This window comes from Rhodococcus koreensis (assembly GCF_900105905.1).
GTDB classification, from domain to species: Bacteria; Actinomycetota; Actinomycetes; order Mycobacteriales; family Mycobacteriaceae; genus Rhodococcus_F; species Rhodococcus_F koreensis.
Map to the genome: position 1 here is coordinate 56,975 of NZ_FNSV01000001.1, position 57,671 is coordinate 114,645.

Consider the following 57,671-nt stretch of genomic DNA (forward strand, 5'->3'; position numbering starts at 1 on the left):
GCTGGTGTGCGCGTGGTGTGGCCGGGCGACGTCAAGCCGGACGGGCGGAAGCTGACCGAGGCCGTGGGTGGTCAGGTCACCGAGGTCGGGTACGGCGGGATCGGCCGGATCAATCCGCTCGATCCCGGGCTGATCGGGGTGGCGATCATCCTGCTCTCCGGTCGGATCGAGGAACTCGCCCACCGCATCGACTTCGAGACCGACCCGGAGCTGCGGGACGAGTTGATGCTCGAGCGCCAGAAGCTGGAGCTGCAACGTCAGCAGACTCAGTACGCACTGCATGCGCGGCAGGAGAACATCACCGCCGCGCTGTGTGAGATCGTGCGCGGTAAGCGGCTCGAGGACTTCGAGCAGACGTTGCTCGCGTCGGCGATTCGCCTGCTCTACACCCCGATAGCGCAGGGAGGTGGTGGGTTCACCTCCGAGAACCCCGCCATCCTCGACGACTTGATCGCACTGCTGACGTCGAACAGTCAGGAACTCAAGGACGACGCGGTCGCCGAGACCGACGAGGAGTACCGGGCCGCGATCCAAGGGTTGCGCCGAACGCTGCGTTCGATGGTGAAGGGCCGCTTCGGGGAGGTCTTCAACGGGGAGTCGACCGTCCGCCTCGATGTCGAGGCACCCTCGATGTGCCTGGACATGTCCAGCGTCCCGCAGGACGACAAGATGATGCGCGCCGCTGTCCTGATCGCAGGGTGGAACGAGGCGTTCGCGACGATCGAAGCCGCTCACGTGCGAGCAGACGCCGGCTTGGGACCGAACCTCGCATTCAACGTGCTGATGGACGAACTCTGGCAGGTCCTCGCTCTTCCGATGATGGCCGAGCGGATCGATGCGCTGCTGCGTCTGCAGCGTGTGGTCGGTGTGGGAATCACGTTCGTGACCCACTCGATCGAGGAGCTGGAGAAGGCCGGCGCTCTGGGACTGATCGAACGGTGCCGCGCCCGCATCATCGGCCCGGTTCCGTCCGCGGAGATCGAGCGCCTCGAGAAGGTCATCCACTTCTCGCAGATCGAGAAGAGCATGCTCACGAACTGGTCGGACGCCGCAGATCTGAATTCCCCGATCGACCAGAAGACGGCGCGGCGGCGCCAGGCTGCGGAGAAGGTCCGCCTCGCGGCCGAGAAGGCCGGAATCGTGTCGGCGGCGAAACAGGCCCCGGTCCCGAATCCTGTTGCCGCCGGTACGGGGCAGTTCCTGCTCAAGCTCGGTGAGGGCGATCGTCCCGGTGTGCCGTTCAAGGTGTGGGTGACCCCGGCCGAACGTGCGTCGGGTATCCACAACACCGACGAGCGTTTGAATGCCGCGGTCAAGGACCGCGAGCATACGGGGTTCGCCGCATGACGCCCGCACGCCGCCGCTACCGCGTGGTCGATGACCAGACGAAGGCCGATGCGGTGGCCACGGCCATCAAGTGCATCGAGGCCGGCGACTCGTTCACCGCCTCCTGCGCCGCGGTGGCGGCACAGCTCGACGTGTCCGAGACCGCGGTGCGCAGCTGGGTCAACGCATCCGGCCAGCGTCCGCAGCCGTCCTGGACGGTGGTGAGTCGGCTGCGCGCCGATCTCGCGGCCGCCACGGAACTCAATCGCCGCCTGGTGAATCGGTACGCCCCAGCCGACTGCGGGATGGGCGCGGCCCAGTAATGGAATCGAAGAACAACTCACTGCTGATCGTGGTGCTCGCCGTCGTGCTCGGCATCCCGATGTCACTGATCATTCTGCTGGCCATCCTGTTCCAGGACGAGGAAGAACAGGCCTCGACGGACTGCCTCAGTGGCAGCGGCACATCGGTGACCGGTGGCGACCTGATCGCCCCCGCCGGATCGTTCATCAAGCCGGTCGACCCGGCTCTGGTGACGTTCACCTCCGGATTCGGTGAACGTGACGGCGCCCAGCACAAGGGCATCGACCTGGCCGGCCCGATCGGGACCCCGATCTACGCGGCCGCCGACGGCACCGTCGCCGACGCAGGCGAAGCGAGCGGCTTCGGGCAGTGGGTTGTTCTCGACCACGTGATCAACGGGCAGCTGTTCTCCACCGTCTACGGACACGTCGACACCTACCTCGTCGAAGCGGGCCAGCAGGTCCGCGCGGGCCAGCAGATCGCCACCATCGGCAACCGCGGTGAATCGACCGGCCCGCACCTGCACTTCGAGACCTGGCCGGGTGGCCGGACCGGCGGCGCGGCCGTCGACCCGAAGCCTCAGTACGACTCCGCACCGGCACCGGGCGAACAGAAGTCCGGTCAGGCCGCACCGAGCCCCTCCGGACCGCCCGCACCGTCCCCCTCGGCGCCCGGCGGCGCCGACCTGGCGCAGGCCCTGCCGGCCTCGGCCGGGTCCGAGCAGAACATGCAGGTCAACACCAAACGCCTGATCCGGGCCCTGCACCTGAGATTCGGGGACCGCCTCGACACCCTCGGCGGGTGGCGCGCCGACGGCGGCGGCTTCAACGACCACCCGAGCGGCCAGGCCGTCGACGCGATGATCCCGGACTACAACTCCGGCACCGGCGTCGCGACCGGCGATGCCGTCTTGAACTACGTGATGGCGAACGCCGACTTCTTCCACGTCGACTACGCGATCTGGCGGCAGACGTACTACCCGGCCGGTGGCACCCCGAACAAGATGGAGGAACGGGGCAGCGACAACGAGAACCACTTCAACCACGTCCACATCACCGTCACGGGCGGCGGATTCGACGAAGCCACCACCCAGTGGGGATCCCTGCCCGGCGGCAGCGGTCAGGCCACCAAGGCGGCCACCGACTGCACCATCTCCGGTGAAGGCCTGGGCGACACCCTCGCCGCCGGTTCGGTGCCCGCCGAGTTCGCACCGTGGATCGAACGAGCCGGAGCACTGTGCCCGCAGATCAAACCGTCCCTGCTGGCTGCACAACTCGAAGCCGAGAACGGCTTTCAGCACGGCGCCAACGCCCCGGTCTCGAGCACCGGCGCCGGGGGCCCCGCGCAGTTCATGCCGGGAACGTGGGCGACCTACGGCAAGGACTACGACGGCGACGGCCGCGTCGACATCAACAGCATCGGTGATGCGGTCATGGCGCAGGGCACCTACATGTGCACGATCGCGAAGACGATCGACGGCTGGATCGCCGACGGATCGGTCACGGCGACCCACGGGCCGACCGAGCTGTACCTCGCCGGCTACAACGCCGGTGAAGGCGCAGTACAGAGCTCCGGCGGCTTCCCGACCGGATCGACCGACTACATCGTCCAGACCCGCCCCTACGCCGACAAGATCATCGCCAACGAGGCGCAGTACCGCGCCATCAACAAATAACCAACCAGGAATTTCTACATAGAGACCCCTTATAATAGAATGATGTGATGAAGACTTCCCACGCGAATCTCGGCCGATCAGCCCACTTCACGCCCACAGGAAAGGAACTCCCGATGAAACCCATGGCGCTGCTTGCGGTGGCGTTGTGCCTCGGCGGCCTGGCAGCCCTCTACTACGGCTGGAGTGTGCGATCCTCGGACGCCCCGCACCTCGGAACCATCCCTCAGTGGCAAGTCTTCGTCGCTGGCGGTGTCGTATTCCTCGTCGCGGCACTAGTCCAGCTGGCACTCATGGTTCTGGAACTCGTTGCCCGGCAGCGCGGCTCCGCACAGGTAGCCCGGAACAGCGGAATTGACGTGTGACCACCATGCGTTTTTCGAGGAAGCTGCTGATCGCGGGCGCGGTGTCCGCGACGTTGATGTTGGCCGGTTGCGGCTCATCCAGCGACGAGGACGAGCCCATGGGCAGTGACGATCACGCGCACATCGACCCCCTGGATCCGGCGCATCTCGACGCGGACGGCACGGCCGCGACGGCGATGCAGGCAATCCTCTCGTGGCAGCCCGCAGTCGACGGGAGCAAGTCCGATGCGTTGCGCCGCGCTCGCCCCTGGCTGGGTGGGGACCTGGCGGCCACCGTCGACAACGACAGCGGTGCAGCGACCGGTCTTCGGCCTGATCGGGAGTGGCTGGCGTGGCAGCAGGCTGGTGACGCACTGACTGCCTCCTGCACCAAGGCCGACAGCACCCCAGCGGCTCCGGAGGGCATGCGGACCGTCGTCATCGACGTCAGCTGCCGGCAGACCGTGCTGCACACCGCCGGGTCGAGCACGCCTCTCGCCGAACAGACCTGGCGCACCACTGTCACCCGCACCGACGACGGTTGGCGGCTGACCGACTTCCGCTACCAGTAAGGACAACGACATGACGGAAATGCGTCGCGACCGGCCCCGGGTGAGCAGGAACAAAGAGATGGTGGTGCTCAAAGCCATCGCCGTAGTGGTCCCCGCCTCCTTCCTGCCGGTGTTCGCCTACAACCTCGGCGGGGGTGACGAAACCCTGTGGCACCCGCTCGGCCTGATCATCGATGTGGCCAAGGGAAATCGGACGTGGCCGGGTGGCGCGACCGCTGTACTGATCGGAGAAGTGGTCGCCATCGCGGCGCTCGTGGCGGGCGGGTTTTGGCTGCTCAAGACGACGGGGCGGCTCGAGAAGATACAGGAGAAGCGCGCGGAGAAGCGGATCGACAAGTACGCCGACTCCATGACGGACCCGCGGGAAGTCGAGCAGACCAATCCGGCCGCCGCCGCCGAGGAGACCAGGCGGCTAGCACCGACGATCAGCGAAACCCATCCGGGTCATGGCGGCATCGTCGTGGGCAACACGGTCAGATCGAACCGCGAGCTGCGGATGCCGTGGGAGTGGGTGTGCATCGCGATCGCCGGCTCCCGCATGGGAAAGTCGGCGACCCTGGCGATTCCGGCCATCTGCTACGCAGTCGGATTCTGCCTGGGCACGTCCAACAAGCCCGACATCTACACCCACACCCTGTACCTGCGTAAACAGATGGGAAGGGTCTGGCTCTTCGACCTGGAAGGTGTGACCACCGGCAACAGGCGCGAGACGGCGAGCTTCTGGTTCAACCCGCTGCGCCGAGTCGACGACCTGCCGTCCGCGCGAGTGGTGTGCGACTACTTCATCTCCGCCGCCACCGACGACAACGCCCGGGTCGACGCCTACTTCGACGGCGCCGCCCGGGACCTGTTCGGCTCCTACCTTCTCGCCGCCGCGCTCGCCGGTGGCGATCTTCGGCACGTGGTGGACTGGCTCCGCGAAACACAGTCCCAGATCCCGGTGAAGGTGCTCGCCCAGAACGGGTACGCCGATCTCGCGAACACCATGCAGAGCAAGCAGAGCGTCAACGCCAAACAGCGGGACGGCTTCTACGACATGGCGCGCCGGTTCCTCGCGCCTCTCGACGAGCCTCGCTACGAAGAAGCGATCCTGCCGAACACCCGGATCACGATCGGGACGGACAGTGATGGGCGAATCCTCGTCACCCCCGGCCGTGAAGTCCACGACCTGCCCGAACTCGATATCGACCAGGTCGTACGCAGCACCGACACCGTCTACGCCATGAGCAAGAAGGGAGCCGGATCCGCCTCCGCGCTCACCACAGCCTTGGTCGGCGCCATCGGCGACGCATTGCAGGAGTACGGCGCCCAACAGAGCGACGGGCGGGTCCCGATCCCGGCGGTCATGGTTCTCGACGAAGCCGCGAACATCTGCAAGCTGCAGCAACTCCCCGAGTGGTACTCGCACTTCGGATCCCGCGGATGCATCCTCATCACCATCCTGCAGTCACCGTCGCAGGCGAAGAAGGTGTGGGGTGAGACCAACTACGACGCCATGGTCGATGCCTGCAACATGCTCTGGTACGGCGGCAACGTCAACGACAAAGGGTTTCTGGCCTCGCTGTCCGATGAGATCGGCGACCACTTCGTCGAGGTCGAGAACCGCAGCCGGAGCGGCGGCATGTTGGGCAGTGGGCAAACAACGATCAGCACGTCGTTCCAACGGGAGAAGATTCTCACCGTCGACGACCTCAAGGCGCTGCCGCAAACTCGGGCCATCGTCACGATGGGCGGCAGCAAGCCGCTGCTGGTCCGCAAGAACTTCTGGGGCAACACACCGTTCGCCGCCGACATCAAGCGATCCCTCGCCGAGTGCAAGGCCAGCACCGATCGCATTGAGCAGAAGGCGCTCCCGCTCGGATTCTCCGATCGGGCCGCGTCGGAGGAACCCACCGGCCCGATTCCGCGCATCACTGCCGCCGCCGACAAGGAACTGATCGAGCTACCCGTTCAGCAGAGCGGCGTCGCGCCGACCACGGGCGTCGCCGCAGCACCTGATGCCGTCGACGACATCTTCGAGTCCGAATTCTTCGCGGAAGGAACGCACTGATGGTCAATCTCTCGGCAACCGAGGACGAGTGGCAGAGCGACGACGAGACCGGGTACGAGAACCCGTACGACTACGACCCGAACGCCGTGGACGAGAACGACCCTACCGTCGATGGGGACGATCCCAGCCTCAACTCCGACGAAGACACTGAGGAGATCACAGAGGACGACGAGGACGGCGCGCTCGCCGAGATCGAGCCGATGTACGGCAGCGTCGTCGAGTGGGTGGAAGGGTGGTTCACCAAGGTCATCCGCCGAAGAATGGGGTCCGGGGGTGGAGAAGGTGGACTCGCCTGGGACGAGCGCTGGTGGCTGTACCCCGAAGTCGCAGGCCGGCTCACAGCCGCCTGGTACGCGTGGGAGGAAGCCCGAGCATCCGACAAACCCTCAGCAATGTCCCACTGGTGGATCCAGCACCTCGAGCCGCACCTGAGGGTCATCTTCGACGGCGAAACCGGTCCCATGTCCCACGCCAAAGCCGACGGCTCCTTCTCCGGCTGGCCGGCCCTGCCAACCCAATCGGTACCCCCGGAGTTGCTCGATGGCCTCCTCAACGATCCCGCGAAGGGAGATCTCTGACTCCGTGCGCCTACTTGCGGTCGATCTTCTTCGTGACCGGGACACCGCCAATGTTCTCCAAATCACTCAGCCCAGGCGGATGGGACAGAGACGCGTACACGGCTACTATCCGCGCCTGTGCGGCAACTGTCTCAACGTCCGACCTTGTTGTGTCTCGAAATATTTCATAATCCTCATGCGTTCTCCGTGTCGCTTCTAAACTCTCAGAAAAGTGCATTTGCACTTCAAAAATTATTCCCGAGGGAATGTGCTTGACACACAGATGAAGGCCTTTGTATCGATTCCCATCGAAGAAGAAGTTCTTAATCTTGAATACCTTAAGAACCTCCGCATCTCGACTGGAATTAAGATTCCCTACGAGAGTTTCGGCCTTTTTCACGAAAACGTCGATGCTGTGAACCACGCAACTATAACGGACCGCATCGCCAAGCGAACAAGCCTGCTTGAGCACTATTTCGTCAAACGATAGTCCCTCATCTGAGATGCCCTCAACAGGCTTAGATACTTCTTCTTCGATAGCCCTGGCCATCGATATAGGACCTTTAACTCTGTATTCAAGTCGGTCAAGCCAGCAACCCTCGGGTAGCGACTGGAGCAGCAGAGCTGTGATTTCAGGCTCAGGCTCTTCACGGATTGCAGCGACATACGAACGGGTTACTCGCAAAATTTCGGGATGTACATCCTCCGCCATTTCCACAGGCTCGTCGAGTATGCCCGGAATTCCCGACTCCGAGTATGAATAATCCGCCAATGTCAGATTTTCTTCTTCGTCCCAGCGATACTGCTTGCCTTTTTCTTTACAATATTGATCATGAAGTGGCGGTGAGCAGCAGCTTTCGCGGGAACCCGGCGGAAACTCTCGGATTCAGTGACAAGAGCGGTCACGGCTTTGTTTCCTATAAAAACCTTGACGTGCTTACCACGGCGGTGGGGCTTGCGGACCGGACCGCCCATCTTCTTCGGAGCATTATTGCGCGTGAGTATATCGTAAGAAAAATCGGACATCTTGGGAACACGATCTTGGACTGCTTTCATGGCAGACTTCTTTATCGGCTTAAAAGACACCCTGTCACGCCGAAGGTAGTATTCCTTCTCCAAACCACGGTTGCGACGCCAAGTCCCGTCGTTGGCTACGAAGCTGTATACGGCCTTGCGATCTTCTTCGACCATGGCAAGGCCCGTCCGGGCGCCGCCCTCCGTTTGATACTCGAAGAACTTGTTCGCCATGGTCGCGCCTCCTTTGCCTGGTCGATAGTTCGCTTCCCTGTCCTGGCGATGTTACGTCTCGCGACAGTGCTCCACCATCGGAGCTGTCATCGAGCAGTGTCGTCATCGACCACCGCAAGAACGTGTCGTATCGCAGTTCTACACTGCCTGAGCGACGAGAAAGAGGTCGCCACCCACTGCCATGGTCGACGGGGAGGACTCCCTAGCGCCCTGATCCGAGAAGTCCTCTCGGATCGGCGGGGTGGCGACCTCTTTCTCTGTTCGGCGCCGCTGCCGGCGGATCTAGACCGCGTGCGCGGTGTCTCGGCCGCGTTCGCGTTCGAGTTCCGGTTCTTGCTCGAATGCGAGGTCGCTCTCTTCGTCGGGCCGTTGCTCGACGTTGAGGAGTTCCTTGATGGATCGGGGGTGGCTGGACATGGCTGCCTTCATCGCGGGGGCAATGCTGGCGGCCAGGTTCGCGAGTTCTTCGTTGAGCTGGGTCAGGTTGATCGGCGACAGATTGGCGGCGACGTCGTCGTCGCCGGCCACTGGTCCGGCTGCTTGGGCGAGTCCTCGTCCCACGGAGTCGAGCACGCTCTTGGTCCTGTCGACCTTCGATGGGCCGCCGCTGGCGGGTGCCCAATCAGCAGATTCTGCCGCTGCGGTTTCGGGCACGGGACCGAGCTGCGCTTCGGAAATCTGGGCGAGCTGGTCGTAGGCGGGAAGCCCACGCGCGGCGACATATCCCAGTGCGACGGCAGATGCTGCGTCGAAGACGCGGCGATCGTTGGTCGTCTCTCGCTCGATGCGCTCCTGGTCGGCGGCGGCGATGTCCTCTTTCGTTGTCTCGTTGGCGGCGTGGAAGAGGACCGCGTTTCGGCGTTCGTGCTCGCGCAGTGCGTGCAGGCGGGCGTCGTTGTCCTGGACGAGTTTGTTCAAGCGTTGGGCGTTGGCGGACTCCGGGCCTTCGAGGTGGCGTGCGGCGGCGGCGGCGGCCAGGACCTGGATTCGGGTCTGGTCGATCGGTGCACCGCGGTAGACGCCCAGCACCTCACGGATCGGTTTGGGGCGCGCGATCTTTTGGCCTGTTCGATGGCGTTCCTCGACGTCGGTCAGGAACGCTGCGATGTCGTGCACACGCTGATTCGGCGGCGGTGCGATGCGCTGCTTCGACCGTTTCGTCTGGTTGTCGCGCGGTCTCGCTGCGATGGGGTCGAGGCGCACTCCGTCGTCGACCGCTCGCGTGGGAGTGCGGGTGGGTGCGGGTTCTTTGGTGAGCGCCGGCGAGTGCGCGTAGTCGTCTGACCGGTCAGGATCATCGGCGGCGACCTGTTCACTGTCTTCGCCTGTTGCCCAGGATGGGTCGAGGTCGAGTTGCTCTTGCGGTTCGAGTGAGCCCGCGTCGGTCGCCGCGGATTCGGTGGATCGGCCGGGGATCGGTTGGATGCCGGCCTCGCGGTCTTCGGGCTCCTGCTCGTGGTACTCCCACTCTCCTGAGGGAGTTCGTTGCGGTACGAGTAGGCGTCGCGGTGCGTCGAGGTCGAGTTCCTCCTCGTACCCGGTCACCTGTTCCTCGTCGTAGTTCCGTTCGGCCCAATCGGCTTCGTCGTCCATGCGTTGCTGGTACTCGTCGGTGGCTCGGTCGATGTCGGCCATGTCTTCTCCTCCTCGTTTCCCCCCTCGCTGGTAGCGGCGAGGATGTTCAGTGCTCGCCTACAGCTCCGGGCCTCGATCGTGTTCCTCGTCGTAGGGCGGTTCCTCGTCGTAGGGCGGCGGTGGTTCCTGCTCGTAGATGGGCGGTGCATCTTGCTCGTAGATGGGCGGTGCATCTTGCTCGTAGATGGGCGGTTCCGGGTCGGGCTGCTGCTCGGTGACCTGTGCGTCCCGGCGCCGCGATCCTGCTGCACGGCTTGCGGTCCGGCGACGTTGTTCTGCCTCGATGAGCTCGAGCCGTTTGCGGTCGGCGGTGAGCGATTCCTCGAGTCGCGTGATTCGCGTCTGCAGCTGCCCGAGCACCCGCTCGTCCGTCTGCTCGGCCCGCTGGCGGCGTCCCTGGTTGGCGCGGTTCGCGGCCGCCGATGCTTCGATCGCACCCCATCGTCGCTCGGACGGCGCATCCGCTTCGGCGGCCTGCCGTGCGGCGCGGGCCTGTTCGATCTGTTCGGCGGTGGCGGCGGGATCGCGCTGGATCCGGTCATGGATCGCACGGGCGCGGCGCACCGCGAGGACCTTCTGCTCGTCGGCCTCGACCTCGGCGATGACCGCATTGACCGCGCCGGTGTTCGATTCGTTGGTCGCACGATCGAGTTCGTGCTTCGCCGATCCGAGCATCTGCCGTGTGTCGGAGATCCGCCGGCGCGCGGCCGCGGCGGCGGTGTTCAGATCGTCGGTGGCGTAGGACGAGTAGACACTGGCCGCCTGCTGTGGCGCGGTGATCTGCTCGATCTGCTTCTTGACCGCCTCGGTGCGGACCTCGTTCAACCATGCGAACGGGTCGGCCACGTCGTCGTCGCCGACATTCCGCAGAATCCGGGAGACCGCGACCTCACTGGCCGTGCTGTGGAACAGGGCTTGCTTGCGTGGATCGGTGCCGGGGTCGCCGAGTGCTGCGACCCATTTCGCGTCGCCGTCGATCGCCTTCTCGATGTAGGTGTCGACGTAGGCGTGCATCTGTTCCTGGTGCTGGCGGGCGTAGGCAGCGAGGATCATGTCCTCGCCGGCCGCGGCCTCGGAGAGGAACGGAACGCGGTATCGGGCAACCGCGTCGGTGCGGCGCCGCGGCAGCTGTCCGGGTGCGGTTGCCTTCTCGAGCGCGTCGGCCATGACCTTGCCGGGGGTGTTCTTCTCGTCGTCGAGCTTCCCCGTCTTGCCGACCGCCCGCATCACCTTGGCGGCGTCGGTGAGGAGCTGGCGGGTGTCCCAGCCGAATGTCTCTGACTGTGCGACGGTCTCGACGATCCTGTCCCAGCCGCCGAATGTGTGGACCCAGGTGAACTGTTTGTCGGTGAGGATTTCGTCCAGCAGGGTGGCGGTGTGTTCCTCGTACAGGGCGCTGACGGCGGCGATGTAGCCGTCCTTGATGGCGTCGAAGGACTCGGCGTGGGCGCGGGCCTCTTCGATCATCTGGTGTGCGGTGCGCTGTGATCCGTCGCGGGCCAGGATCCCCCTGATGACCCCGAGCGATCCGGGATGCTCCTCGGGGAGGTGCTCGAAGTCCCAGTCGGGGAGCTCGTCTTCGACCGCGTAGGCGATGTTCTTGCTCTTGCCTCGTGTCATCGCGACGTAGAAGCCCTGTCGGTCCATCCCGGCGGAGGTGAGGACGTGGCAGGACCCGACCGTCATTCCCTGCGACCGGTGGACCGTGGCGGCGTAGCCGAGTTGGACATTCTCGGCGATGTAGTCGCCAGCGACGACCACGCGGCCGCCGCTGGCGTGGTTCTCCAGGCGCAGGGAGCCGTCGGCGCCGATCTCGACGATGGTCCACAGATCACCGTTGTTGACGCGTCCGGTGCGTTTGCCCCTGTCGTCCTTCACGACGTACTTGCTGTTGTTCTTGCGGGTGACCACGACGTCACCGACCGCCCCTTCGAGCCCATCGGCGAGCACGATCCCGGGCCCGGTGACGGTGCCGTTGTCCCGGTAGTACGCGGTGGCTTTCAGGTTCAGCTCGCGCACCAGGTCGTTGGTCGGGGCGACCATGAGGGTGACCTCGTCGTCTTCGACGTCGGCGACGTACGCGTCGAAGACCTTGTCGGCGAGCTCGTGGGTCATGGCCGACTCGATGCGCCTGTTCTCCTTGTACCACTCGATCGCGCGCTCGTCGCCGTCGCGGAGCCTCAGGCTCGCGGCGGCTTCGCCCTCGGTGCGGAATCGGTGGATCTTCGACAGGAACGGCGCAAAGGTGCGCTCGGCGAGATCACGCAGGACACCGCCGGACTCCACGGAGGCCAACTGCTGGTGATCGCCGAGCAGGCGCACCACGGCCCCGGTATCCGCGGCGATTCGAGTGAGGTCGGCAAGGTTTCGCGCCGATGCCATGCCGGCCTCGTCCACCAGAAGAAGGTCGCCGGCCTCGATTCCGGTCGGGATTCCGTGCTTGTCGCGGGTCAGGATGTCCGCGATGGTGCGGCCCTCGACCTCGATCTCCGATCCGAGCACTTCCGCGGCGCGGGCGGACGGGCCGAGTGCGATGACCTTGCCGTTGGTCTGTTCCCAGGCGCGGGCGACCACTTTGGCGGCGGTGGTCTTTCCGGCGCCGGCGGCGCCGACTGCCACCGCGACAGTCTTCTTGGCGGTGAGGAAGTGCTCGATCATCGCGATCTGATCGGTTCCGAGATGGAACCCGTCGATCTTCGATTCCTTCGCGACTGCCTTCTCGATCTTCCGGATCTGGCGCCGGATGACACGATCGGCGACGGTCAGCTCGCTGTCGGCGTCGGCGTTGCTGCGCATGAATGACTCAGCGGCGAGGACCGACTCGGAGGTGTAGCGCATGGTGGTGCGGTCCACGGTGTGCAGCCGAACCAGGCCGCCCTCGATCGTCTCGGACAGCTTGTCCGGGGCGACGTAGATCTCGGTGAACACGGGGATGCAATGGTTCTTCACGAGGGTGTCGACGGCCGCGCGGACGTAGACGTCGAGGTCGAGGTTGTCGGCGAAGCTGAACGCTCTCGCTTGCCGCTGCACCTCGGCGGTGAGGCTGTAGACGGTCCAGGTTCCGACCTTGCGGGACAGGTCTTCTTCGACGCCTCGGATCAGTTCCGGGAGATCGGCGGGGCCGAACGGTGGCCGGTTGTCGTGGCCGGTTTGCGCCTCGTCCACCAGCTGCCGGGGTGAGGTGTCGACGATGATTGCGCGTGCTCGCTCGTCCCACTCGGCCCGCAGTTCGGCCATCGAGCGGGGCGGGTTCTTCGCGTTGCGGGTGTCCAGCGTTGCCTGCTGTGCCTGCGCGAATTGGACCTTCTTCGGCGGGTTCTTGCCGTGCCGTGCGGTGTACTCGCGGGCCAGTTCCGCCTGCCGGTCCACGATGGCCTGGCGGCGCGAGAACTCTTCGATCAGCGCGAGGGGGATGCCTTCGACCTCGTAGACCGGCTGCTTATCGGCGGGGGTGTCGGCGCGCGGCGCGAAGCTCACGCCGAGGTTGCGGGCCACCAGATCCGCGACTCGGGTGTTGTACCGCTCGGACGCCGAGACGGCCGCGCGGTAGAACATGCGGCCGTCGATGGTGGTCCACTTGCCCTCCGCGTAGACCCGGTTCAGGACCGCGCAGTGGGTGTGCAGATTCGGGTCGCCGACGCGGTTGTCCCAGTGGTCGAATCGGGCGATGAGCAGACCCTCGGCCTTGACCATCCGTGTTCCGCCGGCGCCGCGCCGGGTGTAGGTCAGTTCGTCCTCGACGTATCCCAGGGTCTCGTCTACGGCCTGGCGGTGCGCCGCCTCGATGATCTCTTTGACGCGCGGATCACCCAGCCCCCACAGCAACGAAACCGACTTCATCGGAGTGAAGACGAGGTCGTAGCCTGCGACCGGCTGCCGCATCTTCCGGTAGCTGTCAGCGATGAACTCTGTGACCTGTGCGTCGCTGAGCAGAGCGGCCTTGCCGCCCTTCGTCTTCGCCAGATAGCGGACGGCGACATCCCGCTTGATGCCATCCTTCGCCGCGGATTCGGGGAACTTTCCCGTTGCTCGCTTGTAGTCGTTGCAGCGGTCCACGACCTCGTGGACGTACTCCTGGGAGGCGGTGAACCAGCTGAACGGCCGCCCGAGCGCCGTTGCGGCGGACCAGTCGTAGCGTTCCTGCTGCGAGGCCGTGACCGGCGGCATCGTGGCGAAAGCGTTCGGAGTTCGGGCCGCGCCGAACGACGAGCGCATCGCGCTTTCGGTGACTTCGTCGCCGACTGCGACTCCGGCTCGCGCCGTTGCCTTCCCGTACCAACGCCCGGGCGGGGTGCCCTTGGCGTTGTAGTAATCGATGACATCGCCCTTCTTCGACTCGGTCGCGTCGCCGGCCGCCACGTGGTTCGTCAGATACGTGTATCCATCCCCAGCTGAGAGCTTGTGGATGGTCATCATGGCGACCATTGTGCCAGGTGGCACCTTTAGTGCAAGAGGTGTGTAAAAGATTTTGGCCCTGCCGCAGGCAGGGCTTGGCTATTCGGTGCCGTCAGGCTCGATTTCATCTCGCCGGAGGCGAGGGTGTTAGGTAGTTGCTCGGTCGAACGTTGGAGGTGTCGATTCGATTCGGGTCTGAATTCACAGCTCGCTGTCGCCGCGTTGCGCCCGCCCCCGCGCATGTCGAGCCGATACACTTCGCGCCATGGCCACCTCATCTGAAGCGGCGGCGATCCGCTCCCGCCGACTGCACACCGTCAAGAACGTCGAAGAGAACGTCAAGGCAGCCCGGCAGCGCGCGCTCGAACATCAGAAGCGCATCGAGAATTTGGCGAAGCCTCTGAACGCGGTGTCGGAGAAGCTCGCCCGCCTGGACCGTGAACGGGACGCGGTCACCGCGGCGCGTGACCGTCGGATCGAGTCGTTGCAGAGCGGTCTGGAGAAGAAGATCGAGAAGCTCAAGGCCGATACCGCAGCGAAGATTGAGCTGGCGAAGAAGGACACCGAGAGCAAGCTCGCGGAGCTTCACAACTCGCAGCGCGGGTCCGAGGATGCACTGCTACTCGAGTACGCTCAGGCGGTCGTGCAGTTCTCCTTTGGCGGATCGAACGCCGACCTCGCCACCGTTCTCGGTGTCCCGCAGAAGGAAGCGAAGGAACTGATCGTGTCGTCGACAGCCGACCTGGAGAAGGCCGGCATCTCCGCCTCGCGGCCGGCCGACGCGGCGCCCGCCGCGAACTCGTCGGCGCCGGCCGCAGAGCAGCCTGCGCCTGCAACGGAAGACAAGGACGCGGCTCAGACCGCGCCGGTCGACGCGCCCGCCCTCGCCTCGGCGTGACGGCCCGGGCGGGGTCTGAAACTTTCGGAAGGCTAGACCGTGACCCTCTACGACGTGTTCCCGTGGGTGCAGCCCATGTGGCAGGGCGCGATCGACCTGTGGCTCGAGTTCTGGTGGCCCGGGCGGTTGTGAGCGACATGGACTCGACACAGGATGCTACGCAGGACAGGTGGGAGTTCATTGCCCGCCTCGCGCCGCACGCGTGGCCGATTGATCGTGAAGATGGTCGATCGGTCGTACGGCACACTCGCGGGTTCCGGGTGATCGGTGTTTGAAGAAGTCGAGCCGGGGTTGTGGCCTGCAGACGAATCTGACGGCACCGACCCCGGCGCCGTTGACGTTCCGGCCGGCGCACGCCGACGGCGCTCCGTCGACACGTCACTGGTGCCGAACGCGCGCACAATTGCGTTGTTCTGGTCGAAGGTCGTAAAGTCCCCGACCTGTTGGTACTGGACCGGTGCAATCAGCGCGCCAGACGGGTACGGCCGCTTCAACTACCAACGCGACAACCGCCAACGGACCGTTCTCGCACACCGCTTCTCGGTCGAGCTGGTGCACGGTCCGATGGACGATGGTGTCGTGTGCGAGCACAAGTGCAATGAGCCGCTCTGCGTACGTGTGCACGCGAAGCATTTGGTTCAGTCGACGTACTCGGAGAACGTCCGGTTCGCGATCGCGCTCGGACGGTTGTCCGGTCACACGCTACTTGATGGGAGCGGTAGATCACGCGTCGACCGCTCCATCGCCATTCGAGAAGCACTCAAGTTCGGCTACAACGAAGAAGCGGTAATGAGGGCGAAGACGGACCCCGGCCCGGATCAAGCGACGTTGTTCTGATGGGAGCGGTGTACTACTCCCTGCCTGCGATCTGCTTCCCAAGTTCGGGCAGACTGCAGACATGGCCAATGATCATTTCGACGTCGACTCAGAGTTTGCCCTCGAATCTTCACGGCCGGTCCCTGACATGGAGATCGCGCGCGCGATCGGCGTGGTGTTCACCCATATGCTTGGAGACGGTCGGTCCGTGATCGACCCGGAGACCACGATCTGGACAGCTGAGGCTGCAGAAGAACTTCGGGCCAGAATTGGGGACAACCCCATCGTCGGAAAGGACCAGGGCCAATGGGAGAAGCTCGACCGGCAACTCCAAGGAGCATCTCGTGAGGTCGTGCTCCTTGCGGCCGAACTCGTCTTCCTACGAGAGCACGCGATTCGGTCGGCCCGCCCCGAGACACGCAGGGCCCATGTCGACCGGGTGCTGACACATCTCGACTCCCCCTTGGCAATCCCGGCGCCAATGTCCACCTGGCTTGCCCGCCCAGCCGGGACCGCAGGGTTCGAACCGGGTTCCTGGTACAACGGGGCACTGTGGCGACACGTCATTTGGGCTTCGACCTTCGTGCGTCACTGGGATGGCCTGTCGGAGGCCGAGCGCGAGTCAGCGCGGACCGATCCATGGGAGCTGCAGCGTGTCATGCTCACCTCCGGTGACGACCGCTCCGACATCCGCAACGCGCTGCAGTTCCTTGCTCGACCCGATGTGTTCGAGCCGATCTCTTCGGCCTCGATGAAGGTGAAAATCCGTAATGGTCTGGCCGATCGGATCGGCGGGGCGTCGGGCGATACTCCTGGCTCGATCGACCGCGATCTACTCGCGATCCGCGCTGCCCTGGCTCACGAGATCGAGGGACCGTTCCACTTCTGGACGCCTGGGGTAGCAGAGCTTTGGGACGCCTCCCGCGCTGACTTGGCCCTCACAGCAGCTGAGATCGGTGAGCTCGCTGAGCCTCGTCCACGGCACTACTGGCTTTACTCCCCCGGCCCGCAGGCCTCAGAGTGGGACGAATTCTCGTCCAGCGGCATCATGGCGATCGGTTGGGACGAACTCAAGGACCTCGCTACGTACCCGAGTCGAGAGTCGATTCGACAGGCACTCGACGTCGAGGGGACCGGCGGGTCGTTGAGAAACGACGTTCTTGCGGTGTGGGAGTTCCAGAACGAGATCGCCGTGGGCGACATCATCTATGCCAAGTGTGGGCGGCGCGAGATCGTCGGACGCGGCGAGGTCACCTCCAGCGCTCGGTTCGAGCCGGGTCGCACCTCGTATCGCCATGTGCGCTCAGTGAAGTGGACCCATACGGGATCCTGGGAGCACCCGGGGGATGCCGCAATCAAGACACTGACCGACATTACGAGCTATCACGACTACGTCGAGAACCTCGAAGAGCTCATCGCCGACGAGGAAGAGCCGGAGTTGCTCGAGACTCCGACGCCACTTCCGGCCTACGACAAGGCGGCATTCCTTAAGGAGGTCTATCTGTCAGAGGAGCAATACGAGCGTTTGCGCTCCCTGCTGGCGCGGAAGAAAAACGTCATCCTCGCTGGCCCGCCCGGTGTCGGGAAGACCTTCGCCGCGAAGCGCCTGGCATACTCGATCATGGCGGTGAAGGATCCGAGTCGGGTCCAGATGGTCCAGTTCCATCAGAGCTACTCGTACGAGGACTTCATGATGGGATACCGGCCTACCCAGACCGGTGGTTTCACACTCGCTGAAGGGCCGTTCTACCGATTCTGCGAGAAGGCCCGCGCCGACGACACCGACCGGCCCTACTTCTTCATCATCGACGAGATCAACCGCGGCAACATCTCCAAGATTTTCGGCGAGCTGCTCATGCTCATCGAAGCCGACAAACGCGGACAAGAACTCCGACTGTTGTACAAGAACGAGACATTTTCGGTCCCCTCCAACGTCCACATCATCGGCATGATGAACACCGCCGACCGCAGCCTCGCCGTCCTGGACTACGCGCTGCGTCGTCGCTTTGGTTTTTTCGAGATGACCCCGGGCTTCCACTCGGCCGGATTCACCCGCTGGCAGCAAGACGCTGGAAGCCCCACGCTCGACCGCCTCGTCGAAGTTGTCATCGACCTCAACAAGACCATCGCCGACGACCCTGCACTCGGCCAGGGCTTCGCCATCGGGCACAGCTTCCTCTCCAGTCCTCCAGACGACGCCACTGACGATGAATGGCTGTACTCGGTGGTCGAGGACGAACTCATCCCCCTCCTCGACGAGTACTGGTTCGACGAGCCGACCACGGCCGAGGAGTGGGCCGGCCGACTCAGGGCCGCCGTCGCATGACCGAGAGGTCCATCGCCATCCGCAACGTGTACGTCATGATGGCCTATGCCTTTCGAGCGATCCGCAGCGAAGGCAACGACCGAATCGCGGCCGAGGCCTTCGACCATCTTCACGACCTGTTCGCGGAGATCCTCGTGCGTGGCGTCGGCACACAGGTCAAGCGCGGCCTTCACCACGACTACCTGTACCGCAGCGAAACACTCGCCACCATTCGCGGCCGCATCGATATCACTCGCACCGCAGCGACTCGCTCTACGCTCCGAGGCAGGCTGGTGTGTGAATTCGACGAGTACGAACTCGACACGCCCCACAACCGGGCGCTGAAGTCGGTCGTCGTCCTACTCCTCCGCCACGGTGATGTCGCCGCACCGCGCCGGGCTGCGCTGCGTCGGCTCCTGCCGTACCTGGACGCGGTGACGCTGATCGCGCCGACATCGATCCGCTGGGGCGCACTGACCTACCACCGCGCCAACGCCACATACCGGCTGTTGCTCGGTGTCTGTGAACTGATCGTCCGCGGGCTCCTCCTCACGCAGGAGGCCGGAAGCACCAAGCTCACCTCATGGGTCTCGGACGACGCGATGAGCCGCTTGTACGAACGATTCCTGCGCGAGTACTACATCGTCCACCACCCCGAACTCTCCCCCACCGCATCCACCGTCAATTGGGACTACGACGACACAACCGCACTCGGAGCCGAACAGCTCCCAGCAATGCGCACCGATGTCACACTGCGGCGTGGACACCGGGCACTCATCATTGATGCGAAGTACTACAGCCAATCGATGCAGGTCGGTATGTGGGGCAAGCCGACTGTCCACTCGGCCAATCTGTACCAAATGCTGACATACGTGAAGAACGCCGACGTGAACCACGACGGCTCGGTCAGCGGGCTATTGCTCTACGCGCGTACCGAAGCACCTGCGCAGCCCCGACTGGACGTCATCGTCCAAGGCAACCGCATCGGCGCGCGAACACTCGACCTCAACCGCCCGTGGAACGAACTCAGTACTCAGCTCGAAGACGTCGTCACATGGCTTCAGAACTAACACGTTGTTCCTACGTAGACGTTGAAGTAGTAGTCCTGTTCGATGACCTGCGTCTCAGTGGTATTGGGCTCGATACCCTTCCAGGCGAGCCACTTGCGATGCAACTCGTTCCGGCGACGGGAACTCGTCGAGCGGCAACTCTCGTTCGATGTCACCGGAGGTGATCGTTCGGTCGTGAAACAGGAAGCCGTCACCGTTCGTTCGAACTGAACACGAACGGCACGTCCAAGCGATCTGCGTAGCCGTGCGCCTGTTGCAAGCCTGCGCCAAGACTGTGGTTGTTGTCTTTGGCCTCGACGACCGCCAGCGGCAACCCTGGCTTGAGGAACAGCACGTAGTCGGCGGACTTGGCGGCTTCGCGGGCATGGAGCTCCTGCTGCTGTGGATGAGTCATGGTCTACCGGCCACGCTCCGCCTCCGTCTGGTAACGCCTGATCATATGGTGTAACGAGGACACCTCTTCCGAGTGATCCAGATTGGATGGTTTTACAGCTCGTATCCGGCGTCGTGCGCGGGCGCCCGTTCCGGACCGAGCGCCTCCACTGACTCGCCCCGTGATTCGGTGCTGCCCGAAAGCATCCGACCGATGGGGCGGGGGTGACCCGCGGTCGCGGTTCGCACCGCGCTCAGGTCGTAGCTGGGGGCCGGGGTTGACTCCGTCCGATCGGGCGGAGCCGAGGCGACGACTACGGCGGCGTCGATCGTTTCGCGTAGCAGGGTGGTGTCGCCGGTCTGCATGTACTCGAATCGTCCCCACACGAACTGCTCTCGAAGATCGCCGACTAACGAATTCTCGTGGGGAAGGTTGGCTTCGGCGGGTTGGAATCGTGCGGTCTGGAAGGAGTAGCCGGCGTCCGCGCTGAGTTGTGTGAAGAACGCGAACTGCGCCCGGGTGTTTCCTTCCCGGAACGGGTGGACGTAGTTGATCCGCGCCCACACCTTCGTCAGCTCGTCGACGAAGGTCTCGCGGTCGAGGCCGCGCAGGTGGTTCTTGGCTGCCATGCGCTCGAGCACCGCGGTGCCGTACCCGCGGATCTCCTTGGCGGCGAAGTAGCGGTGCGCGATCTCCGGGGGATTTCGGACTCCCCGCCGGTAGGCCTGCACGTCCGGGCCGTGCTTGACCATCGGCCAATCACGTGGGGCGGTGCGCAGTTCGCCGGCCCAGGGGTAGACGTCCTGGAACAGGTGGTGGTGGATCCGGCGTAGGTGTGTCAGGTCGTAGTTGCCGGGGATCGGTTCTCGTCGGAGTTCGGACATGCGCTTGTACGTGGCCAGCCCCTCGTACACGTCGAGGACCTCGGGGTCGGTGATGCCGTACGGCCGGTCGGCGGACACCCGGACGAGGTTGCGCATGACGGCGCCGGAGATGTCCGGGAATCCGGTGGCATCCCAGTGCACCGTCGACGGGATGAAGTAGTCGATCCACTCCTGTGAGAACGGGCGCGGCCGGGTCACTGCTCGGTCTGGGCTCGGCGGCGCAGGATTGAGTCGAGCGCATCGTCGAGGGTGATGTTCTCCTGCAGCAGTTGGACGAGGAGTTCCTTGGTGGGCTCGTCCATCGTGCGGCCCTCGATCGCCATGATCGGCGCGAGCCTGTCGTATTCGGCTCGCGCCTGCGCTTCGGTCAGCCCTCGGTGTGCTGTGTCGTCGTTCATACGGCGCGCTCGCCTTCTTCGTCGATTCCGTAGTCGCGGTCGATCTCGGTTTCCGGGTGGATCGGGGTGACGTTCCCATTGTCCGCGCCGGTGGTGGTGCCGAGGACATCTCGGATCGGGCGGGCGTGTCCGCTGTCGGCGGCCTTGATGCCGTCGATGACGGACTGTTCCACGAGCGTGGTGGTCGGTTGGGTCGGCTCGGTGATGGTGTCCGCCGCATGGTCCGGGGTTTGTGCGGCCCGGAGCTTGGCGCCACGTTCGAGGCTGGCCTCGTACAGCTTCTCCCGGGGAACCTCGCGTTCCTTGGCGAGCTTGTCGGCGCTTCGTGAACTGCTGCCGAAGGCGTCGCCGCGGCGGTTGGCGGATCCGCGGTCGGTCTGCCCGGTGCCGTCCCAGGATTCCCAGGCCCACTGGCGGCCGTGCCAGTACGTGCGGGCACCGGGCATTCCGGAGTTGGGGTCGAAGCCGTACCGCCACTCGTGTTCGCTGGCGTCGAGGGTTTGCCATTCCCGCCGTGCGAGGTTTTCGGTGCGGGCTTGGGCGTTTTCTTCCCACTCCTTGCGGGCGGCGGCCATGCGGACCGGCACGCTCGCGATCACCGCCTCTCGGGTCATCCCTTGCTCCTCCGCCCATCCTTCGGTCGGGTTGAGGTCGAGCGACCATCCTGGGTACTGGCCGTCGGCGCGGCGTCGTTCGGTGTCGAGCCGCTCCTGGCGTAGCGCCTCGGGTGAGTTCTCCCGCGAGTTGACCTCGAGGCTCAGTTCATGGGCCTCGAGTTTCGCCTGTTCGAGTTCGTCTTCGTGGGTGAACACCAGCTCTGGCTCGGCGGTGGCGACGTCGAGTGTGGCCTTGTCGCGTTCGAGCTGAGCGGCGAGTGCGTCGCCGCGGTTGCTGACGGCGGAGAGGTGATTTCGGGTGGACGCGATGAACCCGGTGGTGGCGCTGTCGAGTGCGACGATGTCGATCATCTTGTCGCGCTCGATGTAGCGCTCCTCCCCCGCGATGTCGACGATGTAGTTGGCGAGGGTGTGCGAGTAGCCGAGGGTGATCGGTACTCCGTTGATCGACCCGATCGGAAGGAACTTGCGTTCCCTCGTGACCTCTTCGCGGGCCTGTGCCAGCGCTTCGGTGATCGCATCGCGGAGATCAGATACCTCACTGTCGGGCACCGCGCGGCCGGCGACGTGCCAGATGCGTTTGCTGCGGTCCTCGACGGCCAGCCATTCCTGGAGTTTGCTGCTCTGTTCCCGCAGTTCGGGAAGCCGCTGCGTCGCGGCCGCGATCTGCCGTTCGAGGGAACGGATCGTGGCGTGCCGGGCGGCGTTGTTGTTGGTGACGGCGTTGCGCCCAGCTTCGAGCATGGTGACGTTCTGCTCGGCCTCGACTTGCTGGACGAAGACCGGGTCGCCGGTTGCCGCGGCCTTGGTCTGCGCCCACGACAACGACAGGTCGCCTCCGACGTCCTCCATCGTCTGGGGGACGTCTTCGCGGCGCAGCTGCGCGACGAACCCGGACTTGCGGGCGACGTACTGGTACATCATCGCGTCGTAGGAACGCCGGGCCACGACGTTGATGACACTGACCTTCTCGAAGGTGTTGCCCTGGCGGATGATGCGCCCGATCCGCTGTTCCATGTCCGCCGCCGTCCAGGCCGGATCGAGGTTGACCAGCTGCTTGAGTGCGCGCTGGACGTTGAGGCCGGTGCCGCCCTTCTTCGTCGAGGTCAGCAGGACCCGGATCCGCCCGTCTCGGCAGGCCTCGGTGAGTGCGGCTTTCGCCTTGGGCGAGTTGTGGTCGTGCATGAAGGCGATTTCCTCGGCCTTGATCCCGCGGGCGATCAAGGCGTCGCGCAGTTCGGTGTAGACGTTGCGGGCGCGGCGACTGTCGCCGATCTTCGGTGTTCCGCGGTCGCAGAACACGAGCTGGAACGCCCCGGTCATGTCCGGGCCGTATTTGTCGGCCGGGATGACCACGTCGGCGTTGTCGACGTACGCGCTCCAGATGGCGTCGGCGGCGACCTCGACCCGGGAGTTTTCCGGGGGCGGGGACGGAAGGTTCGCCAGTCTCGGGTGCATGGCCACGTTGCGCCCGTCGGTGGAGATCTTGAGCGTGTTGTCGATGTGCATCGCATCGCCCTTGACGTTGCCCAGGCGCTCGTCCAGGTCGGCGACGAAGTCGAGGACGTCGTGGCCCTGGTCGAATTCGAGGATCGTGGGCGTTCCGCCCTCGATCACCGGGAGCTGGACCGGGATCTGGTCGGAGGTCACGACGTCCCGGAACTGGTCGAGCATCGCCACGAGCTGGCGCACGTTCGCGTACTCGGCCATGCGGGTGACCATCCGCAGTTTGGTGCCGGTGATGTTCATTTCGACGGCGGTGACGGGCTTGGCGAAGACGCCGGCCCAGTTGTCGATCCGACTCATCCCCGTCCGTACCAGCAGGTCCGGCCGCAGCATCTTGGTCATCACCCAGATCTCCGACATGGCGTTGGTGATCGGGGTGCCGGTGGCGAAGGCCATCGCCTTGGCCGGTGCGTGGGGTTTGCCCGCCCGGGCGTTGCGGTCCTGGGCTTGCTTGCGCAGGAACCGCGCCTTCATCTCCAGGTCGGTGGCCCGCTGCGACCCTTCCGCTACCGACAGGTCAGCGGAGTTCGAGGGCCTGGACAGGTTCTTGAAGTCGTGGGCCTCATCGATAAAAAGAAAGTCCGCACCTGACTGCTCAAAGCTCAGACCGTCGTCGGAGGACTTCTGCCCGACGATCGTCTCGATGCGCTTCTTCATCGCCTTGATCGCGTTCTCGATCTGCTTGACCGAGAACTCCGATCCGGACTTGGTGGCGGCCTCGAGGGCGCCGCGCAGTTCGGCTTCCTCGTTCTCAAGGTATTCGATCTGTGCCTCGCGTTTCATCGCGATCAGGCCGAACACGGACTGCGGGACGATCACCATGTCCCAGTCGCCGACGGCGGTCTGCCCGATGAACCGCTGCCGGTCCTCGATCCCGTCGAGCTCGGAGGCTACGAGGATCTTCGCGTTCGGGTAGGCGTCGCGGGCGTCGTTGCCCCACTGCGAGAGCAGGTGGTTGGGGACGACGACCCACGGCTGGCGGACCTGCCCGAGTCGTTTGGCCTCCATGCAGGACACCGTCATGGTCAACGTTTTGCCGGCGCCGACGACGTGGTCGAGCAGGATCGTCTCGTCGTGCAGGAAGCGTTGGACGGCGGCGGCCTGGTAGTCGTACAGCTTGTACTTGGGGTTCAGGCCGGGGAACTGCTTGAACTCGGTGCCGTACTTCGGTCGGACGAACGAGTTGCACAGCTCGTTGTAGGTGGCGGCGAGCGTGACGTAGCGGTCGCCGTCGGACCACAACCATTCGGCGAACCGCTCTTGCAGGGCGGCCGCGTTCGAGCGGGCCGCGGCCGTCAGTTCGGGATGGAACCGCGGCTTCGACGAGTGCTCGAGTTCCTCGGCCGTCTTGAGGACCTGCACAGCCTTGTTGTTGGCGATCAGGTTGAACATCTCGACGCCGGAGAGCTGGGCGCTGCCGTACTTGTCGGTGTAGCCGCTGGTCGGGTTCTTGTGGCGGCTGTTCTGCTCGGTCTCGAAATTCCAGTTGCCGCTGACCTTGTCGAACTCGGTCGTGAGCCGGTTCGGGTTGAGGCCGAACTCCTTGAGAAGGAATTCCCGGTAGTACTCCATCGGCACCCAGATCGCGCCGGGGCGGACACCGATGGCGGACGGATCGACGTCGGCCGGGATGACTCGTTCGAGGGCTTCGGCGGCCGCGCCGTAGAGCTCGGGGTCCTCGGCGGCGAGCCTGCGTGCCTTGGCATACTTGTCGCGGACGTGTCCGGAGAGGAACGTTTCGGCGATCTCCCAGGCGCCGGGGTGATCGAGGGACGGGAACATGCGCCCGCGCGCCTGGTCGATGACATCGCCGACCTCGAGGTCGAGCAACTCCCCCATCCGCTCGGGTGAGAGGTAGCCGAGTTCGTCGAAGCTGATCGCCATTGCCTCGTCGACGTGGTCGGCGGTTTCGGCTCGACTCTTGAACGGGGTGGTGTCCTCGGTGAAGATCGGCGACTTGCCGGCCTCGGCGTCGGTGCCGTCGAACCGGGACGTGAAGTTCTCGATCGCCAGGACCATGCCGATGCGGGGATCGCGCAGGATCGCGCCTTTGAGGTGGTTCTGGTTCTTCTGCGGGTTCGGCTCGGTCGCGGCCTTGTCCTGCATGTCCTCGAGGACGTCGTCGGGGATCGGCCCCGTGTACGGGCCGGCCTCCTCGAAGCTGAGCCCCTCCTCGCGGGCCTCTGCCTTGCCGGTCTTGATGCGCCACCGGATGATTGCCTTGTCGAGGCGCTCGGCTATCTTCTTCTCGGTCAGCGGTGCCGGTTCGGTGAGGGTGAACCGGTTGAGCGGTCCCCACCGATGGGTGTAGCGGTCGTAGAGGGTGCCCAGCTGGCCACGGAGGGCGTCGCGTTCGGCCCGGGTCGAGTCGACCTGGCGGCTGGCCTCGGTCAGCTTCATGACGGTCTCACCGAGTGCGATGAGGACCTTCCACTGCTCGGCCTTGTCCTTGCCGGTGCAGTTGACGTACGTCCAGCCCTGTCCGATCTTGAACTGCTCGAACTGGCCCTTGACCTCGTCGAACCGCATCGTGCCGGGTTCGACCGTGGTTTCTTCGATTCCGGTTCCGGTCAACAGACCGGCGGCGGCGAACGGTGCGGCGGCAGACGGCGACGGCCTCGGTGCGGTGAATCCGAGTCCGCGGTCGACGGCCCGGTCGATGATCGGGTCGAGCTGGCGGCGGATCTGCTCGGACAGCGGTGTGTGGGGGCGGGGTTCGACGATCAGATTCAGCTTGCCGTTCGGACCGCTGCCGACCGCCAGGGTGCCCAGCACCCGCTCGGGGTGCTGGGCGAAGTAGCGGTTGATCCAGTACGGCGCCGTCGGTGCGCCGCCCTGGTCCGCGCCGTGGCGATGGTCGAGCGGAATGCTCTTGACCTCGCCGGCCCACGCCGTCGTCTCCGGGGATGGTTCCTGCCCGTCGGGGCGGCGCCGGAACACCAGGATGTCGGTGACGACCGCGGTCTTGGCCTGCCGGTCGAAAGCCCCGGTCGGCAGCCGCACCGCGCCGATCAAGTCCGCCGTTTCGGTGATCTTCTGGCGGGCGCCCGGTCGTCTCGCGTCGGAGGTGTATGCGGAGGTCACGACCGCGACGTAGCCGCCCGGGGCGGTGAGGGCGAGAGATTTGACGATGAACTGGTTGTGCAGTGAATGGCCGTCGGCATTGTGGATCGGGTCGTAGGCGCCGTCCTTGCCGAAGGGCACGTTGCCGATCGCGCCGGTGAAGGTGTCGTTGCCGGCGAAGTTCCGCTCGAATCCGTGGTTGCGGATCTGCTGCGACGGATACAGGTGGTGCGCGATCTGGGCGCTGATCGGCTCGATCTCGACGCCGACCATGTTCACCCCGGCCGGGGCGGTGCCGACGAAGTACCCGGCTCCGCAGCCGGGTTCGAGCATCAGGGCGCTCGATGGCATCCCTGCGCGCTGCACGGCACGCCAGAGTTCGTGGACCACGGCCGGATCGGTGTAGTGCGCGTTGAGGGTGGTCTCGCGGGCCTGCGCGAAGCCGCGCTCGCCGAGCAGCTCGTACAGCTCGTTGCGTTCGGTGCGCCAGGTCTCGCGGAACCGTGCCCGGTTGTCGAATACCTCGGGGACCGCGCCCCAGCCGGACCACAGCGCGAGGACTGCCTGCTCTTCCGCCGTTGCCGGGCGCTGCTCGCGGCCGAGCTCGGTGACCAGCCGTGCAGCGGCGATGTTGGCGCGGACACGGGCTTTCGCGCCGGACGGGACCAGGATGTCGGTGCCGAGCGCGAAGTCCGCGGGTGCCGCGGTGGGCTCTGTCGGCCGCAGGATCTCCTCGGCCTCGGTCTCCTCGACCGCCTCGGTCTCTTCGGAGTCCCCGAGCATCGACTCCAGCAGCGCCTGCCGTTGGGCCAGCTCGTCGGTGGTGGCGGTGAGCGGGTCCAGGGCGGCCAGCTCGTCCGGTGTGAGCGGTGCGGCGGTCTCGGGTGCCGGGGTGATCCCCGGCTCCGGCGCGGTGGCCGTGTCGGTGCTGGTGGTCGTGTACTCGGCGGCGGTCTCGGGGGAAACCCAGACGTGGCCGCCGCTTTCCTTGCGCACCTCGATCAGGCCGCCGTTGCGCCACAGCGGGCTGGTGATCGGTTCGCCATGAACGTGATCGGGTACTACCAGCAGCTCCGCGTCGGCGGCGGGGGCCTTCTGCTCAGTGGGGGCCGCCTCGGCGGCCCCGGGTAGTTCCGACGACGGGTCGACACCTTCTGCCTGAGCGGTGGTCTCCGGGTGGTCTTCGCGGACAGGCGTGCTGGCCGGCTCCGCCGCGATCTCTATCTCGTCGGCGGTGGCCTGTTCGGACGGTGTCTGAGCGTCGCGTTCGGCCTCGGTCTCGGTGGTCGCAGTGACCTCGGTGATGTCGGATGAGACGGCGGCGCGCTTGCGCGGAAGGAGCACGCGGGCCTGGTCGATGGCGTCGCGGAAGGTGTGGACGTCGGCGTAGGTTTGCCCGTCCAGGGTGATCGGGTTCGGGGTGTCAGTCATCGACGGCAGCTGCGTGACATCGACGTGCGTGCCGCCGGCGTCCCCCACGAACACATGACCGTTCTGGTAGATCGTCAGATCGCTGACGTCGAACGTGGCGTACGGGTCCTTCGCGTTCTTCTTCCGCAGCTCGGTGATCAGCGCACGGTCCACCTCGGCGCGCAGCACCCAGTCCAGATCGAAGCCCTTCGCTTCGAGCAACGAGACGTCTGCGGGCAGTGTGCGGCGCAGGTCTTCGATGATGCCGCGACGTGCTTCCTGCACGGGCTCGGTGTCGGCTGCGGCTGAACCGTTCTTCGAGTACACCCAGAGCGGATCGCTGTGTGCGGCTGCGTGGTAGAACTCGTGCCCACGGGCGAGCATGGCGGCGGTGGACGTGACACGATCGCGTGCCTCGCGCACGGGTCGGTAGGTGCGCTCGACCCACGCCGGCATCGGGTGGCCGGCGGCTTCGAGTAGACCACCGACCGCGACGCGGTAGTCACCGCCGCAGTTGACCTCGGTGTCGGCTCCGTTGAGGGTGTACTCCCACCCCACCGAGACGTGGCGGATCCCGGACCGGGGCTTCGACTTCAGCCGCAGTCCGTGCTGGCCGCCTTGTTCGAAGTACTCGTGGCCGTTCTTGGCGTAGACGACCTCCATGTCGTCGTGGAGGTTCGGCACGATGGTGCGACGCAACTCGGCGGCGAGCCGCTCTTGGCCGATGCTCGCGGTGGCCTCGATCAGATCGGGGCGCTCGAAGCCGAGGACATCGAAGGCGACCTCGATGGCGGCTTCCAGCTCATCGCCACGCGTCACGGAGGGCAGACCTGCCCAGGTCGCGACGAGCGGATCGCTGCGCAGGTGCGCGCGCATCCACTGCGTCCAGTCGTCGCGTACCGACTCGTCCCACGTCAGATCGTCGCGGTGCGCCTCGGTCCACGCCTGGGTCACCGTGTCGTAGAACCCGACGTCCTCGAGTTGGCGGAGGTCGCGGACGATGAGTTGGGCCGCTGCTTGTCGGGTCGTGGATCCGTTTCGGGCGAGGTCGACGATCTTGTCGCGGACCATTTCCTCGAATGGGAAGTGCGCCGCGAGGTCGTCGGCTAGTCGGCCACCGACCGCGTCGACGATGTTCGGATCCGCCGCGGCCGCCGCGTACAGGAACGTTTGGTCGGCGCCCGTGGCTTCGCGTTGCGCGTCCTTGCAGCCCTTCCACCACTGGTTCGTCAGCGCCTCTCGAGCTTTCTCGCTCTTGAGCTTGCGCAGGGCGGTCGCGAAGGCGGGATCGACGTCGGGGTGCGGCAGTTCGAGCGGGGCGGCGGGGTCGAATTTCGCTCGGGCGCGTTGGTACCAGTCGTTTTCGGGGATGACGCCCAGGTCCAGGGCTTCCTGGACAGCCTCGAGGGTTTCGATCCGCGTGTTGATGTCGAGTAGCTCTGCCTCGGCCTGCTCGAGACTCATCTCGTCGTGGAGTTCGAGGTCCGGGTCGAGGTCGGTGTCGGTGTTCTCGTCGGCCGCCAGTACGGACTCGGCTGCCCGCTGCGCGGTGTCGAGGTACGACTCGCCGACCTCACGGTCGTCGGCGTCTCGTGCCGCCACCACGGCGTCGACGATCGCGGTGGTCGTCGGGTGTCCGATCGCTTCGGGGCGGCGGGCTTCCCAGTACGCCTCGGCGGCCTTGCGGCCCAGTTCGTGCCACCGGTCGGTGTTGAGCAGGATCGTCCGGCACGCGGTGAACATCTCGTCCGAGATGTTTTGCCGGTCGCTCATCAGGTCCGCCAGCGCCACCTGGGCTTTCGTCTTGAAGTGGCCCTCTGCCCAGGCGAGGAACCCGATGGCGGTGTTCGCCGGGGATGCGGCGGAAGTATCTGCTTCGGTGTCCGGTTCGGCGAGTGCCTGCAGGATTCTGGCTTCGACCTCGGCGGTCGCGTCCAGGGTCGTCGCGGCCGCCGCTGCGATCGGGTCGATGCCGGCGGAGGTGTTCGCGCCTGCGGCGTCGACCGGCGCGGCGTCGGTGGGCGGGGCCTCGGGGAACAGGGGGCCGGCGGGGCGTTCGCGGAACTGGACCTCTTTGAGGTTGCCGCTGAGGATGCCCGAAATCAGGTCGTGCGCTTCGCCCTTGGTGATCGTCGTGTCGACCGTGAACGGCTTCGCGACCTCGCCGGCCAGCTGTTCGAGCTTGCGGATCTGTGACCTGCTGATCCGCTCGCTGCGCCAACCCGCCTGCGGGGTGCGCTCGGCTGTGGACATTTCCTGCACGAGGGCACGCGGCACCTCGTGCGGATCGACGCCCAGCGCGTGGATCCGATTGCGTAGCTCACCCTCACGGGCCGACTGGACCCGCCACTGCGTCCGGAGCCGCTCGAGTTTTCCGGTGATGCTGTTGATGTTCTCGGTATTGGCGACGATTCCGGCCTGCAGCCCTCGCTGCTGTGCGGTCGCGAGTGCCCGCTGAGCGGCCGCCAACTGCCGGGTGAGCTTGGCGCCGTGCCGTTCGAGTTCTGCGACCTGCTCGCTGGCGGCCGCCCATTGCGCTTGTGCAGCTAGAACGGAAGATTCGGGTCCTCGGGCGGATTGCGCCGGATCTCCTCGTCGATCATCTCCGCCAGCTCGTCCGCGACCGGGTCGTACGCGGTCATCGGCACCGGCTGGTTGTCCTCGATCCGCTGCGCCACCAGCGCTCGCCCCAGCTGCTGGAACCACGCCTGCCGATCGAGCCACACCCGGTGCACGATCTGTTCCGCCACCGGCATCGGCCGCACGTTCAGGCTCTTCCACCGGTCCGGATCGTGTTCCCGACGGGCCCGATCCTGCTCCGCTTCGATCTGGTTGTCCGCCCAGGCCTCGAATTCCGTCCTGCGCGCGGCGATCTCCGGCGTCACCTGCGGATACAGTTCCTCGGCGAGTATCATCTCCCGCGCCGCCCGCCACGCCGATTCCTTCGCCTGCACCACGTTCCAGTAGGTCGGGGTCAGGCCCTGGTTCGCCTCCGCCCACTGCTCGTGCGCCTGCGTCTCCAGTGGCCCGCTCGCGGACTCGGTCATCTGCTGCAGGCGCAGAGCCTCCCGGTCGATCCGCTCCAGGTCCTGCGGGGAGGTCGGGTCCAGGCCGATCCACTCGACCAGGATCCGATGCGTCTCGTCCGCGATCGTCACGTCGATCCCCTCGACCTGCTCGATCGTTTCCTCGCTCTGCGGTTCCATCCCCTGCTCCTTCATCCTCGAAATCGAACGCGCCCTGGTTGCCGTTTCCGCGTGCCACTCGACCTCCTCGTCAGCGCCCATCCAGGGCGACACCCCACCCGAAAACGGGGAGTTTTCTGAGGTCGATTTTACTACAGAGCATCAACAAAAATAGGCTCTGACCTGCATTTATGCTGAATTCTTGCTGGGTTCAGAAGCTCCGGGAAGTGCCCTGAGGGCGCGCCAGAGCGACGCACACCACCAGCGCCAGCGGGACGATGAACAACCCGCCGATACCCGCCATGAGTGCCCGTGCGGGGCGGCGATGGCGGGTGTACGAGCGCCGAGCACAGACCACCGCCCCTGTGATGGACAACACATTGAACGCGACAAAGACGGTGGTGGCGAACGCGTTTCCGTCCATCACAGGACCAACCTCTCTAGCGGGTGTTAGGTGCCTTCATCGAACCGCATCGGGTCGACATCGTTGATCGGGGAACCGCCGCCCGGGGCGAAGGTTCCCGGGGTAAAGGCCCCGCCAATGGTCGCCCCTGCCGCGAATCCCATGGCCGCGGTCTGCGCACCCGCCAGGGGGCGGCCGCCGGCCGGGGCGGCGGCCGGGAAGTCGAGGATCTGCGTGACCGCCTCGATCCGAGTCCAGGACAGTTCGACCTCGATCTTCGCCGGTTGCACTCCCAGGTCCGAATTGGAGGGATCGAGCTCTCTGGCCTTCGCGATCAGGCTCGCGAGAGGGTTCTCCACGGTGAACCACACGGACGAATGACCGGAGTGGAAACCCGTGGTGTGCACGGATCGATACCCGGCCCGCGCTCGCAACGCAGCGAGGAACTTGACCTTCTGCGGCCCCAGTCCCCAGTTTGGACCGTTCGCTCTCGTCGAGCACGTGATGGCGGCGCGCCCACCCGTCGAAGAGTTCGTTCAGCTCCACCATTTCGACATCGGTCGCGTAGTAGTCGAGGTGCGGGATCGTCACGCTCTCCGCGAGGTGGACAACCTTGGCCATGCCTGCTCCTTCTGGTTTCTCGTTCATGCCGTCAGTAGTGAGATCAGTTGCCAGACTGCGTGTGCGGTGCTGGCGGCATCGCGCGGGTCGACGAGTCGGTCTGCGACGGTAACCCACCCGTCCGACGATCTCTCCAACGCTCGGACGACGAGCGTGCCGGCGACGTCCACGGCGGTGAACAGGATGTCGTGGCCGTCGCCGCTGTGCCAGCTGAGGTCGCCGTCGTCGAGCGTGATGCTCGAAGCCAGGGATTCGGTGTGCGAGTCGCTGCACTCGAACTCGCGCGCCAGCTGCGCCAGCGCCTGTTCGTGGCCGGCGCCCATCGGCTGATGCACCGCCAGTCCTCCCCCGCCGCGCACCGACGCCTGGTCGATCAACAGAACCGCCATACCTGCCCTCCCGTTCGCGCGTCCTCCGCGTTTCGACTCGACAACTCACCACACACTCTACATAGAGACCCCTTAAAGTAGAATGGCTCGCGCCGGCCGTTGTCGGTCGGCACAGAATCTGTCGGTACCGCTGGCTACGCTGACCAGCGAAGAAGGGGAGGATTCATGACTTTCACACGGCGGCCGCGCAAGGCCCCGACCTATCGCGGCGAGGGCCAAGTCCTGCGGTTGTCCGGGACCGCGCTCATCCTGGTCGGTGTCGTGCTGGCGCTCGCGGCACTCGCGATCTTCGGATTCGAGAGCGTGCTGTTCTACGTGTTCTTCGCGGTCGCCGCGGTCCTGGGCGCGGTCGGCTTGCGGCGCAACTACCTCGGCGGTGTCTTCACTGAGATCGAGGAGCGTCTCGGGTTTCCGGAAACCGAGAAGTGACCCTCACTCCACGAATCCACCTGGCCGCTCTGCGCCGCCCACTCCGGTAGGAGTTCGGCGGCGAGTGCGCAGGGGTGCGCCCCGGGTTGTCCTTCGACTGGGTGCGGCCCCTGTCTGGGTAACGGGCATTGCCAGGTCAGCGATACCTCAGGCAGGTCGGGAGGACCAGGAGGCAGTCATGATCGGCATCGTGTTTGACATCCCGGTGGTCGGCGACCCGATCTGGCCACCGGGCGTGTGGTACGTCAACTTCGCCAACTGGTGGAATCAGTTCTGAGGAGTCGAAATGATCGGCAATCTGCCTGACCTCCCAGGCTGGTTTTCGGAAGGGGAATCGGCCTTCTGGTTCCCCATCCTTACCCAAATCGCCAACTGGTGGAATCCGTTCTAAGGAGCCCACAATGATCGGCATACTGCCAGACCTTGGCTACACGATGTGGCTTCCGCTCGCAATCGAATGGAACAACTTCGTTGATTGGTTCAATCAGCTCTGATCGTTCCGTCACGGCCGCATGTGGCAGCCAGGGTCACGACCTTCCCGTCGTGTTCGGCGGCTGCTCGTCGTTGAGCCGTCGTCCCATGCCCGATCCCCCGGCTCGCCGCGCGAGGTGCCCGAGCGTCCAGGCGCATACACCGAGCAGGCCCGTCATGGTGGCGACGAGGAGAACCCTGGGGATGGTCGAGACAACGGAAGTCATCGCGGCGTAGATCACGATGGGGCAGGCGACTACGACAAGGGCGAGTGCCCATTCGCGTAACCGCCAGGGGTTACTGGATCGTCCTGCGATCGGTCCGCCGAGCAACCCTCCGGCGAGCAAAACCCCCAGACCCACTATGAATGCGGTGCTCATTACTTCCCCCTCCGCGCGGCCGCCGGTCGTGGCGGCCGCGACTGTGTGGTCGATCGTCGTATGGAATGGTCTCAGAAGCCTCTGACGTACTGATGCATCCCCGGGATGTCTCAACGGACGCCGGTGAGTGCGGGGCGGCTGGACTTGCGGGTCGGTGGCAACGGCGAGGGCCTTGCGCGCGAGTTCTGAGGCGGACGTGCCTCGCCACGGGTGACCTGCCGGTCGCCCGCGACCGAGGTTGTTGCGGGCCTTGCTCCGTGCGTTGTGTCGGCGCAGCAAAGCCGCGGTGCGCAATGGTGGCGGGCGTCGACGAATTGCTGGATCTGGCATAGTTGTCCGTCAGAAAAGCGCGGCCTGCTCCTCGGCGGCGGCACGGTCGGTCCGGCGCTCGTAGGCGGCCGCGAAGGACCGGGCGACCTCGGCATTGGTGCCGAGCTCGCGGCCGATCTCGGCCCACGTCAGGCCCTGCTGCTGGAGCGTGTAGGCATCTTTCTGGTCGTCCATCACGGGGTTCCTTTCATTCGGTGGCAGCGCAGATCGCGGCGTAGCGTGCGTGAGCGTCGCGCTGACGGCGGCCGAGGCGGCACATGTACTCGTAGAGGTCATCGGTGGCCACGGTCGCGGTGGCTTCCTGCAGTGCCTGGGCGGCGGTCTCGAAGGAGCGTCGATAGGACTGGGCCACCACGGCTTTGGCGTAGTGCGGTGCCCGCTCGGGGAAGGTGGCCGCGCCGACGACGCGGACCAGGTGCTGACGCAGCTGCGCCCGGTGGTGATCGATGCCGCCCGGGTGCTGATCGATCTCGTGGGCGACCATCACGTAGTCGTGGGGCTGTCCGCGCCGGATCAGGCCGTGGATCAGCCGGTAGAGAGCCCCGTGCGCGGAATCGGTGAAGTCACCGACGGTGAGGGTGTCGATGATCGGGCGGGCCTGCGCGGCGGAGATCTGCATCAGCGCAGACAGGCAGCAAGCTTCCGCATCGAGGTGTGCGACGTCGACGGAATGCTCGATCGGGTCACGGTCGTGAACCGGCTCGGCGACAGGTGGCGCGAGGTGCAGCGGCGCGGCCATTTTCCCTCCCCTTTTCGAAATTTGACTTACCATTTATTGTAGTCGCCGATACGGAATTGTCCATATTCGCGAAGCCATTTCTTTCGATTTCTTTACGCAATTCTTCAGGCACCGATACACCGGCCCCTAGCTGCCTAAACACTCAGTCATCGCAATTTAACCACACCCTTCCCGCGCGTCGTTGCCAAGTCCTTGAAAGAATGTTTGGAACTCCTTGCGCATTCTTTTCGAGAAAATTGAGCCCTGGATTTTGCAAGAAATTGGGTCGAATAACACCGCGCGAGTCGAGTGGTCGCGAACCATGCCCGGGCGGAACAACCAGTTTCGGGAAAACCAGTTGTTCCGTCCGGGTCGGGTTCAGCGAGGTACGGGATTCTCGCAACTTCTACGGCGAACGCAAGAGACCACTAGACCCGCATGCATCGTGCGTATGCCCTCTATTCGTCCAGGTCGAGGTCGAAAACCTGATCGGGCTGTCGCCTGCCGACCATGATTTCCTCGATCGGCGTCAGCGCGTGGCCCTGTATCTCGAGGTATTCCAGGTACGCCTCGGTGCCCCGTCGCTTCGATCGCCACGAGTCCTTGACGATGCGTGATTCCTGCGCTGCCAGGACCAACGCCAGCGTGAGCACCTGGGCGCGGGAGGCGCCGGCCTTGACCACCTGATCGGCCACGTACTGCGAGCTGTATGAATCCTTGATCGACAGCACCTCCTTGAGCACGCCGTCGGCCCGGAACTCGGTCAACAGATGCCCGTCACCGGCGAGGGTGGTGGCCACGTACGCGGCGGCGGTCTTCGGTGGCGTTGTGGCCGCGAGCAGACTGCACAGGAACTTCCGTCGGACCGTGGTCGCCGCCTCTGCCTTGAGATTGAGCGATCGCACCAACTTGCGCTGACGCCGGACGCGCTCCTCCGTCTCAAGCTCCTTACGCCGGGCCTCGGCCTCGTCTTCGAGCCTCTGACGCTCCGCCTCCGCGCGTGGATCCCCTTCGGTCACCGCCGGGTCCACGTTCGCCCCGCCGGTTCGCACGGCCGCCATCACCGGCGAGAGCTGCAATCCTGCGGCATCTGGATCGGCGCACACGTACTCGGGAAGCCACACATCTTCGATGTTGACGGTGTTGACGTGGACCAGACCTTCATCGGGCTCGATGTCGGCCTCCCCCTCGGTGTACCAATCGACGGCGTCCTCGTCGATCGGCAGGCCGGTCGCGATGTCGGAGAGAAGCTGGCCCTTGCTCAGGACCACGGTCCAATGCTCGGGGCCGGACTCGACAGTCTCGACGGTGACCTCGCCGCCTTCGAGGGTGCGCAGGTCCGCCATTGCCAGCACGGTTCCGTAGCCGGGGTGCTCGCGCAGAACCAAGAAACCCTTCTCCACATAGGGTGTCGCCGCGTCCTCGAATTCTTCCCGCTCGATTCGGTCTGCTCGCAGCTCCTCGGCAGTCGAGACGAACCGCCAGCGAGGGCAACGGAGCAACTGCTGCACGGCCTCGTCATCGCCGTCGAACTCCGCGAGAATAGCGGCCCTCTCCAAGTCGAGCTGGTCCTCGTCCACCAGCGCGCGGGCCACCTGGGACATGCCGACCTTCGCGGCCTTCTCCACCCACGCCTTGTCCCTGTGGAGGGACTTGGCGACCTTGGCGACCGAGATGCCCAAGTCGAGCAGTTCCGCCGCTCCTGCGGCACGCTGGCCCGTCGTAAGGGCCAATCTCTGGTCGTTCGCCACTATCTGGGCGATCACCCGCTCGGCGGTGCGTGCACGCTCGTCCTTGGCGGTGTCCACGTACACGATCACCGGCACCGAACTCGCGCCGACCTCACGAGCGGCGAGTACGCGCCTCTGACCATCTCGCACGACAATCCGTCCGTCGGCATGCTGAACCGCGCTGATCGCTTCGAGCACCCCGTGGTCGCGGATCGATTCCACGAAATCGGGCGTCGCGGACAGGTCGACCTGATCTCGGACGTTGGCACCGATCTCGAGCGCACGTGGGTCGAGCCGAACGAAGATTTCGCCGTCGATGACCTCGGCGACGGGACCGTTCTGAATTGCAGCCATGATGATCTCTCTCCTAGAATTCGGATCCAAGACACCGGGCAGATATCCGCTGCCCGGTGTCTTGTGTTTTCCGGTGGTGCTGCCTCTGTTAGCTGGTCGCGGACCAGTCATGACCGGGAAGGCCAAGCACCCGTGTCCACATCTCTCCCCCTTGGTGCTCGATGTGCTCCGAGAGGTGGATCAGGCGAACGGTGGCCGCGCGCTCCTCGTATCCCAGTGCGTCCAGCAACTCGACGAACCGGTCGACGTCGCGGCAGCCGAGAAGAGCGATCTGCCGGGCGATCGACTCGTCCGCGAAGATCTGCGCGAACCGGTCTGCGGACTCGCAGATGTTCAGAATGTCGTACACCTTGTGCGCCTTTCGTTCGGAATGTGCCTGAGCCAGTTCGACGCGGGCGACGTCGGGACTGCTGGTGATGACTCCGTTGACCACGAAATCGTTTATGCCGCTCACAGTTACCTCCAATTCGGATCCGGACACCTGCCGCGCCCTGATCGTTCTTTTTGCCTTGCTGGCAAGGAGAGTCGGATCGGCGGTATCAGGGCCTGGCGCAACCTCTGGGCCGAGAAGTTTCTCTGCGAGCGAAGCGAGTGCGGGTTGAGAAAGTTCTCGGAGCAGCAGGCCGGCGAAGCCGCCAGAGGTTTTGCCAGGACCGCCGTCGATCAGGATCGGAGGCCAGCAAGTCAACAAGAACGACGTCCTTCAACAGAGCGGAGCGAAGCGGAGCATCCTCTTGGGGGACACCGAAGGTGGCCAGACCGCCGGGCAGGCGGATCCCCGGTGGTAGACGGCCGCGTTCGGTAGCGTCACCGGTTCACGATGTCGCAGCGCTGAGTGGCAGGGTCTCGCGAACCGGGGCGGAATCTCACGGAGAGTGGCGGCCGGGTGCGGATCCGTCACCGTTGTCAGACCCCACAGGTACCGTTCCGCATATGACGGACGCGACCAGGCGACGGCGAATCAAGAAGGGCGCGACTAGGCAACGGCGCGTTGCGATATGCGCCTCGTGCGGCTGGCGACCTGGGCAGCTGACCGCCAGTAAGCGGGTGCCGGCACACGACGCCTACCGCGGCGGCAGGTGTCGCGGCGCAGACGAGAAGCCCGCGTGGGCTGTCGTGCCGAACTGGGTGGAGCCCGGTGGGTATGCGCCGGCATTTGCCACGAAGCAATCTGGCTTGGAGTTCACCGCGCCGGAGCGTCCGCGCCCCGGTACCCTCGAACCGCAGATCGTCGCCGAGCCACGCTCGCTACCAGATAGCAGCGCCGACACTGATCGGGTACGCCAGCCTGGCGTGTTTTCCGGCGGCGCGCCATCGCTGGGTCGTCGGCGATAAGAGCCGTCCCTGAGCACGGACTAGCTTCAATCGGTGATCGTCTCGTCAGTAGGCACATTGGTCGACCCGGCTACAAAGGTACTGGCGTCGCAAGCTCAGACACGGATCCTTATCCGATCAGCAGATCCTAGCCCGAGCGCGACGCCGAGCGGCTGGCAGAGTTGAGCGCCGATGCGAAATTGCGAGCGAACAACTCATAGTTGCCGGGCGCTTCGACCATGATCTCTGTTCCGTTCGGGAATTCGACTGTCAGGTAGACATAGCTCGTTTGCTTCTTCGCCATCGCTCCGATGAGCGTTCCTTTACCGGGGTCGATTGCGGTCCCGACGGCGATGCGTGTGAGGGTCGTGCGTCGCTGGGTCCCCCCGATGTCTACCGACGCCTTTATACCGGCGACGCGATATCGCACGCCTTTGTAGGTAAGGATCTTTCCGTTCAGTTTGAATCCGCCGAACTCCTCCTTGTCGGGCGCCGGCGGGCCGCCAGCGACAGGGACGTTGACTGACACCGCCGGCGGCGCAGGTGCCTGTCGCGGGGTCAGCTCGTCCCCGAATCCGAGTACTGGCTCAGCGGTTTGGACAGCGGCGTTGATCGCTGTAACCAAGACCCCAATCTTGTCTTTGCCGGTGACGTAGTTGAAGTCAGCTCGGCCGTCCTTGCTGTGCCCTACGCGTCCGCGGAGTAGCAACCTCATCTGGGCAGGCTTGGACACAGTGGCCTCACGCCAGGAAATGCCTTCGATCGCTCCTACCGGAACGGTCCACGGTGACGCCGCCCGCTTATTGCGTGGCTGACGCCAGTGTGTGTGCTCAAACGTGACAGTCCCCGATACGTCGTCGAACGAGACGGTGGACCCCGCGCCGGTGTATGTGTGAACGGTCATCGGAATATCAAAGCAGACCGCCAGTGACCTCGAATGGTTCTGGCCATCGTTTTGTCCAGGTGTCGGTGTTCACGCAAGAGGCCCGCCCCGAATGGGGCGGGCCCCCTCGATCTCGGGTGTCAGTCACCGTGCGGCGTGAAGGACGACAGATCCGGGCTCAAGAACAGATCTCTCGGCCCTTCCCATGGCCACTTCTCGTCGAAGTCCGGATCTACCTCGTCATTGACCCAGACATGGTCGACAGGACCGTAGCGGGAGCTGGCTCTCACCAAGACCGCGGGCAACTTCTCGACGTCGAAGCTGCCGCCGGGTCCTTATTTGATGCTGAAACCCCAGTCTGCTGGATTGATTCGGGCGACCCACTCGCCCGTACGGACGGACTTCAGGACGACGTGGTGATAGGTGCTCATCGATCTGTCTCACCACTGCCTGATATCGGATCTCATACCCACGGTGTGCAGCTCGGTGCCGTCGGCGCCGTAGGCGGTGGACACGCCCGTTGCCGGGTCGTGCTCGATCACGGCCTGCGCCCCGAACCGTGTGCGGAGCACCTCCACGCCCACCGGCTCGACCTGTTCGTTTCGCCGCCGCCAGTAGTCGCCGACTCGCTGCCCGGCAACGACGGCGACCGCGAAAAACCAAATGCTCGCAACCAGGACGGCCGCCAAAGCTACGAGGGCCATGACGATGCAGAGCAGAGAAGTCGCCGCCATCCAGATCAATGCCCAGCTGGACACCTGATCCCGGCCGGCCGCCCGGATCGCCGGAACGGTGACGTGGTCAGCGAACAGGCGGAGAGGTAAACCCGACGCCAGCAGGCCTACCCCGACCAGTTCGGCCCAGGCTCGTGGCGTGCACAGTCCGACCGACCTCGTCAGGGGCGGCCGCAAGGCGAGATACGGTCTGCGACCACTCTGGCCGATCATGCGGGTGCCCCGTGTCCGCCGGCGCGTCGCTGCTCTTCCTCGTCGCGGGCAATCAGCCTTTTCAGCATCTTTCGCGCCCTGGAGTCGGCTGCCGCCGCTCGCAGGTACGGCGCCGATTGAATCAGAAGGACTGCGGCCGCGGATCCGACGACACCGAGCCACATGATCCAACGGATGAGCGATCCTCCTGGCGCCACGAAGTTCGTGAGAGCGATGAGGGCACTCCCGATTGCAAGAATCGCGGTCGGAATCACCACCACCGTCGGCCAGTACCCCGCGGCCCTGTCGCGATGCTGGTGCGCGGTCTCGAGGGTCGTGATCAGGTCCTCATGAAGCTGACTGCGGTTGCGGAATTCGTTGTCCATAGTTCCCCCTCTGCGCGGCCGCCGGACCGGCGGCCGCGACCATCTTGTCGATCGTCTGCGCGGATGGTCTCACCTACCACCGACGTGTTGACTCTCGTGTGCGCTGGCGGTGAAGCAGAACGCCGTGGCAGGCGGTTAGGCCGCTGCCTCCTGCGCGCGTTGCCGGCGCCTTGCCTTGTCGGTAGCCCAAACCGCTCCGAGTACGACGACCATCCCGACACAGGCGGTGATGAATTCGGGCATCGAATCGGTGGGCCAGATCACCACGACGACGAACGCCACCTCTGCCAGCAGCCAGAGGACGTGTGCGATTCGAAGGCTCCATTGTTCGGTGCTTCTCTCGTTCTGCGGGAACCGGCCCGGACGTCGCGATCATGCGCACTCTCACTTAGCCTTTCGGACGCAGGTCCGGACGAGGTTTCGATCACTCGGTGATCCAGCTCACGCCCCGGTTCCCGATGAGTACGATCTTTCCGCTCGGTGCAGCGTACTGGTCCAGTGCCATGCGGGCGCCGGTGAGCGCGCTGCCGAGCGCATCGGAAGAGTCGACGATTTCCTCGCCGTATTCATCGATGAGTGCCGTGACGCTGGCCTCGCCCATCGCCAGGGCGACCGAATCGCTCTCGGTGTCGTACAGACCGACAGTCCAGTGTGTGACGGGTTCATCGATCGTCAGTGCGGGCTCGCCGTTGGTGGTGGCGAGCAGGTAGATCGACCGGCCGTCGGCTGCGGTTAGTGCACCGGTGAGTGCGTAGCAGTTGCCACCAGTCCAGGTCACCTCGGGATCGGCGATGCCGAAGGTGGCCAGGAGAGCCAGCTCACGGGTGTAGATCTCTTCGAAGGCGGCGTAGCCCCGGTAGTCGAGCACCTCGGACGTCGCGTCGACTGGCTCCACGGGTGGTGTTGATGTGCTCATATGTCAGTGACCTTCCGCTCGGATCAGGACACCTGCCGCGCCCTGATCGTTCTTTTTGCCCTGCTGGCAAGGAGAGTCCGGATCGGCGGTATCAGGACGGGGTGCAACCTCTGGGCCGGGAAGTTTCTCTGCGAGCGCCAGCGAGTGCGGGTTGAGAAAGTTCTCGGAGCCTTGTGCCGGCGCCCGCGCCGCCAGGGGTTGTTCCCCGGCCGCCGTCGATCAGGATCGGAAGCCAGCAGGTCAAAGAACGATGCTCTTCCACAGGGCGGAGCGCAGCGGAGCTCCGATGTAGGGTCTCGAGAACCTTGGCCAGTTCTCACGCGAGGTGGCCACTCGGTGGCCAGTTGGCCAAATGAATGAGATTGCATTTCGACGTGCCTGCGCGGCGGGTCTCGAATCCCGTGGCGGAATCTCGTGGCGGGTGGTGAGCCGTGGCGGATCCGCCATCGTGCTGCGACACGCAACGAATCGGTTCACCGAATCGCCGCTATCCGAGCGGCGGCGTGATCCAGATCGTTCAAGGTGTCCCGATTGACGCCCCGAAAGCAAAATCATCACCGGACGGGTCAAACGGGAACGCGCAGCTCAGGGGAGTCTCGGTCAACGCCCCGCTTCCGGGAGAGTGCCGATCGACGTTCCTGATCCGGGACGGGCCTCAGCGACCAAGCTTGACGACGCTGCCGGCGAGTGGCATGGAATGGGTTCAAGCGCATAGCGGTTTGAGCTGCCTGGTTGCCGTCGGCGCGCGGGATATCACCGCCATAACGATGATTCGGCGAATGTAACGGTTCGACGTGTCCCACGGCCGGTCGATCCCGGCCTGGCGCGGGATGGTGCTATCAACTAGCGACCCAGCAACTTGTGGGGCAAGTCCAGATCGTTCCGCTAAGCAGGAAGATAGGCTCGCATGCCGAACCGAACCGCCGCAGCATCGCGATCAAGCTTGGCCGTCCTTGCGGTGCTCACACTCGTATGTGGGTTCCATATGCTGGTCGGCGAAAACCGCGCCTACGCGGCCGATTGCAATGATGGTGTCGTTCTGCTCGGAGCGCGAGGTTCGGGCCAAGGCCAGAACGAGAAGGGCGGGTTGGGTCCAGAAGTCTCTTTCGCTTACAACGAGATTAAGCGCAAGTTCGATCGGCAAAGAATCAAGTTCCGGTACCAGGCCGTGGTATTTCCTGCCGCACCCGTCAAGCCGCCCGAACTCGCGACGCCGCCGGGCCGCGAGGTCTTTTTCGGCAGTATCGAGATCGGTGTCAACAACGCGATCATTCAGCTCTTCCAGATTCAGAATGGTCTGCGCACGCCATCTTGCGCGGGCCCACGAATCATTTTGGCTGGGTACTCCCAAGGCGCAATGGTTATGCATCGTGTGATCGAACGACTCCGCCCAGGCGGATCCGACGCGAATTCTGAGTTGCTCGGTCGGGTCGGTGCAGCGTTGCTAATCGCCGACGGCGACAAGATGCCAGGTGACACCGACAACCTCTACACACGTGGCGTTACGGCGACCACACAAGGTGTAGGCGCTGCTTTGAGCCTGTTCTCTCATGCCAGCGGCGTACCCTTTGCCAGTGACGTGCGCGCCCGCGTTTTCAGTGTGTGCGTGTCTCGGGACATCGTCTGCGATTGGACCAACCCCTTCTTCACCCCATCTAATCCTCGCTTCCTAGCTAGACAGTCCATCGGGAGGGTGATCCACGAGGCGTCCTACAGAGGAAGCACTCACGGTGCAGTCACGCCACTTGTAGAAAAGGTGATCTCGGGCCTTCGGAGTACCCCGCCGCCAAACGAGGGTCAAGTAACTCTGCCGTTCACAGGACTCATCCAGCCCTCGTTCCCCGCCGTCGACTCCCTCGGAAACGTGTACATCGCGGATCAGGGCCGTAATCAAGTACTCAAGCTACTACCGAGCGGAGAGCAGCAAATACTCCCGTTCAGCGGGCTAAATGTCGCCCGCGGCATCGCTGTCGACTCCGCCGGCAATGTGTACCTGGCTGACTCCAACAACGCGCGAGTACTGAAACTGCCTGCCGGATCAACCAGTCAGGTCGTGCTGCCCTTCACCGGCCTAACCTCGAATCTCTTCGGCTTGACAGTGGACTCGGCCGGCAGCGTTTACGTGTCCGATGTACAACTCGGTGTCGTCAAACTTCCGGCAGGCTCCAGCCAGCAAGTGGTTCTCCCCTTTAGCGACCGCAGCACCAGCGCTGGAGGCGTCGCAGTCGATGGCGTAGGGAATGTCTATCTTGCGATGGACAATCGCGTCCTCAAACTCGCACCGGGGTCCAGCACCCAGACCGTATTGCCCTTCACTGGCCTAGGCGCGAACTACAACGGTCTTGCCGTGGACGCCGCGGGCAATGTGTTCGTCGGAGACGGCGGTACATTATCGAACGGTGCGGGCCGCGTCGTGAAGCTGGCAAACGTTGCTACGACCCAAACTGACCTGCCGTTCACCGGCCTAGGCCGAAGCCTCTTCGGACTGACTGTGGACTCGACCGGGAACCTTTATGTTGCCGACCTTGAAAACGCTCGCGTTGTGAAATTGCCTCGGAACTGACGCATGGCCGACCTGCGCCCGGCTTCGCACGCCTCAAACGCCGAACTCGGGTCCGCACAAGCCTGTAGGCGCAACGTCCTTTTCCCGATCCGCTTACGGGATCGCCAACCACTCCTGACGGGCGTACCAAGGCTTGCCGATCGCCCGTCGCGGAACGACAATCGGCACGGTCCGCATCATGATCGCCAAGGAAATGCCAGGGAATTGAGACAGATTGCTGTGGCCATGCCGTGAGACAAGCGGCAAGTCCGCAGTTCGCAGCGTCTCAAAAATGCCACTGGCCGCGAGACCCTACATCCGAATTGGGGACACCGCAGGTGGCCGGGTGACCGCCGGAGGCGGGTACATCGGGGCCGGACACGCCCGACAAGCCGACCGGCAAGGCGCTGACCGGGATCGGTCGGGTAGGGCGAGAGAGTCCGGGGTGATCAGTCGAGCTGTGTGTGGCGTCGTGCCTGGCGGCGGGCGTGCCGGGCCAGCAGGTGCGCCTTGTGCTTGTCGCTGCGGATGATCTCGTCGTTCACGGCGTGCTCGATCAGTCCGGGCTGGTCGAGCACACGGCGGGCGGCCAGGCGGACGAGCTCTGTGCGGTCGGACCCGACCTGTGCGGCCAACGTGTCGAGCTTGTCGCGCAACGGGTCGTCGAAGTTCACCTTGATCGTGGCGGGATAGTTCTCGGGCCGCAGATCACGCAGCGGGGCGATGGTTTCCAGGTCGGCGGCGAGGTCGCCCGGCTCGTCGAGTAGACGCCGTAGGACGACCCGAAGCAGTGCGGTGCTGAGTTTGTCGCCGTATCGGCCGGCGAGGTACCGGATCTGCTGCCTGCTGGATGGATTGACCATCACGTCGACCCGGTCGGACAGTCCGGTCCGCTCGGCTTCGCGGAGCATCGGGTGTTTGTAGCGGCCGGGCGCTTCCTGGAATCGGTGCAGCGCGATCCGCATGAGTGCGCTGACGGTGGTGTCGTGGTCGGTGGCCAGGGCCGCAACCTGCTGCACGGTCTCGGGTTCGAGCTTGATCTTGACCATGACCAGGGGAATCGCCCGCAGGACTTCGGAGAGCCGACGGTGTTCCGCGAGAGCGGGACCGACGCTGTTGGGTTTGGCGACCAGTCGTCGGCAGGCCACGCGGATTAGCGCCCCGAATCGGCGCGGGCCGATGGCCTCGGCCATCTCGTCGAGCCTGCGTTTGGTCTCTTCGTCGAAGCGAAGCCCGATCGGGTCGCCCACCGGGATACGGCCGGGCTTCGACTCCGTCATTCCTCGATCCTGACCGCATGAATGCCCCCCGGCATCGGGGGAGGTGATGCCGGGGCGCCAGGGGGGTGTTCTGAGAACAAAATTGGGGGGATGTTCAGCAGAACGGAGGTAGCGTACCTGAGCGGATATGCGGGCCTACCTGTGGCCTAAGCAGTTGCGCACCCGTACGGCGCCGTACTCGTTGCGCATCGGTCTTCTGGAAATTCCGGGGAACGAGGCTGGGCGAGAGCCGGATTGCCGACCTGCCGCCCTCAGGTGTGGTCCGGGCAGCGAAGGTCGGGGGTGGTGGCCCATCCGGCTGTGGTGAGCCATCGTTGAACCGCCTTGGTCAGGTCGCCGGCCTCGGCTTTCTCGGCGAGTACGCCGGCGAGGATGGGGCCGTCTCCGCAGATTCTGCAGGCGATGTCGAAGGCCGGCTTCCCGGGTTCGCAATGGCGGCAGTGGTGTCGACTGATCACCGCTCCTCTGCGAGAGGGGTGCGGGTGGAGCCACGTCACCGCGAGATCGGCGCGTTGGTGGGCCGCTTCGGCGCGTGTGGTGGGTTCGTATCCACAGGTCGGGCAGGTTCGGGAGGTGCGGACCGGTGGTGTCGTGATCTCCTGCGTGACCGGGGCGGTGTCCACACTGCGCTTGTTTAGATGCCCATAGACCGTGGTGCGCGGCACGTTCAGCATCCCTGCGATCTGAGAGACGGTGTGTTCCCCGGCATCGTAGAGGCGTTGAGCAAGCTCGATCTGGTCGGCGCTGAGTTTCGATGGGCGCCCGCCTTTGCGGCCGCGGGCGCGAGCTGCCGCGAGGCCGTCGCGGGTGTTGGCCACGGCCAGTTCTCGGCCGTAGTCGGCCAGGATCGAGAACATCCCGAACATGGCCTGGCCCTTGTCGGTTTCGGTGTCGATGCCCTGCTCGAGCACCTTCAGTCCGATCCCACGGACGCGGAGGTCCGCACCGAGCGTGACCAGGTGCAGCATCGACCGCCCGAGCCGCTCCAGCCGGGTGACCACCAGGACGTCGCCCTCGCGCAGCTCCTGCAGTACCCGATCGAGTTGGGGCCGTGACGCCTTCGCCCAGCCCGCCTGGTCGACGTGAATGTTCTCGGCGACCACCCCGGCACCGCGCAGGGCAGCGATCTGATCGTCGGGGTTCTGGTCTGCACTGACCCGGGCGTAGCCGATCAACATGCGTCGACAATACCAATATTTACCGTTTTCCGACACATATTTTCGACACTGGTTCTCGACATACTGGCCGATTCGCCCCCTGCGGTGTGAGGCCGGCGTCGGTGTCCCGTCTCATCGAAAGCGAGGTACAGCTCACACAGATGGGTCGGCGAATACCGGCGCGTTAACATCTGCTGTTACCGCCGCCCATGCGGTCCGGCGAATCGGGCGTGGAAGGGGTTATCCGCCTGATTTCGGGGTTTGCGGTGGCGGCATGGACCAGCGGTCGGCCTGGGGCTCGGGGCCCGCACATACAGGGGTCCGCACCACGGCACGGCATCGGCGGCAGAAATGGGTGCGGTGGCCACCGTTCTCAGCGGTCGAACACCCGCAGACTTCCCACCCGACGACACACTTCTCCGGCCCGAGAATGTGGCCGTTCGGACATTGAGCCGGCGAAGACTCCACCCAGTTCATTCTCGAATCTTCGCACACATGTTCGATTCACGTGGTACCGTGGTTGCTGCCCCGGTTCGTAGGGAAGACGGCCGGGGCGCATACTTTCTCACCGCCGGAAACGGGCGCTTCCGGTGGTCGAGCGTTGGAGGATTGGAATACCGGAGTGTGTGCAGGTTTGTTCGGGTCGCGGCACGCGGTACCGGCCGATTTCTGCTGGTCACGACATCACGCGCAGCTTCTAGAACTGCTGCACGATTCTGCTCATAACTGGCGGATTCCATGAGTTACGCGTGCAATCCGCGAGTTGCTGGCGGATTCCGATACTCGTCAGTTGGGGAGCATCGGCCCGCAGTTTTCGCCCTTTGACCTAGACGACCAGGGAATCCTCAACGAACGGATCAGACGGCAATCCGCCAGTTCAGTGATGCCCCGTGAAACGCGCCCGACCAGGGGATGTGACGGTGAAGGTTTATGCGTCGGTCACAAGTCGGGGCTCACCGGATCATCATTGGCCACGCTGACCCGCCCGGAAGCGCCAGTCCTGGCGACCGAGCGCTCGGCGTCGCGTTCCGTGAATTTCCTCGAACCCAACCGCCACATTCGGGCATGAGATCGCCACGCCGCACCACCCGTCCGCGACCACCGGACCTCAGTCTGGGCCGGATTCGTGACGATCAGCGGCCGAACTGGGGCCTACGCAGGGGACCACACCCACCTGGTTAACGCGTAGACGGTGGCCCGAGGAGTAGACGTACAGGCAAATCACCGCCACATGGAGTACCGCACCACTTCAGGTGAGGTTCGTTCTGGCGCGCAGGCTTCTTGTATAGCCGATCGAACCGCTCACGGGACGCACCGCACACCAGGAGCACACCATGACTTCAACCGCCGACAAACCCATCGATACGCACCTGATCGGTATCGTTTACGACGCAATTCGCCGCGATCTCGGCCGCGCATTCGACACGTTGTCCACCCCGATCGATGCGCGCCGACGCGTCCTTTTGCGGACCACCTCGTCTGGACTCTTGCCTTTCTCCGCCGCCACCACGCCAGTGAAGATGCGAGTCTCTGGCCTCCGGTCCGACAGCGCTCATCCTCCGCGCAGCCGCTGCTGGACGAGCTGGCCGCTAGTCATGTCCGCGTCCACCACGCGGCGAGTGCTGCCGAACGCGCGGCCTGCGCCTACCGCGACTCCGGCACCGTGGGGGCACGCGACGACCTCCGGGGGGCGCTGGAGCGACTTTGCGCGGTCCTGCTACCCCAGATGGGGCGTGATGAAGATGAAGCCGCACCGATCGTGGCCGCAACTATCACAAGCGCCGAATGGGATGCGTGGATCCACGACCTCCTCCGTACCAACTCGCTGGCCGAGCTCATATGGGAGAGGCTCTGGCTCACCGACGGTCTCGATACCGAACGCCGGGCCATCACCGCGCATGCCTTCCGTGTATGCCACCGGGTCATCCCCCCACAGCGCTTTCGTCCTGACACCCCACCACCGCATCCGGGTGCTCTGAACGCGTCCATCACGGTGCGAAAGCATGACCACAGTTCGATCCAACACCGCTCACATCTGAGCCGAGCAACCTCCAAGTTCTCCCATTAATTGAGCTCCACGAATCCGCAGAGGAGGCGCTTCCCACCCAAATCTCACCTAAATCCGATCCACCGCAACACTTCACCGCACCGACTACAACCCACACGTTCCGGCACCGTGCCGGCCTCAGAAAGGCAACAGCAGTGAACAAGAACGTTCTCCGCGCATCCCTCGCCACCGCCGCCATCATCCCTGCGATCATCCTCGGAATCGGGTCCGGCACAGCCACCGCCAAACCAACACTCATCGGCGACCCGGGTGCTCCCGTAGATATCCAGCTCAGCAGCGACGTACCCGCTGCAGCCCCTGTACCGGAGTCCTGGTCCTGTGCCGTCCTCCAGGGGCTTAACCTCGGCTTCGAGTCGGGGAGCGGACTGAAGATTGGGAACAAGGTTCAAGTCAACCCGATGATCGGGGACTGGAATACGGTGGCACCAGTGACTGGTTTCTGCCTCGGCAGTCAAGGGTTCACATCGATCCCGGGATCTCCGCAGTAACCGCGAACCCGATCTCCACCCACCTGTCGCCCCAGACTTCTCGGAGGGCGACAGGTGGGTAACCGCGGTGCACTGCATGTTGACCCGGTGATGGTCGTAGCTACCGCCGCAAACCCGCGTGCGAACCGTTATAGAAATACCGGAACCGTTTATCGGGCACAGACACGAATCGAACCGGGTGGTCGATTTTCTGTGCCAGCCCTGCTTACGATCAGGACGTGGCCAGAGTCTGGCCGTTGGTCGGCCGCGCGGAGGAACTAGGCCTGATCAACGCCGCCGTGACCGGAGCCGACGGTTACCGCGGAGTCGTGATCGCCGGCGCCGCAGGTGTGGGCAAGAGCCGCCTCGCCCGAAGAGCCCTCGCCGACGTCCACCCCGGGCGTTGGGAATCGCGATGGGCGCGAGCCACCGCCTCCGCCAGGGCGCTCCCACTCGGCGCGTTTGCCGAATGGACCGGCGACGGCACTGCGGACACGATGTCCGTTGTCCATGGCGTCATCGATCACCTTTCCGCTCACCCGGCTGGGGCAAGGACAGTGATCGGCGTCGATGATGCACACCTACTCGACGACCTGTCAGCGTGTGTAATGCTCCAACTCGTACAGCGGCGACTGGCGCCCGTCGTGGTGACCGTCCGCACCGGTGAACCGGTCCCCGATGCGGTCAGCGCACTCTGGAAAGACGGTCACCTCCAGCGCATCGAACTCCAACCACTCTCTGAACAGGAGACCGGGGACCTCGTCGCCACAGTCCTCGGCGGCTCACTGGACCCCATGTCCACCCGCCGACTATGGGGTGTCACCCGCGGCAACACCCTGTACCTGCGCCATCTGGTCGAACAGGAACTCGCCCGCGGACGACTCGCCCCGAGCCCTGAAGCGCCCGGACTCAGCGCGGGCGTATGGGTGTGGGATGGTCCTCCCACCGTATCTCCGGGACTGGCAGACCTCATCGGAGCGCAACTCGACGCCCTTCCCCCCGAGGTCGGCACCGTACTCGACGTCCTCGCCGTCGGCGAACCACTCCCCGAACAGACAGTAGCGGACCTCACCGATCCCGAGGCCGTTGAACAGGCCCATTCAGTTGGGCTTATCACCGTTGACCGGGGCGGCCGCTACCCGGTTCGATTGGCGCACCCGCTCTACGGCGAAGCCCGCCGCGCCCAGGCCACACCCCTACGACAACGACGGATCCAAGCCGACATCGCCGAAGCCCTTGGCGCGATGAAAGATTCCGACGTCCGCGACCTCGTACGCCGCGCAGTCCTGATCCTCGAGTCCGGCTTCACCGCCGACCCTGTCCTCCTCACGGAGGCCGCGACCGCATCACTATCGTTGTTCGACCCTGAACTCGCGGTACGACTGTGCAAGGCCGCGATCTCCGACAGCGCCGGCTACGAGGCCCACCTCATTCTGACGGTAGCGCTGACCATGCTCAGCCGTGGCGATGAATGCGAACAGGTCCTCACAAGGCTGCTCGACCAGCCCCTCACCGACGGGCAGCTCGTGGACGTCGCATATCTTCGTCTCGCGAATCTGCTCTGGATCCTCAATCGTCCAGAGGACGCCGAATCCGTGCTCCGGGAGGCGCGCGAAATGACGGCACCGCACGGTGCACTGGCCGGCGGCCTCGCCATCGTTCACGCATTCAAGGGCCGCCCGATCGACGCGGTCGAAGCCGCACAGGCCGCGCTGCGGGTGCCGGACCCGCCGGAGCTGTCTCAGATGTGGGCGCTAGGCGCCCTCCTGATCACCTTGGGTGATATGGGAAGAACCTCAGAAATTGCCCCCATCGCCGCCCGCGCAGACGACCTCATGACCGGCTCCCCGCGGGTTTCGATAGTTCGTCTTCCCTTCAGCGAGTTCCACACAAGAAGCTTGAGGCTAGCCGGATACGTCCATGAAGCCAGCGCCGTCACCACGCGAATCTATGATGAGACCGCCGATGGAACCGGGTGGGCGCAGGGATTTCCCTCCATACTCTTGGGACAAGCCGACCTCGCGGCGGGGCGCCTGGGCGCGGCACGGAAACGATTGGAACAACGCTTCACCTCAGTCGGAATCCCCGTCGGCTACATCCCCACCATTTGGTACTGCTCGCTCGCCCAGGCCCAAGCGATGTCCGGAGACGGCACGAGCGCAGCGGAAACCCTGTGTGCACTCGACACCTGGTCCCGGACCACCGTCCCGTACCTGAGGCCGGAGTTCTTTCTCACCAATGCCTGGGTCTCCGCCGCAACAGGTGCCACCACCCAGGCGATCGCACTCGCACACCGCGGCGCCCGATCCGCTGCAGAGCATGGCCAATACGCCCAGGAGGTGATGTGCCTGCACACCGCGACCCGGTTCGGGGACTTCACCACCGCCGACCGCCTCCACGAGCTTGCCCAGCAGGTAGACGGACCCCGCGCCCCCGCCGCCGCCCTACACGCGACCGCGTTGGCCGCCGGTGACACCGTCGGCCTCCTCGACGCTTCCCGTCAGTTCGAGGATATGGGCGACCTCCTGTCCGCCATGGACGCTGCCGCGCACGCCGCCACCACTCACCGTCGGCACGGCCGCAACGGATCCGCCCTCACCGCCGCCACCCGCGCTCGGCGACTGGCAGACGCCTGCGACAGTGCCCGCACTCCCGCATTGACCGAGGCCCTCCAGCCGTCACCGCTAACGGCCCGGCAACGCGAAGTAATCACCCTCGCCGCGCAAGGACTGTCGAACAAACAAATAGCCGAGAAGCTGACCCTGTCGGTGCGCACCGTCGAAGGACACCTCTACCGCGCCTCCCGCAAGACCGGCCTCACCGGCCGCGACGACCTCGGCGACACCATCACCTGAGACGGTGCACACCTGGCCCGCGGGAATCAACTGGAGTAGCCCACTACTCCACCCCGCCCTGCGCGGCGAACGCACCCTGAAAACTATGACCACACCACTCACCCCCCGTGAACAGGCGCTGCGTCGACTCCCCCAGCCCTACTCACTCGCCCTACGGTTGCGCGACGCCGGCGTCGCCGAAGACCAGATGTGCACCTACCTCGACATCGACGTCCACGCCCTCCCACCGCTCCTCGAGATCGCCGACGCGAAACTCACCGCCGCACTCCGCACCACGCCAAAACCCGAACCGGAGGAACAACCATGAACGGCTTCAGAACTGGGCTGATGGACGGCGCACTGCACGCTCGATTCGCCCCCGATTTGCTCCTCCGCACTACCCGACAGATCGCCGTCGCGGGTGGGGCAGACTCGATGTGGATACCCGATCACCTCAACGGCGTGTTTCCGTCGTCGATCTGGAACCCGAAGTACCTCGGCGTGGCCAAACTCGCGCCGCGAGCGGACGCAATCTACGAACCCTGGACCACCCTGGGCTACATCGCCGCACAGAACCGGATCACCCGATTGAGACTCGGTGTGGGGGTTACCGACGCCGGAAGGCGAAACCCCGCCGTGACGGCGCAGGCCGCCGCCACACTTCATCACCTCAGCCGCGGGCGGGCCATCCTCGGTATCGGCCCTGGCGAACGGGAAGGCAATGAACCCTACGGAGTCGACTGGGCGAGGCCGGTAGCACGATTCGACGAGGCGATCGCGACCATCCGCGCCCTGTGGGACTCGGGCGGCGCGCCGGTGACCCGGGAATCGCAATTCTTTCCGCTCCACGACGCCGTGTTCGACGTCCCACCATGCAAGGGCGGGTGGCCGGAGATCTGGGTTGCCGCGCACGGCCCGCGGATGTTGGGCATCGCCGGCAGGTACGCCGACGCCTGGTTCCCTTCCTATCCGCAACAGCCGAAACAGTACGGCGAAAAACTCGTCGTGATCAGGTCGGCGGCCGAGGACGCTGGACGTGATCCGTTGGCCATTACGCCGGCAGCCTTGTTCTTCGTCTTGACCGCGGGCAGCAGCGCCCAGGTCGACGAGATGGTCGAATCGATCGCGGCCCGGGCATTCGCTCTGTGTGCATCCGCCGAGGTGTGGGCTCGGCACGGCGTCGAGCATCCAATGGGTGCTACATTCTCCGGCATCCAGGATTTGTTGCCGCAGACCATCGAGGAACACACCGCCCTCAGCTATGTCGAACGCGTGCCGCTGTCGTTGGTCCGTGAAACGTGTCTGGCCGGGACCCCGTCGGAGATTCTGGATCAACTGAGCGAATGGCGCTACAACGGCCTCCGATACGCCGTCATTGCCAATATCGGTCCCGTCCACCCAAGACTCAGCGTCGGCCTCGGCTCCTCTCTACCCATCGTGCAGCTTCTCCGTGGTATGCGCCGACTGTGACAACGCCTCTGACACCGTGCCTCCCGCCGCGCTTCGAACTATCCGCTATCGGAACGGTGCACTGAGGTGTCCGTGGAGGCAGTGGAGCCTTGAGCGGACCCGGGCGGATATCGACGGCTTTCACACCGAAACCGGACGGGTTAGTCATGTCTTATGACCGAGAATCCGGGAACCTGCGCGGGTCTGTCTGTCGGGGATATCGTCATGCTCCATCCCGAGGGCGTCTCGAAGTTCAAAATCCTGTCCGTCGAGGACGACCACGCTCTGATCGAGAGTGTCATTTCGGCCCCGGGAAAGTTCCCGTTCAGCGTCGCGGTGAAATTCCTCGTCCCGGCACCGGACTGAGGGCGCGGCTGACTTCATCCATCGGCGGGATCAGTACGCTTGCCGGGTGTCCACTCCATCGGGCGGTATCGGCACCGACGACAGCCGAACACTGCCGCCGTTGACCACTCTCGGCGTCTCGGCGGAACCGCACGTCATCACCGCCCCGGCGCGGACCGGCACAGATATCGAGCTGCGCATCCACACCCGTCTTACCGCGTTCGACGTCGTGGCCGGGCCGTGGGCGCCGGCCGCATCGGGGTTCGCGGTCACGGTTGTCGTGTACTTCGTCGACACCGCGACCGGTCGACCGCGATATCTCCCGATCGCTGAGCCGCACGAGTGGGCGAGGGCGATCTTCTCCGCCATCGACGCACGGCAGGGGTACTTTCTCGGCGCGGTCGACCCGGACACCGGCGAGCACCGGGACGGGCAGCTCGCCTATCGGCTCTACCTCGACCCCGCCAGACGGGCGATCCGCGCGCCCCGACAGGTGGTCGCGTGCCCGCACTACCGACTGCACTCCGACGACGACGGTCCCGAGATCCGGATCGCCACGACCGCCTGACCTCCGGTCTGCGAATCGCCGTGCCGGACAGGAATACCGAACCCCGTTTCCCGAGCCCGTTCTCCTCGGTACGGGGACCTACTTCGCTGTGCGCCCGCCCCGGGCGACGTCCTCGCTGCTAGCCGCGGTCCGCGCAGGCCTGCTCCCGCATGGTGACACGCGCGAGCATCTGCTCCATCTGCGGCCACCCGAGCCGCTGATCGGCTGCGATCATCCCGGCTCGAGTGTCGAAGTCCGGTTCGAACGCGGTGAAGATCTTCTGAGCGGCGGGCGCGAGAACATCACGTTCGACCGCGAAGACGGTCTCGCGCGACCAACGGTCCCCGCTGTCGGTCGGGTCGGGATCACCGAACAGTTCCACCAGCCGGTTCCGAACGTAGCCGAGCTGTTCGAGCTCGGCCGCGGTGTAGAACTCGTGTACCGAGGTCACAGGGTCCCCTCTTCCTTGCCGTTCGTTTCGACGTCCTCATTGTGCGGTGCGCTGCTCTGCTCGCTGTTCTTTTCCCGGCCCCGCGGGATGTCGACCTCGTCGTCCGTCAGTCCGAGCAGCTCCGCGACCTTGCGCTCTTGGGCTTCTCGGTCCGCCTTGATCGAGGGCGCATACTTTCGCTGCGCCGATTGCTTCGTGATCCCGCCCAGTGCCTCGCCGATCACCGTCCAGCTGATCCCCCGGGTCCGGGCGACGGACACCATCTGCGCCAGTGTCGACTTGGCGCGGACCGTCGCCTCGTGTTGCGCCCGGATCGCGTCGACGACCTGCTCGTTCGTCACGGTTCCCACGATCTTCTTCGACTCAGCCACGTCCTCATCCTGCTGACAAGTCAAGTACATGTCAACAGAATACTGACGCCTAGCGTGGGGTGTTGGGGGTCTGTGCTGCAAGCCCCGCGAACTTCGGCCAGCTCGCAGGGACAATCGGCCTATGCGGCTGATCGCGCCGATGCTGGCCACGGCCGGCCCTCCTCCGGACGACGAGCGGCCGTGGAGTTTTGAGATGAAGTTCGACGGGTGCCGGGTCCTGGCGTCGGTCGGGGGCGGCCGCGATCCTGAGCTGTGGACCCGCAACCTCAACGTGGTGACCGACTCGTATCCCGAGGTCGCCGAGGCGCTCGCGGTGGCCTTCGGCAGCGCTGAACGGATCGTGCTCGACGGGGAGATCGTGGCCCTCGATCGGGGTAAGCCCAGCTTCAATCTGCTCATGCGACGGATGGCCGTGGCCCGCGCCACAAGGCCACTGCAGAAGCGAATCCCGGTGACATACCTACCTTTTGACGTCTTGGTCAAAAGCGGCGAATCAATCATGACGGCGTCGTATCTGGACCGGCGGGCGGAGCTGGCCACGCTGGACGCGGCGCTAAAGGACGTCGGCGGCCTGCCGATCACCGTCCCCCCGCATTGGGAATCGCAAAGCGGGCGAATCATGCCAAATGCGGCCAGGTCCGCAGGTCAAGAGGGCATCGTCGGGAAGAGATCGACGTCGATCTACCTTCCGGGTCAGCGCAGCCGGGCCTGGGTGAAGACCGCGATCCGCCTGAGGCGGGCGATTTTGGCCGCCGGCTTTGTTGGTTCGAGCCGGTCGGTGGCCGCCGTGATTCTCGGTGCCTACGATGCCGAAAGCCGGTTGGTCCCGGTCGGTGTGGTCTCGTCGGGCCTGACGATGCTGATGCGCCGTCAACTCCGGGAAGACTTCCGAAAGCTGGAGCGGCCGGCCAGCCCATTCGCCGAGCAAGGGCCACCGCCCGCCGAGGCGCATCCCAGTGGTGTCCGGTGGTTGGACCCGGTCATCACGCTGGAGATCGAGTATCGCGAGTACACCGGGCATGGTGGGCTTCGGCATCCGAGCCTCAAAGGCCAGGTCTTCGACACCGATCCTGGCTCGGTTCGGGTCGAGGACCTGTAGGGACTCCAGAGGAAAGCCGCCGGCACCTTCCCCGGTGTCAGCGGCTCCTCATCCCTGCCGAGAACGCTGCGCAGTGCAGGTCTTACCCGGTTCGGGGTGACGGTGACGCCATATCGCCTCTCGGCAAGTGGTCGCTCGCAGCGACTGTTCTGATGTGGTACGCGGGGTATGCCCGCCACCGTCAGCCCTTTTCAACATGATCGGACGTGGCGATATTCCGAGTCTCGGGCGTGGAATGTGGCTGGCCAGGTGGGCTGAGTAGCCGCCGGTCGGGCGAGTGGTCTTGCGAATGTGGTCCACCTCGGTGGCCGGGTGTCCGCACGTGGTGCCAGCAGTAACGGGGGGCGCACCGTCATCGATGGTTCAGACAGGTCGGGAGGACCAGGAGCAATAATGTTCGGGATATTTACTGATATGGCCGATTGGTTCTCGCTGCACGTCCTGCAGCCGACTCAGCACCTATGGCAACCGTTGTTGCAAGCATGGATGGATTGGCGGTACTGACAACGTTCCGGCCCGGAAGCATCGACGAAACCGGAGAGCTGACGGCGGGTGCTGCGGCGATCGCCGCGTGTGAACCGGTAGTTCGGCGATCCGCACCTCGGGCCGAGACGCCTACGCACGTGCGCACTTCGACTCCTGGTCGAGCACGCCCTCCCCGTCGATGACGCCATGGGCGAGCGGGCTCGGTGTGTGGAGCGGGTCGGGTGTGCCGATCAGGGGGTGGTCGGGGATCGGCTCACCGAGGATGGCCAGGCCGCCGCGGTGGATGGTCAGTCCGGTGATCGAGGCGACCAGAACGACGGTCTTGTCGTGCACGACCAGGGCGATCGTGGACGCGGCGACGTGGTCGGCGCGCAGTTTCCACACTCCGCGGGCGCGCTCCCACAACTCGTGCGGGGTGAGGTCGCGGTGGTACCCGAGGTGTGTGCGGCCGAGGGGGTCGTCGGTGTCGGCGGGTGAGGATTCGCCGAGCGTGACCCGGACTGCCGGGATACGCGGTGGGAGCTGCTTCGATCGGAATCCCCGCAGCTCGGACGACGCGCCCCTTTCGCGGTCACGGGGAAGGTGCGCGAAGGGCGGATAGTGCCTGCCGTGAAGGTCGATCGGCGGCTGCTCCCCGGTCGCGGAGAAGCGCTGTTGTTCACAGAACTGCAGGCGCCGCTCGACATCGTCGTCCAGGGGTGTGTCGAGGATGTCGAAGCCGAGTTTCTTCAGCGACCACCCGATCTCGGAATTGTGTCGGCCGGGAAGATGAGTGCGCCGGAAGTCGCCGGCATCGTCCGGCACCGCCGAATGCAGCTCGTCCCGGACGCTGTGGGGTAGCGCGGCGAGGATACGCAGCATGCACGCACCGAGCAGGCTCGATGTCGGGTAGCTCAGTTCGGGGCGGTGCTCGACGACCGCGATGGCGACGTACACGCTGACCATCCGCACGAAGTACGCCTCCACCAGCGGGAAGATCTCGTCCCACCACTCGACGATCTCGCTCGCCTGGGCGCAGAACCGGGCGTAGTAGGGGTCGGCGTCGAGGAGGGCGACCGCGGCGCCGGCCGAGTCGTCGACCGCGTCGAGGATCAGCCGAACGTGCTCGGTGATCTCGCACTTGGCGCATGGGTGAGCGAGCACCCGGAAGGTCGACTCACTGGACCGAAAGCTGCGATGACCGCAGCTGTACACGAGGCAGCCGGGAGCGACGCAGTACAGGCATGCGTCGACGTCCCCGTTCTTCCACATCGCGGGCGAGCACCGTTGCAGCGGGGTCTCTCGCCACTGGTGACCGACGGGGCATCGCCACCACAGCATTTCGTGAGACGAGACCGGGATCGAATCCAGGTCGATCCCGGAATTGCGGGCCGGATCCAGCTGCCGGAACAGCTCTGGGTACTTATCTTTGAAACGCACAGCCCCCCTCGGATCTATGTCGCGTGCTGAGACTTTGTCAGTGGGCAGCGTGGAAGGCGTGCTCGATCTCTGCGGGGATGCGTCCGCGGGAGGAGAGTTCGTAGCCCTGCTCGATCGCCCAGGTGCGGATCTTCTGCGTTTCGCCCCGTGGCCGCTTCGCCGTGGTGGGGTGGGCTGGCCGGTCCGAGCGGTGTTTGCGGCCGCCGACGCGGATGGAGTGCGTGATGTAGTAGTCGAGCACCTCGCGGAACTCCTTCGCGTGCTCGTCTTTCAGGTCGA

At 65.0% G+C, this 57,671-nt stretch carries 47 protein-coding genes (2 of these 47 running past the window's edge); 20 read left to right on the plus strand and 27 right to left on the minus strand.

The window, feature by feature from the left end:
* The 7 genes in view from BLV94_RS00280 to BLV94_RS00310 are tightly spaced (at most 47 nt apart) and all read left to right on the plus strand, a layout consistent with a single transcriptional unit that may run on beyond the window.
* Positions 1-1,347, plus strand: the 3' portion of a protein-coding gene (locus tag BLV94_RS00280; RefSeq protein WP_072951460.1) for an ATP-binding protein. Its footprint begins 513 nt before the window's first position; 1,347 of the gene's 1,860 nt are visible here — the last part of the coding sequence; its start codon lies off the left edge, out of view; its stop codon occupies positions 1,345-1,347.
* The gene (locus BLV94_RS00285; RefSeq protein ID WP_072951463.1) at positions 1,344-1,649 is read left to right on the plus strand and encodes a hypothetical protein; all 306 of its coding nucleotides are present in this window, start codon (positions 1,344-1,346) and stop codon (positions 1,647-1,649) included. Before BLV94_RS00280 ends, BLV94_RS00285 begins: the two co-directional genes overlap by 4 nt.
* Entirely contained in the window at positions 1,649-3,304 is a 1,656-nt protein-coding gene (locus BLV94_RS00290) for a M23 family metallopeptidase (protein ID WP_072951466.1), read from the plus strand. Before BLV94_RS00285 ends, BLV94_RS00290 begins: the two co-directional genes overlap by 1 nt.
* Positions 3,305-3,351: 47 nt before the next feature.
* Positions 3,352-3,666 carry a hypothetical protein gene (locus tag BLV94_RS00295; RefSeq protein ID WP_244163393.1) on the plus strand — a complete coding sequence of 105 codons (315 nt, stop codon included), beginning with the start codon at positions 3,352-3,354 and terminating at the stop codon, positions 3,664-3,666.
* A 5-nt stretch (positions 3,667-3,671) separates the two neighbouring features.
* Positions 3,672-4,217 (plus strand): hypothetical protein, encoded by a 546-nt coding sequence (locus tag BLV94_RS00300; RefSeq protein WP_072949819.1) that lies wholly within the window; start codon positions 3,672-3,674, stop codon positions 4,215-4,217.
* Positions 4,218-4,227: 10 nt separating this feature from the next.
* Positions 4,228-6,267 carry a type IV secretory system conjugative DNA transfer family protein gene (locus tag BLV94_RS00305; RefSeq protein WP_244163394.1) on the plus strand — a complete coding sequence of 680 codons (2,040 nt, stop codon included), beginning with the start codon at positions 4,228-4,230 and terminating at the stop codon, positions 6,265-6,267.
* Complete coding sequence (locus tag BLV94_RS00310; protein ID WP_072949760.1) at positions 6,267-6,845, plus strand: DUF4913 domain-containing protein; 579 nt, start codon at positions 6,267-6,269, stop codon at positions 6,843-6,845. The genes BLV94_RS00305 and BLV94_RS00310 overlap by 1 nt, the downstream gene beginning before the upstream one ends.
* A 10-nt stretch (positions 6,846-6,855) precedes the next feature.
* Here the strand turns inward: BLV94_RS00310 and BLV94_RS48240 are convergent, their stop codons facing one another.
* From BLV94_RS48240 to mobF, 4 genes are all read right to left on the minus strand, one after another.
* Complete coding sequence (locus BLV94_RS48240; RefSeq protein ID WP_143051278.1) at positions 6,856-7,596, minus strand: hypothetical protein; 741 nt, start codon at positions 7,594-7,596, stop codon at positions 6,856-6,858.
* Positions 7,597-7,598: 2 nt separating this feature from the next.
* Positions 7,599-8,072, minus strand: coding sequence for a hypothetical protein (locus BLV94_RS00320; RefSeq protein WP_072949762.1), 474 nt, complete (start codon positions 8,070-8,072; stop codon positions 7,599-7,601).
* A gap of 282 nt (positions 8,073-8,354) precedes the next feature.
* Positions 8,355-9,707: a hypothetical protein gene (locus tag BLV94_RS00325; RefSeq protein WP_072949764.1), complete on the minus strand. Its 1,353-nt coding sequence runs from the start codon at positions 9,705-9,707 to the stop codon at positions 8,355-8,357.
* A 57-nt stretch (positions 9,708-9,764) separates the two neighbouring features.
* Positions 9,765-14,132, minus strand: a complete 4,368-nt coding sequence (mobF, locus tag BLV94_RS00330) for a MobF family relaxase (RefSeq protein WP_072949766.1) — start codon at positions 14,130-14,132, stop codon at positions 9,765-9,767.
* Positions 14,133-14,367: 235 nt separating this feature from the next.
* Between mobF and BLV94_RS00335 the strand changes: the two genes are divergently transcribed.
* The 4 genes from BLV94_RS00335 (at position 14,368) to mcrC (ending at position 19,191) form a co-directional block, all read left to right on the plus strand.
* Positions 14,368-15,000 carry a hypothetical protein gene (locus BLV94_RS00335; RefSeq protein WP_072949768.1) on the plus strand — a complete coding sequence of 211 codons (633 nt, stop codon included), beginning with the start codon at positions 14,368-14,370 and terminating at the stop codon, positions 14,998-15,000.
* A 267-nt stretch (positions 15,001-15,267) separates the two neighbouring features.
* A complete protein-coding gene (locus BLV94_RS00340; protein ID WP_072949771.1) occupies positions 15,268-15,837 on the plus strand; it encodes an HNH endonuclease in 570 nt (189 codons plus the stop codon).
* 61 nt (positions 15,838-15,898) lie between these two features.
* Positions 15,899-18,142: an AAA family ATPase gene (locus BLV94_RS47575; protein WP_083395394.1), complete on the plus strand. Its 2,244-nt coding sequence runs from the start codon at positions 15,899-15,901 to the stop codon at positions 18,140-18,142.
* Positions 18,139-19,191: a 5-methylcytosine-specific restriction endonuclease system specificity protein McrC gene (mcrC, locus tag BLV94_RS00350; protein WP_072949773.1), complete on the plus strand. Its 1,053-nt coding sequence runs from the start codon at positions 18,139-18,141 to the stop codon at positions 19,189-19,191. The genes BLV94_RS47575 and mcrC overlap by 4 nt, the downstream gene beginning before the upstream one ends.
* A 190-nt stretch (positions 19,192-19,381) precedes the next feature.
* Here the strand turns inward: mcrC and BLV94_RS49855 are convergent, their stop codons facing one another.
* From BLV94_RS49855 to BLV94_RS00390, 8 genes are all read right to left on the minus strand, one after another.
* Positions 19,382-19,585, minus strand: a complete 204-nt coding sequence (locus BLV94_RS49855; protein WP_072949775.1) for a type I restriction endonuclease — start codon at positions 19,583-19,585, stop codon at positions 19,382-19,384.
* A gap of 92 nt (positions 19,586-19,677) precedes the next feature.
* Entirely contained in the window at positions 19,678-20,646 is a 969-nt protein-coding gene (locus BLV94_RS00360) for a Fic/DOC family protein (protein WP_072949778.1), read from the minus strand.
* On the minus strand, positions 20,643-20,846 hold the full coding sequence (locus BLV94_RS00365) for a hypothetical protein (protein WP_072949780.1): 204 nt from the start codon (positions 20,844-20,846) through the stop codon (positions 20,643-20,645). Before BLV94_RS00365 ends, BLV94_RS00360 begins: the two co-directional genes overlap by 4 nt.
* The gene (locus tag BLV94_RS00370; protein ID WP_072949782.1) at positions 20,843-29,911 is read right to left on the minus strand and encodes a helicase-related protein; all 9,069 of its coding nucleotides are present in this window, start codon (positions 29,909-29,911) and stop codon (positions 20,843-20,845) included. Before BLV94_RS00370 ends, BLV94_RS00365 begins: the two co-directional genes overlap by 4 nt.
* Positions 29,912-29,988: 77 nt before the next feature.
* Entirely contained in the window at positions 29,989-30,648 is a 660-nt protein-coding gene (locus BLV94_RS00375; RefSeq protein ID WP_072949821.1) for a hypothetical protein, read from the minus strand.
* A 190-nt stretch (positions 30,649-30,838) separates the two neighbouring features.
* Positions 30,839-31,051, minus strand: a complete 213-nt coding sequence (locus tag BLV94_RS00380; protein ID WP_072949785.1) for a hypothetical protein — start codon at positions 31,049-31,051, stop codon at positions 30,839-30,841.
* Positions 31,052-31,077: 26 nt separating this feature from the next.
* Positions 31,078-31,437 (minus strand): hypothetical protein, encoded by a 360-nt coding sequence (locus BLV94_RS00385; RefSeq protein ID WP_244163395.1) that lies wholly within the window; start codon positions 31,435-31,437, stop codon positions 31,078-31,080.
* 237 nt (positions 31,438-31,674) lie between these two features.
* The gene (locus tag BLV94_RS00390; RefSeq protein WP_072949787.1) at positions 31,675-32,040 is read right to left on the minus strand and encodes a hypothetical protein; all 366 of its coding nucleotides are present in this window, start codon (positions 32,038-32,040) and stop codon (positions 31,675-31,677) included.
* A 165-nt stretch (positions 32,041-32,205) separates the two neighbouring features.
* Here BLV94_RS00390 and BLV94_RS00395 point away from each other — a divergent pair, with 165 nt between their 5' ends.
* Complete coding sequence (locus tag BLV94_RS00395) at positions 32,206-32,469, plus strand: hypothetical protein (protein ID WP_072949790.1); 264 nt, start codon at positions 32,206-32,208, stop codon at positions 32,467-32,469.
* A gap of 527 nt (positions 32,470-32,996) precedes the next feature.
* On the opposite strand, the gene BLV94_RS00400 is transcribed toward BLV94_RS00395, so the two are convergent.
* From BLV94_RS00400 to BLV94_RS00440, 9 genes are all read right to left on the minus strand, one after another.
* Positions 32,997-33,320: a hypothetical protein gene (locus tag BLV94_RS00400; RefSeq protein ID WP_072949792.1), complete on the minus strand. Its 324-nt coding sequence runs from the start codon at positions 33,318-33,320 to the stop codon at positions 32,997-32,999.
* A gap of 339 nt (positions 33,321-33,659) precedes the next feature.
* Positions 33,660-33,824, minus strand: coding sequence for a hypothetical protein (locus BLV94_RS49180; RefSeq protein ID WP_167372081.1), 165 nt, complete (start codon positions 33,822-33,824; stop codon positions 33,660-33,662).
* A gap of 13 nt (positions 33,825-33,837) precedes the next feature.
* Positions 33,838-34,389 (minus strand): DnaB-like helicase N-terminal domain-containing protein, encoded by a 552-nt coding sequence (locus BLV94_RS00405; RefSeq protein ID WP_072949795.1) that lies wholly within the window; start codon positions 34,387-34,389, stop codon positions 33,838-33,840.
* Positions 34,390-34,826: 437 nt separating this feature from the next.
* Entirely contained in the window at positions 34,827-36,578 is a 1,752-nt protein-coding gene (locus tag BLV94_RS00410) for a ParB/RepB/Spo0J family partition protein (RefSeq protein WP_244163396.1), read from the minus strand.
* The gene (locus BLV94_RS00415; protein ID WP_072949798.1) at positions 36,541-36,906 is read right to left on the minus strand and encodes a hypothetical protein; all 366 of its coding nucleotides are present in this window, start codon (positions 36,904-36,906) and stop codon (positions 36,541-36,543) included. The genes BLV94_RS00410 and BLV94_RS00415 overlap by 38 nt, the downstream gene beginning before the upstream one ends.
* Positions 36,907-37,914: 1,008 nt before the next feature.
* Positions 37,915-38,670 (minus strand): DUF4429 domain-containing protein, encoded by a 756-nt coding sequence (locus BLV94_RS00425; protein ID WP_143051279.1) that lies wholly within the window; start codon positions 38,668-38,670, stop codon positions 37,915-37,917.
* 419 nt (positions 38,671-39,089) lie between these two features.
* A complete protein-coding gene (locus BLV94_RS00430; RefSeq protein WP_072949806.1) occupies positions 39,090-39,596 on the minus strand; it encodes a hypothetical protein in 507 nt (168 codons plus the stop codon).
* Positions 39,593-39,961, minus strand: coding sequence for a hypothetical protein (locus tag BLV94_RS00435; protein ID WP_072949808.1), 369 nt, complete (start codon positions 39,959-39,961; stop codon positions 39,593-39,595). The genes BLV94_RS00430 and BLV94_RS00435 overlap by 4 nt, the downstream gene beginning before the upstream one ends.
* Before the next feature lie 424 nt (positions 39,962-40,385).
* Positions 40,386-40,877: a hypothetical protein gene (locus BLV94_RS00440; RefSeq protein WP_072949810.1), complete on the minus strand. Its 492-nt coding sequence runs from the start codon at positions 40,875-40,877 to the stop codon at positions 40,386-40,388.
* Between the two features lie 907 nt (positions 40,878-41,784).
* Here BLV94_RS00440 and BLV94_RS00445 point away from each other — a divergent pair.
* The gene (locus BLV94_RS00445) at positions 41,785-43,440 is read left to right on the plus strand and encodes a cutinase family protein (RefSeq protein ID WP_083395397.1); all 1,656 of its coding nucleotides are present in this window, start codon (positions 41,785-41,787) and stop codon (positions 43,438-43,440) included.
* Between the two features lie 428 nt (positions 43,441-43,868).
* Here BLV94_RS00445 and BLV94_RS00450 read toward each other — a convergent pair whose 3' ends face one another.
* On the minus strand, positions 43,869-44,699 hold the full coding sequence (locus BLV94_RS00450; RefSeq protein WP_072949815.1) for a CopG family transcriptional regulator: 831 nt from the start codon (positions 44,697-44,699) through the stop codon (positions 43,869-43,871).
* A gap of 251 nt (positions 44,700-44,950) precedes the next feature.
* Positions 44,951-45,877, minus strand: coding sequence for a recombinase family protein (locus tag BLV94_RS00455; protein WP_072949816.1), 927 nt, complete (start codon positions 45,875-45,877; stop codon positions 44,951-44,953).
* A 2,181-nt stretch (positions 45,878-48,058) separates the two neighbouring features.
* Between BLV94_RS00455 and BLV94_RS00465 the strand changes: the two genes are divergently transcribed.
* The 6 genes from BLV94_RS00465 to BLV94_RS00490 all read left to right on the plus strand — a co-directional run bounded on the left by BLV94_RS00465 (position 48,059) and on the right by BLV94_RS00490 (position 53,587).
* A complete protein-coding gene (locus BLV94_RS00465; RefSeq protein WP_072949818.1) occupies positions 48,059-48,412 on the plus strand; it encodes a hypothetical protein in 354 nt (117 codons plus the stop codon).
* Positions 48,413-48,630: 218 nt separating this feature from the next.
* On the plus strand, positions 48,631-51,246 hold the full coding sequence (locus BLV94_RS00470) for a LuxR C-terminal-related transcriptional regulator (RefSeq protein ID WP_074933439.1): 2,616 nt from the start codon (positions 48,631-48,633) through the stop codon (positions 51,244-51,246).
* An 85-nt stretch (positions 51,247-51,331) separates the two neighbouring features.
* Positions 51,332-51,553, plus strand: a complete 222-nt coding sequence (locus tag BLV94_RS00475) for a hypothetical protein (protein WP_072951776.1) — start codon at positions 51,332-51,334, stop codon at positions 51,551-51,553.
* Positions 51,550-52,695 carry an LLM class flavin-dependent oxidoreductase gene (locus BLV94_RS00480; RefSeq protein ID WP_074933442.1) on the plus strand — a complete coding sequence of 382 codons (1,146 nt, stop codon included), beginning with the start codon at positions 51,550-51,552 and terminating at the stop codon, positions 52,693-52,695. Before BLV94_RS00475 ends, BLV94_RS00480 begins: the two co-directional genes overlap by 4 nt.
* Before the next feature lie 204 nt (positions 52,696-52,899).
* Positions 52,900-53,040: a hypothetical protein gene (locus BLV94_RS00485; protein WP_244163397.1), complete on the plus strand. Its 141-nt coding sequence runs from the start codon at positions 52,900-52,902 to the stop codon at positions 53,038-53,040.
* 46 nt (positions 53,041-53,086) lie between these two features.
* Complete coding sequence (locus BLV94_RS00490) at positions 53,087-53,587, plus strand: N-formylglutamate amidohydrolase (RefSeq protein ID WP_072951614.1); 501 nt, start codon at positions 53,087-53,089, stop codon at positions 53,585-53,587.
* A 118-nt stretch (positions 53,588-53,705) separates the two neighbouring features.
* On the opposite strand, the gene BLV94_RS00495 is transcribed toward BLV94_RS00490, so the two are convergent.
* The gene (locus BLV94_RS00495; protein WP_072951617.1) at positions 53,706-54,017 is read right to left on the minus strand and encodes a hypothetical protein; all 312 of its coding nucleotides are present in this window, start codon (positions 54,015-54,017) and stop codon (positions 53,706-53,708) included.
* Positions 54,014-54,388 (minus strand): hypothetical protein, encoded by a 375-nt coding sequence (locus tag BLV94_RS00500; protein WP_072951619.1) that lies wholly within the window; start codon positions 54,386-54,388, stop codon positions 54,014-54,016. Before BLV94_RS00500 ends, BLV94_RS00495 begins: the two co-directional genes overlap by 4 nt.
* A gap of 121 nt (positions 54,389-54,509) precedes the next feature.
* Between BLV94_RS00500 and BLV94_RS00505 the strand changes: the two genes are divergently transcribed.
* Positions 54,510-55,487: an ATP-dependent DNA ligase gene (locus tag BLV94_RS00505; protein WP_072951622.1), complete on the plus strand. Its 978-nt coding sequence runs from the start codon at positions 54,510-54,512 to the stop codon at positions 55,485-55,487.
* 615 nt (positions 55,488-56,102) lie between these two features.
* On the opposite strand, the gene BLV94_RS00510 is transcribed toward BLV94_RS00505, so the two are convergent.
* Positions 56,103-57,392: a zinc-ribbon domain-containing protein gene (locus tag BLV94_RS00510; protein WP_143051280.1), complete on the minus strand. Its 1,290-nt coding sequence runs from the start codon at positions 57,390-57,392 to the stop codon at positions 56,103-56,105.
* A gap of 37 nt (positions 57,393-57,429) precedes the next feature.
* Positions 57,430-57,671, minus strand: the 3' portion of a protein-coding gene (locus BLV94_RS00515) for a histone-like nucleoid-structuring protein Lsr2 (RefSeq protein WP_072951626.1). 106 nt of this gene lie beyond the right edge of the window; 242 of the gene's 348 nt are visible here — the last part of the coding sequence; its start codon lies off the right edge, out of view — the gene reads right to left on this strand; it ends in the stop codon at positions 57,430-57,432.

Bases quoted from the DNA above. Each gene is read 5' to 3' on its own strand.
- BLV94_RS00505 (WP_072951622.1), top strand. From the start codon at position 54,510: ATGCGGCTGATCGCGCCGATGCTGGCCACGGCCGGCCCTCCTCCGGAC.
- BLV94_RS00425 (WP_143051279.1), bottom strand. From the start codon at position 38,670: ATGACCGTTCACACATACACCGGCGCGGGGTCCACCGTCTCGTTCGAC.
- mcrC (WP_072949773.1), top strand. From the start codon at position 18,139: ATGACCGAGAGGTCCATCGCCATCCGCAACGTGTACGTCATGATGGCC.
- BLV94_RS00430 (WP_072949806.1), bottom strand. From the start codon at position 39,596: ATGATCGGCCAGAGTGGTCGCAGACCGTATCTCGCCTTGCGGCCGCCC.
- BLV94_RS00310 (WP_072949760.1), top strand. From the start codon at position 6,267: ATGGTCAATCTCTCGGCAACCGAGGACGAGTGGCAGAGCGACGACGAG.
- BLV94_RS00390 (WP_072949787.1), bottom strand. From the start codon at position 32,040: ATGGCGGTTCTGTTGATCGACCAGGCGTCGGTGCGCGGCGGGGGAGGA.
- BLV94_RS00300 (WP_072949819.1), top strand. From the start codon at position 3,672: ATGCGTTTTTCGAGGAAGCTGCTGATCGCGGGCGCGGTGTCCGCGACG.
- BLV94_RS47575 (WP_083395394.1), top strand. From the start codon at position 15,899: ATGGCCAATGATCATTTCGACGTCGACTCAGAGTTTGCCCTCGAATCT.
- BLV94_RS49855 (WP_072949775.1), bottom strand. From the start codon at position 19,585: ATGACTCATCCACAGCAGCAGGAGCTCCATGCCCGCGAAGCCGCCAAG.
- BLV94_RS00440 (WP_072949810.1), bottom strand. From the start codon at position 40,877: ATGAGCACATCAACACCACCCGTGGAGCCAGTCGACGCGACGTCCGAG.
- BLV94_RS00445 (WP_083395397.1), top strand. From the start codon at position 41,785: ATGCCGAACCGAACCGCCGCAGCATCGCGATCAAGCTTGGCCGTCCTT.
- BLV94_RS00305 (WP_244163394.1), top strand. From the start codon at position 4,228: ATGACGGAAATGCGTCGCGACCGGCCCCGGGTGAGCAGGAACAAAGAG.
- BLV94_RS00405 (WP_072949795.1), bottom strand. From the start codon at position 34,389: ATGGCCGCGCCGCTGCACCTCGCGCCACCTGTCGCCGAGCCGGTTCAC.
- BLV94_RS00295 (WP_244163393.1), top strand. From the start codon at position 3,352: ATGAAGACTTCCCACGCGAATCTCGGCCGATCAGCCCACTTCACGCCC.
- BLV94_RS00290 (WP_072951466.1), top strand. From the start codon at position 1,649: ATGGAATCGAAGAACAACTCACTGCTGATCGTGGTGCTCGCCGTCGTG.
- BLV94_RS00435 (WP_072949808.1), bottom strand. From the start codon at position 39,961: ATGGACAACGAATTCCGCAACCGCAGTCAGCTTCATGAGGACCTGATC.
- BLV94_RS00455 (WP_072949816.1), bottom strand. From the start codon at position 45,877: ATGTTGATCGGCTACGCCCGGGTCAGTGCAGACCAGAACCCCGACGAT.
- BLV94_RS00475 (WP_072951776.1), top strand. From the start codon at position 51,332: ATGACCACACCACTCACCCCCCGTGAACAGGCGCTGCGTCGACTCCCC.
- BLV94_RS00285 (WP_072951463.1), top strand. From the start codon at position 1,344: ATGACGCCCGCACGCCGCCGCTACCGCGTGGTCGATGACCAGACGAAG.
- BLV94_RS00365 (WP_072949780.1), bottom strand. From the start codon at position 20,846: ATGAACGACGACACAGCACACCGAGGGCTGACCGAAGCGCAGGCGCGA.
- BLV94_RS00375 (WP_072949821.1), bottom strand. From the start codon at position 30,648: ATGGAACCGCAGAGCGAGGAAACGATCGAGCAGGTCGAGGGGATCGAC.
- BLV94_RS00450 (WP_072949815.1), bottom strand. From the start codon at position 44,699: ATGACGGAGTCGAAGCCCGGCCGTATCCCGGTGGGCGACCCGATCGGG.
- BLV94_RS00400 (WP_072949792.1), bottom strand. From the start codon at position 33,320: ATGAGCACCGCATTCATAGTGGGTCTGGGGGTTTTGCTCGCCGGAGGG.
- BLV94_RS00320 (WP_072949762.1), bottom strand. From the start codon at position 8,072: ATGGCGAACAAGTTCTTCGAGTATCAAACGGAGGGCGGCGCCCGGACG.
- BLV94_RS00325 (WP_072949764.1), bottom strand. From the start codon at position 9,707: ATGGCCGACATCGACCGAGCCACCGACGAGTACCAGCAACGCATGGAC.
- BLV94_RS49180 (WP_167372081.1), bottom strand. From the start codon at position 33,824: ATGGACGACCAGAAAGATGCCTACACGCTCCAGCAGCAGGGCCTGACG.
- BLV94_RS00380 (WP_072949785.1), bottom strand. From the start codon at position 31,051: ATGGACGGAAACGCGTTCGCCACCACCGTCTTTGTCGCGTTCAATGTG.
- BLV94_RS00480 (WP_074933442.1), top strand. From the start codon at position 51,550: ATGAACGGCTTCAGAACTGGGCTGATGGACGGCGCACTGCACGCTCGA.
- mobF (WP_072949766.1), bottom strand. From the start codon at position 14,132: ATGGTCGCCATGATGACCATCCACAAGCTCTCAGCTGGGGATGGATAC.
- BLV94_RS00485 (WP_244163397.1), top strand. From the start codon at position 52,900: ATGCTCCATCCCGAGGGCGTCTCGAAGTTCAAAATCCTGTCCGTCGAG.
- BLV94_RS00335 (WP_072949768.1), top strand. From the start codon at position 14,368: ATGGCCACCTCATCTGAAGCGGCGGCGATCCGCTCCCGCCGACTGCAC.
- BLV94_RS00395 (WP_072949790.1), top strand. From the start codon at position 32,206: ATGACTTTCACACGGCGGCCGCGCAAGGCCCCGACCTATCGCGGCGAG.